General features: G+C 63.1%; 47 protein-coding genes and 1 pseudogene (2 of these 48 cut by a window edge). 17 read left to right on the top strand and 31 right to left on the bottom strand.

Annotated elements, in window-relative coordinates; genetic code table 11:
• A protein-coding gene (locus tag EJ075_RS23105; protein ID WP_126105871.1) for a metalloregulator ArsR/SmtB family transcription factor crosses the window boundary here: on the bottom strand, positions 1-132 show its 5' end (the start). The gene continues 891 nt to the left of window position 1, outside the view; only the first 132 of its 1,023 coding nucleotides appear in the window; the start codon lies at positions 130-132; its stop codon lies off the left edge, out of view.
• A 143-nt stretch (positions 133-275) separates the two neighbouring features.
• Between EJ075_RS23105 and tsaA the strand changes: the two genes are divergently transcribed.
• The 4 genes from tsaA (at position 276) to EJ075_RS23085 (ending at position 3,182) form a co-directional block, all read left to right on the top strand.
• Complete coding sequence (tsaA, locus tag EJ075_RS23100) at positions 276-800, top strand: tRNA (N6-threonylcarbamoyladenosine(37)-N6)-methyltransferase TrmO (RefSeq protein ID WP_164547315.1); 525 nt, start codon at positions 276-278, stop codon at positions 798-800.
• Positions 797-1,108 (top strand): DUF2293 domain-containing protein, encoded by a 312-nt coding sequence (locus EJ075_RS23095; RefSeq protein WP_126105870.1) that lies wholly within the window; start codon positions 797-799, stop codon positions 1,106-1,108. Before tsaA ends, EJ075_RS23095 begins: the two co-directional genes overlap by 4 nt.
• A gap of 123 nt (positions 1,109-1,231) precedes the next feature.
• Entirely contained in the window at positions 1,232-2,191 is a 960-nt protein-coding gene (locus EJ075_RS23090; RefSeq protein ID WP_126105869.1) for a D-amino acid aminotransferase, read from the top strand.
• 148 nt (positions 2,192-2,339) lie between these two features.
• A complete protein-coding gene (locus EJ075_RS23085) occupies positions 2,340-3,182 on the top strand; it encodes an SDR family oxidoreductase (RefSeq protein ID WP_126105868.1) in 843 nt (280 codons plus the stop codon).
• A gap of 56 nt (positions 3,183-3,238) precedes the next feature.
• Here EJ075_RS23085 and EJ075_RS23080 read toward each other — a convergent pair whose 3' ends face one another.
• The 4 genes from EJ075_RS23080 to ettA form a co-directional block, all read right to left on the bottom strand.
• Positions 3,239-3,856: an MOSC domain-containing protein gene (locus tag EJ075_RS23080; RefSeq protein ID WP_126105867.1), complete on the bottom strand. Its 618-nt coding sequence runs from the start codon at positions 3,854-3,856 to the stop codon at positions 3,239-3,241.
• A gap of 143 nt (positions 3,857-3,999) precedes the next feature.
• Positions 4,000-5,121, bottom strand: a complete 1,122-nt coding sequence (locus EJ075_RS23075) for a beta-ketoacyl-ACP synthase III (RefSeq protein WP_126105866.1) — start codon at positions 5,119-5,121, stop codon at positions 4,000-4,002.
• Positions 5,122-5,234: 113 nt separating this feature from the next.
• Entirely contained in the window at positions 5,235-6,005 is a 771-nt protein-coding gene (gene tam / locus EJ075_RS23070; protein ID WP_126105865.1) for a trans-aconitate 2-methyltransferase, read from the bottom strand.
• A 47-nt stretch (positions 6,006-6,052) separates the two neighbouring features.
• Positions 6,053-7,702, bottom strand: a complete 1,650-nt coding sequence (gene ettA / locus EJ075_RS23065; RefSeq protein WP_126105864.1) for an energy-dependent translational throttle protein EttA — start codon at positions 7,700-7,702, stop codon at positions 6,053-6,055.
• Between the two features lie 40 nt (positions 7,703-7,742).
• Here ettA and EJ075_RS23060 point away from each other — a divergent pair, with 40 nt between their 5' ends.
• Together EJ075_RS23060 and EJ075_RS23055 are read left to right on the top strand one after the other, a co-directional pair.
• Complete coding sequence (locus EJ075_RS23060; protein WP_095482881.1) at positions 7,743-7,946, top strand: hypothetical protein; 204 nt, start codon at positions 7,743-7,745, stop codon at positions 7,944-7,946.
• A gap of 18 nt (positions 7,947-7,964) precedes the next feature.
• A complete protein-coding gene (locus tag EJ075_RS23055) occupies positions 7,965-9,260 on the top strand; it encodes a GGDEF domain-containing protein (protein WP_126105863.1) in 1,296 nt (431 codons plus the stop codon).
• Between the two features lie 27 nt (positions 9,261-9,287).
• Here the strand turns inward: EJ075_RS23055 and EJ075_RS23050 are convergent, their stop codons facing one another.
• Positions 9,288-10,307 carry a ribonuclease gene (locus EJ075_RS23050; RefSeq protein ID WP_126107426.1) on the bottom strand — a complete coding sequence of 340 codons (1,020 nt, stop codon included), beginning with the start codon at positions 10,305-10,307 and terminating at the stop codon, positions 9,288-9,290.
• Between the two features lie 201 nt (positions 10,308-10,508).
• On the opposite strand from EJ075_RS23050, the gene EJ075_RS23045 reads away from it, so the two are divergent.
• The 3 genes from EJ075_RS23045 to EJ075_RS23035 all read left to right on the top strand — a co-directional run bounded on the left by EJ075_RS23045 (position 10,509) and on the right by EJ075_RS23035 (position 14,439).
• Positions 10,509-11,444 (top strand): alpha/beta hydrolase, encoded by a 936-nt coding sequence (locus EJ075_RS23045; RefSeq protein WP_126105862.1) that lies wholly within the window; start codon positions 10,509-10,511, stop codon positions 11,442-11,444.
• Between the two features lie 173 nt (positions 11,445-11,617).
• Positions 11,618-12,793, top strand: a complete 1,176-nt coding sequence (locus tag EJ075_RS23040; RefSeq protein ID WP_126105861.1) for a CaiB/BaiF CoA-transferase family protein — start codon at positions 11,618-11,620, stop codon at positions 12,791-12,793.
• Positions 12,790-14,439, top strand: coding sequence for a thiamine pyrophosphate-binding protein (locus EJ075_RS23035; RefSeq protein WP_126105860.1), 1,650 nt, complete (start codon positions 12,790-12,792; stop codon positions 14,437-14,439). Before EJ075_RS23040 ends, EJ075_RS23035 begins: the two co-directional genes overlap by 4 nt.
• A gap of 243 nt (positions 14,440-14,682) precedes the next feature.
• Here EJ075_RS23035 and EJ075_RS23025 read toward each other — a convergent pair whose 3' ends face one another.
• The 5 genes from EJ075_RS23025 to EJ075_RS23000 form a co-directional block, all read right to left on the bottom strand.
• The gene (locus EJ075_RS23025) at positions 14,683-15,132 is read right to left on the bottom strand and encodes a CHRD domain-containing protein (protein ID WP_095482886.1); all 450 of its coding nucleotides are present in this window, start codon (positions 15,130-15,132) and stop codon (positions 14,683-14,685) included.
• 165 nt (positions 15,133-15,297) lie between these two features.
• Complete coding sequence (locus EJ075_RS23020) at positions 15,298-16,269, bottom strand: ABC transporter substrate-binding protein (RefSeq protein ID WP_095482887.1); 972 nt, start codon at positions 16,267-16,269, stop codon at positions 15,298-15,300.
• Positions 16,270-16,350: 81 nt separating this feature from the next.
• A complete protein-coding gene (locus tag EJ075_RS23015; protein ID WP_126105859.1) occupies positions 16,351-17,481 on the bottom strand; it encodes an ABC transporter permease in 1,131 nt (376 codons plus the stop codon).
• Complete coding sequence (locus EJ075_RS23010) at positions 17,478-18,356, bottom strand: ABC transporter permease (RefSeq protein ID WP_126105858.1); 879 nt, start codon at positions 18,354-18,356, stop codon at positions 17,478-17,480. Before EJ075_RS23010 ends, EJ075_RS23015 begins: the two co-directional genes overlap by 4 nt.
• Before the next feature lie 358 nt (positions 18,357-18,714).
• Complete coding sequence (locus EJ075_RS23000; RefSeq protein ID WP_126105857.1) at positions 18,715-19,506, bottom strand: ABC transporter ATP-binding protein; 792 nt, start codon at positions 19,504-19,506, stop codon at positions 18,715-18,717.
• A gap of 128 nt (positions 19,507-19,634) precedes the next feature.
• Between EJ075_RS23000 and EJ075_RS22995 the strand changes: the two genes are divergently transcribed.
• A complete protein-coding gene (locus EJ075_RS22995; protein WP_126105856.1) occupies positions 19,635-20,039 on the top strand; it encodes a cupin domain-containing protein in 405 nt (134 codons plus the stop codon).
• A 23-nt stretch (positions 20,040-20,062) separates the two neighbouring features.
• Here the strand turns inward: EJ075_RS22995 and EJ075_RS22990 are convergent, their stop codons facing one another.
• The 5 genes from EJ075_RS22990 to EJ075_RS22970 form a co-directional block, all read right to left on the bottom strand.
• Positions 20,063-20,440, bottom strand: coding sequence for a hypothetical protein (locus EJ075_RS22990; RefSeq protein WP_126105855.1), 378 nt, complete (start codon positions 20,438-20,440; stop codon positions 20,063-20,065).
• A 2-nt stretch (positions 20,441-20,442) separates the two neighbouring features.
• On the bottom strand, positions 20,443-21,894 hold the full coding sequence (gene hydA, locus EJ075_RS22985; RefSeq protein WP_095482893.1) for a dihydropyrimidinase: 1,452 nt from the start codon (positions 21,892-21,894) through the stop codon (positions 20,443-20,445).
• 63 nt (positions 21,895-21,957) lie between these two features.
• A complete protein-coding gene (locus EJ075_RS22980) occupies positions 21,958-23,208 on the bottom strand; it encodes a Zn-dependent hydrolase (RefSeq protein ID WP_126105854.1) in 1,251 nt (416 codons plus the stop codon).
• A 15-nt stretch (positions 23,209-23,223) separates the two neighbouring features.
• Complete coding sequence (locus EJ075_RS22975) at positions 23,224-23,652, bottom strand: endonuclease domain-containing protein (RefSeq protein ID WP_126105853.1); 429 nt, start codon at positions 23,650-23,652, stop codon at positions 23,224-23,226.
• A 112-nt stretch (positions 23,653-23,764) separates the two neighbouring features.
• The gene (locus EJ075_RS22970; RefSeq protein ID WP_126105852.1) at positions 23,765-25,093 is read right to left on the bottom strand and encodes an aspartate aminotransferase family protein; all 1,329 of its coding nucleotides are present in this window, start codon (positions 25,091-25,093) and stop codon (positions 23,765-23,767) included.
• A gap of 254 nt (positions 25,094-25,347) precedes the next feature.
• Between EJ075_RS22970 and EJ075_RS22965 the strand changes: the two genes are divergently transcribed.
• Positions 25,348-25,977 carry a TetR family transcriptional regulator C-terminal domain-containing protein gene (locus EJ075_RS22965; protein ID WP_126105851.1) on the top strand — a complete coding sequence of 210 codons (630 nt, stop codon included), beginning with the start codon at positions 25,348-25,350 and terminating at the stop codon, positions 25,975-25,977.
• Positions 25,978-26,196: 219 nt separating this feature from the next.
• A complete protein-coding gene (locus EJ075_RS22960) occupies positions 26,197-27,033 on the top strand; it encodes an SDR family oxidoreductase (RefSeq protein ID WP_095482897.1) in 837 nt (278 codons plus the stop codon).
• A gap of 129 nt (positions 27,034-27,162) precedes the next feature.
• Here the strand turns inward: EJ075_RS22960 and EJ075_RS22955 are convergent, their stop codons facing one another.
• The 6 genes from EJ075_RS22955 to EJ075_RS22930 form a co-directional block, all read right to left on the bottom strand.
• Positions 27,163-27,540, bottom strand: a complete 378-nt coding sequence (locus EJ075_RS22955) for a DoxX family protein (protein WP_095482946.1) — start codon at positions 27,538-27,540, stop codon at positions 27,163-27,165.
• A gap of 60 nt (positions 27,541-27,600) precedes the next feature.
• Positions 27,601-28,059: a carboxymuconolactone decarboxylase family protein gene (locus tag EJ075_RS22950; RefSeq protein ID WP_095482898.1), complete on the bottom strand. Its 459-nt coding sequence runs from the start codon at positions 28,057-28,059 to the stop codon at positions 27,601-27,603.
• A gap of 12 nt (positions 28,060-28,071) precedes the next feature.
• Positions 28,072-28,584 carry an Rrf2 family transcriptional regulator gene (locus EJ075_RS22945; protein WP_126105850.1) on the bottom strand — a complete coding sequence of 171 codons (513 nt, stop codon included), beginning with the start codon at positions 28,582-28,584 and terminating at the stop codon, positions 28,072-28,074.
• 111 nt (positions 28,585-28,695) lie between these two features.
• Positions 28,696-30,009, bottom strand: a complete 1,314-nt coding sequence (gene preA, locus EJ075_RS22940; RefSeq protein ID WP_126105849.1) for an NAD-dependent dihydropyrimidine dehydrogenase subunit PreA — start codon at positions 30,007-30,009, stop codon at positions 28,696-28,698.
• A 2-nt stretch (positions 30,010-30,011) separates the two neighbouring features.
• Positions 30,012-31,376 (bottom strand): NAD(P)-dependent oxidoreductase, encoded by a 1,365-nt coding sequence (locus EJ075_RS22935; protein ID WP_095482900.1) that lies wholly within the window; start codon positions 31,374-31,376, stop codon positions 30,012-30,014.
• A gap of 140 nt (positions 31,377-31,516) precedes the next feature.
• Entirely contained in the window at positions 31,517-32,233 is a 717-nt protein-coding gene (locus EJ075_RS22930; RefSeq protein ID WP_126105848.1) for a gamma-glutamylcyclotransferase, read from the bottom strand.
• Between the two features lie 195 nt (positions 32,234-32,428).
• On the opposite strand from EJ075_RS22930, the gene EJ075_RS22925 reads away from it, so the two are divergent.
• A complete protein-coding gene (locus EJ075_RS22925; protein WP_126105847.1) occupies positions 32,429-33,205 on the top strand; it encodes a VOC family protein in 777 nt (258 codons plus the stop codon).
• A 428-nt stretch (positions 33,206-33,633) separates the two neighbouring features.
• Here EJ075_RS22925 and EJ075_RS33810 read toward each other — a convergent pair.
• Positions 33,634-34,028: pseudogene (locus EJ075_RS33810) on the bottom strand (hypothetical protein).
• Here EJ075_RS33810 and EJ075_RS33255 point away from each other — a divergent pair.
• Together EJ075_RS33255 and EJ075_RS22915 are read left to right on the top strand one after the other, a co-directional pair.
• The gene (locus tag EJ075_RS33255; RefSeq protein ID WP_164547169.1) at positions 33,913-34,191 is read left to right on the top strand and encodes a hypothetical protein; all 279 of its coding nucleotides are present in this window, start codon (positions 33,913-33,915) and stop codon (positions 34,189-34,191) included. The pseudogene EJ075_RS33810 and the gene EJ075_RS33255 overlap by 116 nt on opposite strands.
• Before the next feature lie 124 nt (positions 34,192-34,315).
• Positions 34,316-34,708, top strand: coding sequence for a DoxX family protein (locus EJ075_RS22915; RefSeq protein WP_095482903.1), 393 nt, complete (start codon positions 34,316-34,318; stop codon positions 34,706-34,708).
• A 20-nt stretch (positions 34,709-34,728) separates the two neighbouring features.
• On the opposite strand, the gene EJ075_RS22910 is transcribed toward EJ075_RS22915, so the two are convergent.
• Both EJ075_RS22910 and EJ075_RS22900 read right to left on the bottom strand, forming a co-directional pair.
• Positions 34,729-37,170, bottom strand: a complete 2,442-nt coding sequence (locus EJ075_RS22910; RefSeq protein WP_126105846.1) for an FAD-dependent oxidoreductase — start codon at positions 37,168-37,170, stop codon at positions 34,729-34,731.
• Positions 37,171-37,413: 243 nt separating this feature from the next.
• On the bottom strand, positions 37,414-38,952 hold the full coding sequence (locus EJ075_RS22900; protein WP_148128433.1) for a trimethylamine methyltransferase family protein: 1,539 nt from the start codon (positions 38,950-38,952) through the stop codon (positions 37,414-37,416).
• Between the two features lie 218 nt (positions 38,953-39,170).
• Here EJ075_RS22900 and EJ075_RS22895 point away from each other — a divergent pair, with 218 nt between their 5' ends.
• Positions 39,171-39,761 (top strand): transglycosylase SLT domain-containing protein, encoded by a 591-nt coding sequence (locus EJ075_RS22895; RefSeq protein ID WP_126105843.1) that lies wholly within the window; start codon positions 39,171-39,173, stop codon positions 39,759-39,761.
• A gap of 13 nt (positions 39,762-39,774) precedes the next feature.
• Here EJ075_RS22895 and EJ075_RS22890 read toward each other — a convergent pair whose 3' ends face one another.
• From EJ075_RS22890 to EJ075_RS22865, 6 genes are all read right to left on the bottom strand, one after another.
• Positions 39,775-41,991, bottom strand: coding sequence for an ABC transporter ATP-binding protein (locus EJ075_RS22890; RefSeq protein ID WP_126105842.1), 2,217 nt, complete (start codon positions 41,989-41,991; stop codon positions 39,775-39,777).
• 48 nt (positions 41,992-42,039) lie between these two features.
• Positions 42,040-43,197 carry an ABC transporter permease gene (locus tag EJ075_RS22885; protein ID WP_095482909.1) on the bottom strand — a complete coding sequence of 386 codons (1,158 nt, stop codon included), beginning with the start codon at positions 43,195-43,197 and terminating at the stop codon, positions 42,040-42,042.
• A gap of 12 nt (positions 43,198-43,209) precedes the next feature.
• Positions 43,210-44,244: an ABC transporter permease gene (locus EJ075_RS22880; protein ID WP_095482910.1), complete on the bottom strand. Its 1,035-nt coding sequence runs from the start codon at positions 44,242-44,244 to the stop codon at positions 43,210-43,212.
• Positions 44,245-44,469: 225 nt separating this feature from the next.
• Positions 44,470-46,122 carry an ABC transporter substrate-binding protein gene (locus EJ075_RS22875; RefSeq protein WP_126105841.1) on the bottom strand — a complete coding sequence of 551 codons (1,653 nt, stop codon included), beginning with the start codon at positions 46,120-46,122 and terminating at the stop codon, positions 44,470-44,472.
• A 373-nt stretch (positions 46,123-46,495) separates the two neighbouring features.
• Entirely contained in the window at positions 46,496-52,546 is a 6,051-nt protein-coding gene (locus EJ075_RS22870) for a translocation/assembly module TamB domain-containing protein (RefSeq protein ID WP_126105840.1), read from the bottom strand.
• The gene (locus EJ075_RS22865) at positions 52,546-54,474 is read right to left on the bottom strand and encodes an autotransporter assembly complex family protein (RefSeq protein ID WP_126105839.1); all 1,929 of its coding nucleotides are present in this window, start codon (positions 54,472-54,474) and stop codon (positions 52,546-52,548) included. The genes EJ075_RS22870 and EJ075_RS22865 overlap by 1 nt, the downstream gene beginning before the upstream one ends.
• 375 nt (positions 54,475-54,849) lie before the next feature.
• Between EJ075_RS22865 and EJ075_RS22860 the strand changes: the two genes are divergently transcribed.
• Positions 54,850-57,671, top strand: the 5' portion of a protein-coding gene (locus EJ075_RS22860) for an alpha-2-macroglobulin family protein (protein WP_126105838.1). Its footprint extends 2,659 nt past the window's final position; the window shows 2,822 of its 5,481 coding nt (coding positions 1-2,822); its start codon is at positions 54,850-54,852; its stop codon lies off the right edge, out of view.

Genomic DNA, 57,671 nt, shown 5'->3' with positions numbered 1-57,671 from the left:
TGACTGGCCGAGAATTTCGGTGAGATCGGAAACGGTCAGGTCGCCGCGCGACAGCAGCGCCAGGATGCGCAGCCGGCTGGATTCGGCCGCCGCCTTCAAGGTATCTACCATAGTGTCGAGAGCGACATGCATGCGAGCATTCTCTTTGAAAAAGATATAAACATATGTTTATGTCGATTTTGATGGCCTTGCAAGCGCTATGTCGCTTCCGGACAAGAAAATGACGCATGCGTGGTGGATTGCGCAAAGCTGGAAGCATGATCGAGGCGAAAACCATGTTCGAGACGCGCAACGGCGAAAAGCTTCTGGACACCGATCCGGCTGATATGCCGCCGGACGGCCATATCGTCTTCATCGGTCGCATCGCCTCGCCCTGGACCGCGCGGGAAACTTGCCCCAAGAACATGAAAGCTGCGCGGGAGACGGGACAGCCGGCGGTTCTCACGATCGACCAGCCCTATCGTGACGGCCTGCTCGGGCTGGAGCGTGCCAGCCACATCATCATCCTGTCCTGGCTGCACCACGCGCCGCGGGCCCTGATTGTGCAGAAACCCCGCCATGCGGCTGAACCGAAAGGCGTTTTTTCGCTGCGCTCCCCTGCCCGGCCGAACCCGGTCGGGCTGCACATTGCCAAACTCGTCGCCCTCGACATCGACAGCGGCCGCATCGATCTCGACGCCATCGACGTGCTCGACGGCACGCCGGTCATCGACATCAAGCCCTACTTCGCCTCGACCGACGCCTTCCCCGAGGCAACCATGGCCGGACGGGACGAGCCCCCGGGACGGGACGGGCAATGAGCGCGCCAACCGGCCGACGCCGCGCCATCGCCAAGGCGCTGACCGCACTTTTGCCGCTGGCGCCCTATGCCGACATGGAAAAGATCCGCGCCGACGCCGGCGCTGTGCACATGAAGACCTTGCCGCCGACGATCGCCGTGTGGCTGGCGACGACAGCCCATATCCGTCATGTGCACACCGACTACGAAAAGCTCCTGGCCGAAGGCTACGACCGCGACGCGGCGCGTTTCTTCGTCATTGAACAGACCAACATTGTGCTGACCCGCTGGCGCGCCACGCGTCTGCTCGATGACAACGAGGAAGAATAGCTGGTTCTTCGATGGCCCAGCGGCTAATGGCCCAGCGGCGAGCCCAGCCTGTGTCTTGTACTACCCACCGTGCCGCTCTATCCCGCCATCTGGTCGGCGAAAAACGACCTGACGGAGGACGTGATGAGCAAGTCGATCGATCCGCATGCCAAACCACTGCCTGACCTCTCCGCCCATCACATAGACCCGCACTCCTATCCGGATGGCGTTGCCTTCCTGGACGGGCAATATCTGCCGATGTCGCAAGCCAAGATCTCGGTGCTGGATTGGGGCTTCCTGCATTCCGACGCGACTTATGACACGGTGCATGTCTGGGATGGTCGCTTCTTCCGCCTCGACCTGCATCTCGATCGCTTCTTCGGTGGGCTGGAAAAGTTGCGCATGACGATCCCGTTCGACCGCCAAGGCGTGGCCGAAATCCTCCACAATTGCGTGGCGCTGTCGGGTCATCGCGCCGCTTATGTCGAGATGCTGTGCACGCGCGGCGTCTCCCCGACCTTCAGCCGTGACCCGCGCGACGCGGTCAACCGCTTCATGGCTTTCGCCGTTCCCTTCGGCTCGGTCGCCAATGCCGAGCAATTGCAGCGCGGCCTTCATGTGGCGATCAGCGACAAGGTGCGCATCCCACCGGCCTCGATCGACCCGGCGATCAAGAACTATCATTGGCTCGACCTGGTGCGAGGCCTCTACGACGCCTATGACCGCGGCGCGGAGACGGCACTGGTCCTCGATTTCAACGGCAATGTCGCGGAAGGCCCCGGCTTCAACGTCTTTTGCGTGAATGACGGCAAACTGTCGACGCCGGCTGTCGGCGTGCTGCCCGGCATCACCCGTCGCACCGTCTTCGATCTCTGCGCGGAGGCAGGGCTTGCCGTGACAGCGGCCGATGTCAGCGTCGCTGCGCTGCGTCAGTCCGACGAGGTCTTCATCACCTCGACTGCCGGCGGCATCATGCCGGTGACGATGATCGACGGTCTTGCGGTTGCGGACGGCAAGGTCGGCGCGATTACCAGCCGCCTTATGGCGATCTATTGGCAGAAGCACGAGGACCCCGCCTGGTCGAGCCCGGTGCGCTATCCCTGACCAAGCCTGGCCGGCTCTCGTGCGTCGGCTCTCATCAACAAAATGTGCTCTACCTTGGATAGGCCGGGAATGCTTCGTATATGCCGGAAACGGAGAAGCCTCCGTTTACCTGACAACAAGGACCCGCAAGGGCAGGAGCTGGTGGATCATGACACACAAGGTTTGGTTTATTACCGGATCGTCGAAGGGTTTCGGTCGCGTCTGGGCAGAAGCAGCACTCGCCCGCGGCGACCGCGTCGCGGCAACGGCCCGCAATGTCGGCACGCTTACCGACCTCGTCGATAAATATGGCGACCATATCGCCGCAATAGAGCTCGATGTCACCGACAAGAAAGCCGTCGATGCCGCGATTGCCGAAGCGCATGGCCGCTTCGGCCGGCTCGACGTTGTCATCAACAATGCCGGCTATGGCCATTTCGGCGCCATCGAGGAAGTCAGCGAACAGGAAGCCCGCGACCAGATCGAAACCAATGTGTTCGGCGCTCTTTGGGTGACCCAGGCGGCCCTGCCGATCATGCGGGCGCAGCGTTCCGGCCACATCATTCAGATCTCGTCGATCGGCGGCGTCAATGCCTTTGCGTCGCTCGGCCTCTATCATGCGTCGAAATGGGCGCTGGAAGCGTTTAGCCAGTCGCTCAGTATCGAGGTCGCGGAGTTCGGCATCCATGTGACGCTTGTCGAGCCGGGCGGGTTCTCCACCGACTGGGCCGGCCCGTCCGCCAAGGTTTCGAAGCCGATCGCTGCCTATGAGCCGGCCCGTGCCGCGATGGCGGAGCGCCGCAAGCGCTCGGTGGCTGGTGATCCCGCCGCCACCGGACCGGCAATGCTTGAAATCGTCGATGCGGCCGAACCGCCGCTTAGGGTGTTCTTCGGCGATGGCGGCCTGCCGATGGCCAAGCAGGAATATGCCAACCGCATCGCGCTGTGGGAAAAATGGGATCACGTGTCCGTCATGGCGCAGGGCGAGAACAAGAACCGCAAGGCCGCCTAGAGGCGATCCGGAAATCGCTACGCCGCCATGGCGGCGTAGCCCCAGTCTCACCTGCCCTAAGCTCGGTAAATCCACTGCTCCGGCACGCGCACCGAAATCTCCTCGCCGGCCGTGATGCGGCCTGGCTTTTCGACCCAGGCGACGAGGCCGCGCAACCGCTTTGCCGCCTTCGGAAACATCAGCGCGCCGGCCTCATGGTCGGCCATTCCGGCATTTTCGGCGACCGAGCGTCCGGCGATGCGGCAAGGCCCGTTCTGCGCGTCGACCTTGATGGTGACGCCGCCTTTGAAGAACAGCAGCGTGCCGGACGGCAGCATGGAGAGATGCGGCAAGCCTTCGATCAAGAGGTTGGCGCCGATCCACTCCGGCTTGATCTCGGCGATGCCCATCCGCTCGGCGACGATCGCCAGCTCATCCGCCGCCACGACGGACAATTGCCGCTCGTTGCGCATTTCGGTACCGCGTGGATACCAGGGTTCGCGCCCGCCGGAGCGCCGCGTCGCGCCGGCGTGGAAATCGCCGTCGATGCCGTCGAAGCCAAGCCGCAATTCATTCACCGCGCGGGTCTCGAAATGATCCGATGGCGCGACGTAAAGCGCTGCCACCTGCGCGGCAAGCTTCCGCGCCGGGATGATCTCGATCGGATTTTCGGCCTCGGGGAAGAGATCCAGCATAGGCTTCGCTCCTTGCGTGATGCCGCGCAATTAGCCGCAGTCAGCTCATCAGGTCCAGTCTAAAGCGCTGATGCTTCCGATCAAGGAGACTGATGCGATTGTACCGGCTCGTTCCAATGCTGACGCGTACGCGCCAAAATAGATCAGAGCATGCGCAATAGCGCCCCGCCAATCGAATAGCCGGCACCGAAGGCGCAGAGCAGGCCGTAGTCTCCGGCCTTCATGTCGGCGTGGTTCTCCGACAGCGCGACGATCGCGCCGGCGCCGGCGGTGTTGCCGAGGCGCTCCAGCACCATCGGTGCGCGGTCATGATCGACCTCGTGACCGAACGACAATTTTAGGATCATGGCGTTCATCCGGGCATTGGCCTGATGCAGCCAGAAGCGCCGGATTGCTTGCGGCGTCAGCCCGTGCTCGGCCAGGAACTCGACGATGAACTTGTGCCCGGCGACGGTGACTTCCTTGAACACCTTGTTGCCGACCTGCTTGATCAAATTACCTTCCAGATTGATCATGTATGGATCGTCCTGGGCGGTGCGCGTGTGGTAGCCGAGATTGGTGCGGATATTGTTGGACATCTGCGTCCAGGTGCGCGTGTCGAGCACCTCGAAACGTCCCGGCCGCTTCTCGCCCTGGGCAAGCCCCTCGACGATCATCGAAACAGAGGCATCGCCGAAGATGAAATGCGTCTGCCGGTCGCGGAAATTGAGATGGCCGGTGATGATCTCGGGCGTCGTCACCAGCACGCGCCTGTGGGCGCCGGCCCGCACCAGATTGACCGCAATGTGCAATGCCGCCGCAGCCGACGAGCAACCAAGGCCCATATCGAAACCGGCGCCCTTCGTGCCCATCGCCTGCTGCATCTCGATGGCGATCGCCGGATAGGGCCGCTGGTGATGCGAGGCCGAGCAGATCACCAGGTCGATATCCCCAGGCTCCAGGCCGGCATGGTCGAGCGCTTTCCTGGCCGACGCGATGCCGAACTCGGCTTCCAGCGACAGCGCATCGTCCGGCCGCGCCGGAATGCGCGGCGCCATGCGGGTCGGGTCGAGAATGCCTTCCCGCTCGATCACATGGCGGGTCTGCACGCCCGAAGCATGGACGATGAAGGCACTGTCCGATTTCTGCAGCAGCGTCTCACCCGTGGCCCGGCGGCGGACATTCTCCATTTCGACCCAGGCATTGAAGCTGCCGACCAATTCTTCATTGGTGATCGAAGGCTCGGGGATTTCAACGCCGATGCCGCTGATGATGACGCGATGCATTTTCAGTTCGTCCCCATGCGCAGGCGTTGCGGCTTGATGTGGGCGCCGCGAGAGCTCGGCGCAACATCTTTCGCATCAAGCAAGTTTATGCGGGCTTAAATCAAGTGCCTGGGCTAAGCGGCGCGGCGCGCGACGATGAAGAGGCGGGGAAAGCGCAGCAGCACCTTGCCGTTCGCCGTCTTCGGATAGGCTTGCGCGATCGCTGCCGTGTAGCGGTTGAGGAAAAGCCGCCGCTCGTCCTCGTCGAGCGGATCGAGGAACGGCTTCAGCCCGGTCGACTTCAGCCATTCGACGATGGCTTCGGCATCGGCCAGCGGGTGATTGTAGGCGGTGTGCCAGATGTCGAGCCGGTCGGAGAACGGCGACAAAAGATCGTAGTAGAACGATACCGGCGGCAGTTGCCCGCGCGCTGCATTCCTCAGCTTGTCGGCAAACGGCATTTCGGCCGCCGTCTCCCGCATCAGCCGGTGCGAGGGCTCGCTCATATTGTCGGGCATCTGCACGGCAAGCGCGCCGCCGGGCGCCAAAAATCCTATCAGCCGCTGCAAGATCGCCGGATGCTCGGGCAGCCACTGGAACACTGCGTTGGCGAAGATCACGTCGACCGGTTTTTCGGGCTGCCACGCCGCCGCATCGGCCAACTCGAAGGTTACATCAGGCAAACGTGCCCTCGCCTTCTCGATCATGTCGGGCGAGGTGTCGAACCCGCTGACCTGCGCGCTCGGCCAGCGTTCGACCAGCAATTCGGTCGAATTGCCAGGTCCGCAGCCGATATCGACCACCCGCTGCGGTGCCTCCACCGGCACCTGCGCGACGAGATCGCGCGACGGCCGCGTGCGCTCGTCCTCGAATTTCAGATATTGGGCGGCGGACCAATCAGCCATTTCAGCTCCTCAGGTCATTCGAGAATTCGCCGCCCGATATGCGCACTCTACCTCGTCAGCCGCTTATACGTCATCCTGTGCGGATTGACGGCATCGGGGCCCAGCCGGCGGATCTTGTCCTGCTCGTAATCCTCGAAATTGCCCTCGAACCATTCGACATGGCTATCGCCCTCAAAGGCGAGGATGTGCGTCGCCAGCCGGTCGAGGAACATGCGGTCGTGCGAGATGATGACGGCGCAGCCGGCGAAGTTTTCCAGCGCGTCTTCGAGGGCCGCCAGCGTTTCCGTATCGAGATCGTTGGTCGGTTCGTCGAGCAGCAGCACGTTGCCACCGGTCTTCAGCATCTTGGCCAGATGCACGCGGTTGCGCTGGCCGCCGGAAAGGTTGCCGACCTTCTGCTGCTGATCGCCGCCACGAAAATTGAACGACGCGCAATAGGCGCGGGTGTTGGCCTCGAACTTGCCGAGCTTGACCACTTCGGCGCCGCCCGAGATTTCTTCCCACACGGTCTTGGTTGGGTCGAGTGCGTCGCGGCTCTGGTCGACGTAACCGAGCTTGACCGTCTCGCCGACGCGGATCGTGCCGGCATCCGGCTTTTCCTGGCCGGTGATCATGCGGAACAAAGTCGTCTTGCCGGCGCCGTTCGGGCCGATGACGCCGACAATGCCGCCCGGCGGCAGCTTGAATTCGAGATCGTCGATCAGCAGCGTGTCGCCAAAGCCCTTCGACAGATCGTCGACCTCGATCACCACATTGCCAAGCCGTTCGCCATGCGGAATGACGATTTGCGTGTCGCTCGGACGCCGCTTGTCGGCCGCATCCAGCAGGTCCTGGAACGCCTGGATGCGCGCTTTCGACTTGGTCTGCCGGGCCTTCGGGCTGGACTGGATCCACTCGCGCTCGCGGCCGATCGCCCGCTGGCGCGCATCGTCTTCGCGGCCTTCCTGCTTGAGACGCTTGGCTTTGGCTTCGAGATATTTGGTGTAGTTGCCCTCATAGGGAATGCCGCGGCCACGGTCGAGCTCGAGGATCCAGCCGGTGACATTGTCGAGGAAATAGCGATCGTGGGTGATGATCATCACGGCGCCCGGATAGGCACGCAGATGCTTTTCCAGCCACGCCGTGGTCTCGGCATCGAGATGGTTGGTCGGCTCGTCAAGCAGCAGAAGGTCAGGCTGGCGCAGCAGCAGCTGGCAAAGCGCGACGCGGCGGCGCTCGCCGCCCGACAGCTTGGTGACATCGGCTTCCTTGGGCGGACAGCCCAGCGCTTCCATAGCCATCTCGACCTGCTGTTCGAGATCCCACAGGTTCAGCCGGTCCATCTCGTCCTGGAGCTTGGCCGACTCGTCGGCCGTCTCGTCGGAATAGTTCATCATCAATTCGTTGTAGCGCTCGATGATGGCGGTCTTGGCGGCGACACCTTCCATGACGTTCTCGAACACGGTCTTGCTCGCATCGAGCGCCGGCTCTTGCGCCAGGTAGCCGACGGTCGCGCCTTCGGCCAGCCACGCCTCACCGCTCCACTCCTTGTCGATGCCGGCCATGATCTTGAGGATCGTCGACTTGCCGGCGCCGTTCGGGCCGAGGATGCCGATCTTGGCGTCCGGGTAGAAGGAGAGATGGATATTCTCGAGCACCTTCTTGGTGCCATAGGCCTTGTTGAGGCCGGCCATGTGATAGATGAACTGGCGTGCCACGCGCGCTTTCCCTGAAAAGTCGACTGGAATGTCGGATTGAATGGAAGTTGCGCGCTATGTAGGCGATGCCGCGCCGAACGGCAAACTGTTTTGGCATTTGTGGCTCATCTTCGGGCCGAAGACGCTCATCGAACTGTCGCCGCTTTCGGTTCGCTGCATAGCCCGGCGCAAGCTCCGGTTAACCATTCCGCGTCAAAAAGGTGTCGGATGGGGAATCGCCGGCAAGCCGCGATTTCTGCGGTGAAAGATCGGATCGACGGCGTTGTTGAACAGTTGCCTGCTCCTTGCCGAAGCGGTTCTCTATTTCGGTGTCATGGTCACGCTTTTCCGGTTCAGGCACCGCATCGGCCTCGGCGTTTTTGTCTGCGCCCTCGGGGTCATGCATTTCCTGGAAACCTACCTCGCCAGCGTCTTTTATGTCGCGCTGCCATTCGGCATGGTTTCGCCCGGTTCCGCCGTGCTGTTTTCCGGCAAGCTGGTGATGCTGCTGCTGCTCTACATCAAAGAGGACGCCGCAACTGTTCGGCAGCCGATCTACGGCCTGTTGCTCGGCAATGCCCTGATGATCGGGCTTGTGCTGGTCCTGCGCCTGCATGAGATCGCACCGCTTCCCAGTGGCAAGCTTCCCGACATCGGCTTCATCGACCAGATGGGCTGGCTGATGGTGTGGGGCACGACGCTGCTCTTCGTTGACGCCATCCTGATCATCCTGCTCTACGAAAAGCTTGGGCGTTATCTTCGCAAGGCGCTTTTTACCCGCATCCTGGTCTCCGTCGCCTGCGTGCTGACATTCGACCAGGCTGGGTTTTTCACCGCGCTGCATTTCGTCACCGGCGCACCGATCGCGGTTTTCTTCGGCGGCTGGTTCGCCAAGATGGGCGCGGCGCTTGCCTACAGCATCATGCTTGTCGCTTACATCAGATGGTTCGAGGCGCGACAGATCCCGGCCCCGCGCGGGCTGTCCGACATCTTCGACACGCTGACTTATCGCGAGCGCTATGAGGCGCTGGTCGAGCATGTCGGCCGCGACGGGCTTACCGGCCTGCTGCACAGGGGCCGCTTCGACAGCGACGGTGAGACCGCAGTCGCCGCCAGCCTGCGGACGGCCAAGCCGCTCAGCCTCTTGATCATCGATGTCGACCATTTCAAATCGATCAACGACCGCTTCGGTCACGCCGAGGGCGACAAGGTGCTGAAATCCGTCGCCGCCCTGCTCGGAGAGATTGTCGGTCCCGAGGATCAGGTGTTCAGGATCGGCGGCGAGGAATTCGCCATCCTCTGCTTACGTCCGCATTCGGTCGCCAGGCTGCTTGGCGAAAGCATCAGGCACGCGGTCAAGACTTCCGCAAGCACCAGCCGGTTCGGCATCACCGTCAGCGCCGGCATCTCCACCGTCAGCGAGACGACCCGCTGCCTTGCCGATGTTTTCGCGCTGGCCGACCAGCGCCTGTACAAAGCCAAGTCGACCGGACGCGACCGCGTCGTCGGCGAACCGGGCGGCCGCGAGGCCGACAGCCTCAACGCGTGGACCAGGCCAGGGCACGGCGTCGGCGCATAGCATCCAGCCTGCCTGCTGGCTTGTCTGTTATTGGAATCCTGTGGAATCGACAAAGCCTTTCGGGCAGCCGGCTTTGCTTGTCGGCGCGGCAGCCTGCATCAGGTCGCCGAGTCGACTGCTCGGACCGATTGGGCCGGTGAGGCCAAGCGTCAGCTCACCGATCAGCCGCCTACCACTCGCCGAATCGACCAGGCAGGATACCCGGACCCGCTCACCTGCCCCCGCGCCAAACGCGCTATCGAAGGCACTGCGGATCTGATCCGACGTCAGTTGCTTGCCGATGTTCTTTGCGAACAGATCGCGCACCGGCGAAGCATTCACCGCGCGCATCAGGTTCAGCGCATCGGAGAAATACACTTGCTGGCTCTTGCCGTAACAGGTGCCATGCTTGATCCACTCATGTCTTTCCAAGTCGGATGCGGTGCCCGGCATCACCCGATCGAGTTCCGACCGCGTGTTCGGGTCGAGCTCGACCGGCGGCAGGTCCTGCCAGTGCGCCGGATTGTCGTTCGCCTTGTCGGCCGCTGCCACCTGGCAATAGAAATTTCCGTTCGGCTGCGGCCACAGCCCGTGCAAGGTGAAATGCGTCGCGTCGAAACCGGCCGCGGTCTGCGCCTTGCATTCGGTTTTGCCGGGCCTGGTTTCGCAAAAGGCCGGCTGCCAGCTCAGCGCGAGGACATATTCAGGTTTCCCCGAAGCCGGCGCCGCGGACTTCTCCTGATCGGCTGGCGCGGGTGCTGCCGGTTCCGTGGATGCACTGCCGCCCGAAACATGGCCGCAGTCGATCTTCACCCATCGGCGCTCCGGATCGGCCCCCGGCACGCGGATCAGATAGTGCGTGGGGGCATCCTTGTTGCCGGCCAGAAGCTCGTAGCTCTGTCCCGCATCGGTCGAGATGTCGCCAGGGTTCTTGCCGCTCTTGATGGCCTGGGTCGCTGGACAGGCGGCGTCGGCCACGAAAGAGCCGCTCATCTTGACCTCGGCCCGCGCAGCACCCGTTAGCGACGCGGCGACAAACGCCAATCCGAGAACAAGACCTGTCCGCATACGCATAAAAGTACCCCCGGCTAAAAATGCTGTGGCAACAGACTGCCGCCCTCTCTCGGTATCAAATTCTCCATGTCAGAATTGCGATACCCCGCGTAGCGACGCAAGAACAGCGCTGCGGAAAACACGGATTGACGCAAAGCCGGCATCAGCGCACACAAATGCCCGCAGGCGCGAAAACACGTTGGAGACGAAGCGACGATGTCATTCAGCCAGCAGCGCGTGCTCCGATCGCCGACCGGTGCGGCGCTCAACCTTTATGTGAAGCGCGCCGAGGGCCGCCCGCGCGCCGCTATCCAGATCAATCACGGGCTGGCCGAGCACGCCGCGCGCTATGTCCGCTTCGCTACCTTTCTGGGTGAGCGCGGCTTCCATGTCTACGTCCATGACCATCGCGGCCACGGCGCCACCAAGGCGCCAGACGCGCCGCTCGGCCAGTTCGCTCAATCAGATGGCGGCGCCAAGGTCATCGCTGATGTCGCAGCCGTGCACGATTTGATCGCCGGCGAACATCCCGGTCTGCCCGTCATCGTCTTCGGCCATTCCATGGGCGGCCTCGTCGCCCTGAATTTCATGCTTGCCCATTCGGGCCGGCTGCGCGCCGCCGCCATCTGGAACGCTAATTTTTCCGCCGGGCTCGCTGGCCGTGCCGCTCTGGCCATCCTGGCCTGGGAAAAATTCCGGCTCGGCTCCGACGTGCCGTCGCGCATGCTGCCGAGGCTGACCTTCCAGGCCTGGGGCAAAACTGTGCCCTATCACCGGACGCCGTTCGACTGGCTGTCGCGCGACGCAGCCGAGGTCGACAAATACATCGCCGATCCGCTGTGCGGCTGGGATGCCTCCGTGTCGATGTGGCGCGATGTGTTCGGCTTTGTCTTCGACGGTGCCGACGACGCTAATTTTTCCGGCGTCCGCAAGACCCTGCCGATCTGCCTAGTCGGCGGCGAAAAGGACCCCGCCACCGACGGCGGCAAGGCAGTCAGCCATCTCGCTGGACGCCTGCACAGGATGGGCTTTTCGAATCTTGTTTCAAAGGTTTACACCGAGACCCGCCACGAGAGCCTGAACGAGGTAAACCGAGATATCATCATGGATGATTTTGCCGCCTGGGCCGACAGCGTGTTGAAACAAGCCTGATCGAGATAGGCATGGTCGACATTGGCACATTCGGATTGGCCCATTGCAAGAGCCGTGACAGCAGCACGCGGGATTGATAGTGCATGTTGCCCAAAAGTGCGCAGCGGTTTTGGGACAACGACATGCACAAAAAAGAAATCCAAGGCTGCGCTTCCGACCAATCACGGTGATCCATGACCGAGCCTCCGCTGAAAGGCATCCGCGTAATCGAACTCGCCCGCATCCTGGCCGGGCCGTGGGCCGGGCAGCTGCTTGCCGATCTCGGTGCAGACGTCATCAAGGTCGAGAGCCCGGACGGCGGCGACGACACCCGCAAATGGGGTCCGCCCTTCGTCATGAGCCATGACGGCGAGAACCTTTCCGCCGCCTATTACCATTCCTGCAATCGCGGCAAGCGCTCCATCGCTGTCGATTTCTCGACGCCCGAAGGCGCCGAGACGATCCGCCGGCTGGTCGCGACCTCAGACGTGCTGATCGAGAACTTCAAGCTCGGCGGCCTCAGGAAATACGGGCTCGACTATGACAGCTTGCGCAAGAGCAACCCGCGGCTGATCTATTGCTCGATCACCGGCTTCGGCCAGGATGGACCCTATGCGCCACGCGCCGGCTATGACTTCATCATCCAGGGCATGGCCGGCATGATGTCGATCACCGGCGAGGCTGGCCGCGAGCCGCAAAAGGCCGGCGTCGCCATCTCTGACATTTTCACCGGCCTCTATTCGGTGATCGCCATCCAGGCCGCGCTTCGCCACGCCGAGAAAACCGGCGAAGGCCAGCACATCGACATGGCGCTCTATGACACCCAGATCTCGGCGCTCGGCAACCAAAACCTCAATTATCTGGTCTCCGGCAAATCGCCTGTGCAGATGGGCAATGCGCATATGAACATCGCGCCCTACGAAGTGGTGCCGGTGAAGGACGGCCACATCATCCTGGCCATCGGCAATGACGGCCAGTTCGCCAAATTCTGCGCGGCCGTCGGATTGGTCGACCTGCCATCGAACCCCGATTTCGCCACCAATCCCGCCCGGGTCGCCAACCGGGCGAAATTGCGCGAGCATATAATCGAGGCGCTAAAAACCTTCGATCGCGATCCGCTGCTGGCCAAGCTGGAGGCGGCAAGCGTGCCTGCCAGCCCGATCAACACGATCGGCGAGATGTTCGCCGACCCGCAGACCATCGCGCGCGGCATGCGGCTCGACCTCGACGACGGCCACGGCAATCTCTTGCCTTCGGTGCGCGCGCCGATGGTCATGTCGGGCACGCCGCTGGTCTACGAGCGGCCCTCGCCGCGTCTGGGCGAGCACACCGCAGAAATCCTTGCCGAACTGGAGAGATCAGGAAAATGAAGACCGGCGGACAACTGATCGTCGATGCGCTCGAAGCCAACGGCACCGACCGCATCTATTGCGTGCCCGGAGAATCCTATCTTGCGGTGCTCGACGCGCTGCACGATTCGCCGATCCGCACCATCGTCTGCCGCCAGGAAGGCGGAGCTGCGATGATGGCCGACTGCCATGGCCGCCTGACCGGCAAGCCCGGCATCTGCTTCGTCACCCGCGGCCCCGGCGCCACCAACGCCTCGGCCGGCATCCACATCGCCATGCAGGATTCGGTTCCTGTCATCCTGTTTATCGGCCAGGTCGCCAGCCACGCCAAGGAGCGCGAAGCCTTCCAAGAGGTCGACTACGTCAGGTTCTTCGGTGACATCGCCAAATGGGTGGTCGAGATCGACGATGCCGCGCGTATTCCCGAATTCGTCACGCGGGCCTTCGCGGTGGCGACGTCCGGCCGCCCCGGCCCGGTCGTCATCTCGCTGCCGGAAGACATGCTGACCAGCCTTGCCGACGCGCCAGAAGCCCTGCCCCACACGCCGGTCGAAACGCGGCCGGGCGAGGCCGAGCTCGATGCTCTCGAAAAGCTCCTCAACAGGGCGAAGCGCCCCTTCGTTATCCTCGGCGGCACGCGCTGGGATGCGGAGGCCGTCGCGCGGATGCGGACGGTCGCCGAAACCTGGTCGCTGCCGGTCGGCTGCTCCTTCCGCCGCCAGATGCTGTTCGATCATCTACACCCGAACTATGCCGGCGATGTCGGCATCGGCATCAACCCGAAGCTGGCGACCGCCATCAAGCAGGCCGACCTCGTGCTGCTCGTCGGCGGCCGCATGGGCGAGATGCCATCCTCCGACTACACGCTGCTCAAGAGCCCCTACCCCGACCAGACGCTGGTCCATGTCCACGCCGATGCCAGCGAGCTCGGCCGCGTCTACCGACCAACGCTGGCGATCAACGCCTCGCCTTCCGCTTTCGTCGAAGCCTTCGCCGGGCGCAAGCCGGCCGTCACGCCGGTCTGGGCGGATGAAACACCGAAGCTGCACGCCGCCTATCTCGACTGGTCGACACCGCCCGAAAGTGGTCCCGGCGCCGTCCAGATGGGACCGATCATGAACTATCTCGAAACGATGCTGCCCGACGATGCGATCCTCACCAACGGCGCCGGCAACTACGCAACCTGGGTGCACCGCTTCCACCGTTCCCGGCGCTTCGCCACGCAGGCAGCACCGACCTCCGGCTCGATGGGCTACGGCACGCCGGCGGCGGTCGCCGCCAAGGAATTGTTTCCCGAGCGCGACGTGATCGCCTTTGCCGGCGACGGCTGCTTCCTGATGAACGGGCAGGAGTTCGCCACCGCCGTGCAATACGATCTGCCGATCATCGTCGTCGTCGTCAACAACGGCATCTACGGCACCATCCGCATGCATCAGGAGCGCGAGTATCCGGGCCGTGTCGTCGCCACCGATCTCAGAAATCCCGACTTCGCGGCTTTGGCCCGCGCCTATGGCGGCCACGGAGAAACGGTCGAGAAGACGGCCGACTTCGCGCCGGCCTTCGAACGCGCCCGCGCCAGCGGCAAGCCGTCGATCGTCGAGATCAGGCTCGACCCCGAGGCCATCACGCCGACCCGGACGATGACCCAGATCCGCGACAGGTCCTGAGCGTCAGACGCATAGGCCGAGTTCCTTCGCGCCCCCTCTGTCCTACCGGACATCTCCCCCACTGGTGGGGAGATTGGATGTCGCGACTGCTTTCTCCAATTTTCGAAGTTGAACAGGCGCCAACGCCAAAGCTGCCGATCTCCCCCCTTGTGGGGGAGATGTCCGGCAGGACAGAGGGGGGCGCTGTCCCGCAAACTTCGACGGGCTAATGCAGCGCTATAGTCACCCTCGGGCGACATTGCGCTACATCGTCGCCGCCTTCTCGATCTGCCCGCGGATCTCGCCATCCTCGTGGGCCGCCGTATGGATGTTGATGTAATATTTGCCGGCCATCAGGTCGGCAGCCTGCGCGTCGGTCAGCACCGCCGCCCCCTTGAACGGGCTTTTCGGAGCGCCCTTGAACGGGACGGCGACGCCGGCATTTTCACCCTTTGCTGCCGGACCGTGAATATGTCCGGCCGTCGCAGGCCCACTGAGACCTGAATACGTCACGTTCCAGGTGAGCTGTTTCGTGGCGGTGTCGAAGACGAGAGCGGCGGTACCCTTGCCCTCGGTGGTGATGGGCGGATTCTGCTGAGCGCCATCCAGCGTCGCCTTCATCTTCATCATGTCGGCCAAAGCCGGTGAAGCGCACAGGAACGAAGCCGAAACGGCCAGCGCCGAAAGCATCGGCGAGAAGGATTGCATGCGCATGGAAATCTCCGTTGTGGCGATGACATCCGCTGAAGCTGGATGCACCGCAACAACGGTTGTGCGAGCAGATGTTTCCACCGGTAACGGCCTATTTTACGTCCCAACAAAAAGGGGCGGTCGCCCGCCCCTTTTCGAATGCAGGCTTCAGAAGCCCAGTTGATCGCCCTACTTGATCGCCTTGTCGGTGATGGCGGTCGTGTAGGCGCCGGTCGGCTCCTTGGTGATGATCTTCTGGTCAAGCAGCGCCTTGGCGGTGCGTGCGTAGGTCGCCGGGTCGAGCTTGCCGTCGGCGTTGTCGATCAGCTTGGCGACTTCGCCCATCATGCGCTTCTGATGGTTCTCGTCCTGGCCGCCATTGTCCATGACGATGCCGGCCGCCTCGTCGGAATTGTCGACGGCGTATTTCCAGCCCTTCATCGAGGCGCGCACGAAACGCACCATCTTGTCCTCGAAGGCCGGATCCTTGAGCTTGTCCTCGGACGCATAGAGCCCGTCCTCAAGCAGGTCGTTGCCCATCGCCGAGTAGTTGAACACGATCAGTTCTTCCGGCTTGTAGCCGGCGTCGATGAGCTGCCAGTATTCGTTGTAGGTCATGACCGAAATGCAATCCGCCTGCTTCTGGATCAGCGGTTGCACGTCGAAACTCTGCTTCAACACGGTGACGCCGTCCGGACCGCCGTCGGTCTTCAGGCCGAGCTTGTTCATCCAGGCGTAGAACGGATATTCGTTGCCGAAGAACCAGACGCCGAGCGTATGGCCCTTGAAGTCGGCTTCGGTCTTGATCGGGCCATCCTTCGGGCAGACCAGCTGCATGCCGGCCTTCTTGAACGGCTGGGCGATATTGACCAGCGGCACGCCCTTTTCGCGTGCGGCCAGCGCGCCGCCCATCCAGTCGACGATGACATCGGCGCCGCCGCCGGCGATCACCTGCTCGGGCGCGATATCGGGGCCGCCCGGCTTGATCTCGACGTCGAGGCCTTCGGCCTCATAGAACCCCTTGTCCTTGGCGACGTAGTAGCCGGCGAACTGGGCCTGCGTGACCCATTTCAGCTGCAGCGTCACCTTGTCTGCGGCCATCGCCTGGAACGCGGCAAGCGACATCGCGCCGGCCAGCATCGAAATAACAAGTCTTTTCATGTTTTTACCCTCTGAAGTTAAGTGTTCACCCTTTAGGATCAGGACCTTCAATGCGCTCCTGATTCCAAACCCGCCACCGCCCTATCCACCACGGACGGAGGGATGCCAAAACGTGACTGCTCTCTCGAAAAGAGCGACCACGCCATAAAAGACCGAACCCGCAAGTGCTGCAACTGCGATTTCGGCCCAGACCATGTCGATGTTCATCCGTCCGACCTCGGTCGAAATCCGGAATCCCATGCCGACCACCGGTGTGCCGAAGAACTCCGCGACGATGGCGCCGATCAACGCCAGCGTCGAATTGATCTTCAGTGCGTTGAAGATGAAGGGGGCTGCCGCCGGCAACCGCAGCTTGAACAGCGTCTGCCAATAGCTCGACGCATAGGTGCGCATCAGGTCGCGCTCCATATGGCCGGAGGCGGCAAGGCCGGCGACCGTATTCACCAGCATCGGGAAGAAGGTCATGATGATGACGACGGCGGCCTTCGACTGCCAGTCGAAGCCGAACCACATGACCATGATCGGCGCCACGCCGATGATCGGCAACGCCGACACCATGTTCCCGATCGGCAGCAAACCGCGGCGCAGGAACGGCACGCGGTCGGCCGCGATGGCGGCGAGGAAGCCGGCACCGCTGCCGACGACATAGCCGAAGATCACCGCCTTGAAGATGGTCTGCCGCACGTCGGCGGCCAGAACCGGCAGCGAATTGGCGATGCGCACGCCGATGGCGCTTGGCGGCGGCAGCAGGATGAAGGGGACGCCCGCGCCGCGCGTCACCGCCTCCCAGATGATCAGGATCCAGGCGCCGAAGATCGCCGGGATGATCAGCCTCAAAGCGGTCGCCGCCCAGCGCGAGGTCGGGCGAAGCGCGGACAGGACCGTGACGCAGCGCCAAGCCAACAGCCATGCGGCGGCAAGCAGCAGATAGAAGGATGCGCCGGCGGTGCCTTCATTGCCGGCTATGCCCGCGAGCAGCAGCCACGCCGCGCCATGCGCGCCAAGGAAAAGCAATACCACCCCAATCACCGGTGGAAAGTTGTCGGCAGCAATTGCAAGGAGCAGCAAGAAGAAAATCAAAGCCACGGTCGCCGTACCGTAACCGGGCGTGGCATCGACAAGTGGCCAAAGAAGCAGCGCGCCGGCAAGAAGTACGAGCGCGGCAACCCCTTGCCAGGAACGAGGCGTGATCGACGAAAGGAGGGAGTTCATGCCGGTCTCCCGCCCATGGCGCGATCGACGATGCGCCCGGCAATGCCGACGACCATCACCAGCAGGGCTGCCACCACCGAGCCGGCAACCAGCGCCGACCAGATGTCGATGGTCTGGCTGTAATAAGCACCGGCGAGCAGCTTGGCACCGATGCCGGCGACGGCGCCGGTCGGCAGTTCGCCGACGATGGCGCCGACCAGACTGGCGGCGACCGCCACCTTCATCGAGGTGAACAGGAACGGCACCGACGCCGGCACACGCAATTTCCAGAAGGTCTGCGAAGGGCTGGCATTGTAGGTATGCATCAGATCGAGATGGGTGAGCTCGGGCGAGCGCAGGCCCTTCACCATGCCGACGGCCACCGGGAAGAACGACAGATAGGTCGAGATCAGCGCCTTCGGGATCAGGCCGGTGACGCCGATCGCCGCCAGCACGACGATGATCATCGGCGCCACCGCCAGGATCGGAATCGTCTGCGAAGCGATGATCCACGGCATCAGGCTGCGGTCGAGCGTCGCCACATGCACGATGCCGACGGCGATGACGATGCCGAGCGCGGTGCCGAACGCGAAGCCGAGCAACGTCGAGGACAGCGTCACCCAGGCATTGTAGACAAGGCTGCGGTTGCTGGTGATCTTGCGCAGAAACGTGTTCTCGAAGAAATTCACCGCCACCTGATGCGGCGCCGGCAGTGTCGGCTTCGGCTGCGACATCGTCTTGCCGATAAATTCCACAACATCAGGCGTCTCGCCGGCGCGGCGGTCGAGATCGCGCTGGAACGGCGCGTTGAGGATGACGGCGAACACATACCAGACGACCACCACGCCCGCGAGGATCGAGGTCACCGGGATGAGCTTGTCGCGAAAGGAGTCCATCTAGCGACGCTCGCACGATGAATGCGCTCCTCTCCCCGACGGGAGAGAGTGGTCATGCCCGTTCTTCGTCATCCTAGGGCGAAGCAAGGAGCGAAGCGACGCGGCGCAGACCCTAGGATCCATGCCGTTACCTCCCCGCCCCGCAACGGTGCGGAATAGTGGTCCCGACCCAAAGAAAGGGCCCGCTGCCGTGCCTTGCCTGGCGGACATTCTCGACCGCTTAGGCCCTTCGGCCAACGTCACGGCATGGATCCTAGGGTCTGCGCACGCCGCTTCGCGGCTGCTCCGCCCTAGGATGACGAACGCGTGGTTAGCCGCTCCCTCGTGAGGCGAATGCGAAAGCCCGTTCCCCACCGCCTCAATCATCATAGCTGTGCCCTGCTCTGAGCCCATCACGCACGCGCGCGGCGATCGCCAGGAATTCCGGCGTCTCGCGGATGTCGAGCGGCCGCTTCTTCGGCAGCGTCGATTCGATGACGTCGCTGACGCGGCCCGGACGCGGCGACATGACGATGATGCGCGTCGAGAGGTAGACCGCCTCGGGAATGGAATGGGTGACGAAGCAGATGGTCTTGTTGGTCCGTTCCCACAGTTCCAGCAGTTGTTCGTTGAGATGGTCGCGCACGATCTCGTCCAGCGCGCCGAACGGCTCGTCCATCAACAAAAGATCGGCATCGAAGGCCAGCGCCCGCGCGATCGAGGCGCGCTGCTGCATGCCGCCGGAAAGCTGCCAGGGGTATTTCTGCTCGAAGCCGGACAGGTTGACGAGATCGAGCGTGCGCTTGATCCGCGCCGCCTGCTCTGCCTTTGACAGGCCCATGATCTCCAGCGGCAGCGCCACATTGCGCGAGATCGTGCGCCACGGATAAAGTGCGGCCGCCTGGAAGACATAGCCATAGGCGCGGCTCTCACGCGCCTGCTCGGGCGTCATGCCGTTGACGGAGATGGCTCCCGAGGTCGGCTTCTCCAGATCGGCGATGACCCGCAGCAAGGTCGTCTTGCCGCAGCCGGATGGCCCGATGAAGGACACGAATTCACCCTTGCCGATGGTCAGGTCGACATTCGACAATGCCTGCACCGGACCGTCACTGGTTTGGAAGGTCAGGCCGAGCTTGCTTGCCGAAACGACGGCTGGCGATGCTCCCGTCATAGGCCGCAGCCTGCCTTTTCGCACCGCTGCCGCGCCGGTCGGAATCCGGTTGATCTTTCCTCGATGTTGCTTTCCACTCGCCCCGTCCTGTCCGGCTGAGAGTTCCCACTCGATCGAGAGTCGCCCCGATGTCGCCCAAACCCACTTGTCATCTTATCCGCCCTGAAAGCTCTTATGAAGGCAAGCAGGGACTGAGTTATTTCACCGGCATCGCCGCCGAGACCGTCGGTTCCTCCGGTATCTGCATGCACCTGCTCACCATGCCCCCCGGTGCCCGCGCCAAGGCGCACATGCATGAAAGCCATGAGACGGCGATCTATGTGCTCTCCGGCGAGGTCCATACCTGGTATGGCGACCGGCTCGAACAGCAGATCGTGGTCAAGTCCGGTGACCTCTTCTACATTCCTGCCGGAGTGCCGCATCTGCCGGCCAATCTGAGCGCCAGCCCGGCCTCGGCGGTCATCGCCCGCACCGATCCCAACGAACAGGAAAGCGTCGTCCTGCTGCCGCAACTGGATAGGCAGGTCGCCTGAGGCCGACGCTGAGGCAGCGGCCATCATCGGCAACGGGAGACTTCCCCCATGACCAGGCCGTCCTCGTCGGCAATCACCAGCCTCTTGGCGTTCTTCAGGCTGCGCCTGATGGTGAACTGGATTGGCGACTGACCTTCCTCGCCTTCCGCGTCGCACAGTGATTTCACCACCAGCGAACCGTCGGCCTGTGCCTGCTTTTCGGTGAAAGTGCAGGCGCTGGCCACGGTGATGAATTCCTTGTCGGTCAGGAGCAGCATGTCCTCGGCATAGACCTGCTGACCGTTCTTGTTGATACAGCCTGACTTGTTGCCATAGGGCTTGGAAAGGTCGATCGCGGCGGCCGAAGCCTGGCCGGCGGCCAGCAGGGCCGCGGCTGCTATGGCGACATGAACAGCGTGCATGTTCAGACCCCGGTCGCCGGAATACCTGTGCGTTCCACTTTGCGCGGCGCAGAAATCTCCTTCCAGGTCGACAGCGCCCGGTTGACCGCTGCATTCGGCTCGCGGCCGACGAACTCGCCATGGCCGGGCTTCGCCTTGACCTCAGCCTCCTGGATCGACAGTTCGCCGCGCGAGAAGACAAAGCGCGGCAGGCCGGTGACCTCAAAACCTTCGAAGACGTTGTAGTCGATCACCGATTGCTGTTTCTTGGAGGTGATCGTCTTCTTTCGCTTCGGGTCCCAGACCACGATGTCGGCGTCCGCGCCTTCGACGATGGCGCCCTTCTTCGGATACATGTTGAGGATCTTGGCGATGTTGGTCGAGGTCACCGCGACGAATTCGTTCATCGTCAGCCGGCCGGTGTTGACGCCCGCCGTCCACAGCACTGGCAAACGGTCCTCGAGCCCGCCGGTGCCGTTCGGGATTTTGGTGAAATCGCCGACGCCGTTGCGCTTTTGGCTGGTGGTGAAGGCGCAATGGTCGGTCGCCACCACTTGCAGCGATCCGGCCTGCAGGCCGGCCCACAGCGAATCCTGATGCAATTTGTTGCGGAAGGGCGGGCTCATCACCCGGCGCGCCGCATGGTCCCAGTCCTTGTCGAAATATTCGCTCTCATCGAGCGTCAGATGCTGGATCAATGGCTCGCCAAACACGCGCATGCCTTTCTGTCGCGCTCTGCGAATGGCTTCATGGGCCTGCTCGCAGGAGACGTGGACGACATAGAGCGGCACGCCGGCCATGTCGGCGATCATGATGGCGCGGTTGGTCGCCTCGCCTTCCACTTCCGGCGGGCGCGAATAGGCGTGCCCTTCGGGGCCGTTATTGCCCGCGGCCAGCAGCTTCTGCGACAGGGCGGCAACCACGTCGCCATTCTCGGCATGGACCAGCGGCAGCGCGCCAAGATCGGCGCAACGCTGGAACGACGAATACATCTCGTCGTCGTCGACCATCAGCGCCCCCTTGTAGGCCATGAAGTGCTTGAACGAGGTTATGCCCTTGTCGACGACGGTGGCCATCTCGTCGAACACCTGCTTGCCCCACCAGGTGATCGCCATGTGGAAGGAATAGTCGCAGGATGCTTTCGAGGTCTTGTTGTCCCACATCTGCAAGGCCTCGAGCAGAGACTGCTGCGGCGCCGGCAGGCAGAAATCGACAACCATGGTGGTGCCGCCGGCAAGCGCGGCGCGCGTGCCGCTCTCGAAATCATCGGCCGAGTATGTGCCCATGAACGGCATTTCGAGATGGGTATGCGGGTCGATGCCGCCCGGCATCACATAGCAGCCGGTGGCGTCGAACTCGTGGTCGCCATGCAGATCCGGGCCGATGGCGATGATCTTGCCGTGCTTGAACAGCACGTCGGCCTTCCAGCTGCGGTCGGCGGTCACGATGGTGCCGTTCTTGATGACTTTGGACATTTTCTTGTTCCCTTGTTCTCTTCGCGCTTCTGGCGAGCGGCGTTCGGAATCTTGGTTTCTAGCTCACTCCACGATGACAGCCGTCTCCACCACCGCATGGAACAAAACATCGGCGCCGGCCGCCGCCCATTCCTTGGAGATCTCTTCGGCCTCGTTGTGCGACAGGCCATCGACGCACGGGCACATCACCATTGCCGTCGGCGCGACGCGGTTGATCCAGCAGGCGTCGTGGCCGGCCCCGGAGACGATGTTGCGATGCGTATAACCCAAGCGCTCTGCCGCTTCCCGCACAGCCTTGACGCAGCCCGCATCGAAGGTGACCGGATCGAAATGGCCGACCTGATCGATCACGTATTTGATGTCGAGCGCTTCGCAGATCGTGTCGATCCCCTCACGGATGCGCCCGTCCATCGCGTCCAGCACTTCCTTTTCCGGCGAGCGGATGTCGATGGTGAATACGGTGCGTCCGGCGATGATGTTGCGCGAGTTCGGATAGACCTCCATATGGCCGACCGCGCCGACGGCGTCGGGCTGGTAGTCCATGGCGATCTCGTGAACCAGCTCGATCACCCGCGCCATGCCGAGCCCGGCGTTGCGGCGCTTGGGCATCGGCGTCGAGCCGGTATGCGCCTCCTTGCCGGTCAGCGTCACCTGCAGCCATTTCAGCCCCTGGCCATGGGTGACGACGCCGATATCGATGCCCTCGTCCTCGAGGATCGGCCCTTGCTCGATATGCAGCTCGAAGAAGGCGTGTATCTTGCGGTCACCGACTTTCTCGGCGCCCTTCCAGCCGATGCGTTCGAGCTCCTCGCCAAACTTCTTGCCGTCCTTGTCGACATGCGAATAGACATCGGCCTGGTCGAGGACGCCGGCAAAAACGCCGGATGCCATCATGGCCGGCGCAAAGCGCGCACCTTCCTCGTTCGTCCAGTTGGTGACGACGATCGGATGTTTGGTCTTGATGCCGAGCTCGTTGAGCGAGCGCACGATCTCCAGCCCGCCAAGCACGCCGAGCACGCCGTCATACTTGCCGCCGGTCGGCTGAGTATCGAGATGGCTACCGACATAGACAGGCGGCAGATCAGGGTCGGTGCCTTCGCGGCGGGCAAACATCGTGCCCATCTCGTCGAGGCCCATTTCGAGCCCCGCCGCTTCGCACCAGCGCTTGAACAGATGCCGCCCTTCGCCGTCCTCATCGGTCAATGTCTGGCGATTGTTGCCGCCGGCAATGCCGGGGCCGATCTTCGCCATCTCCATTATCGAATCCCACAAACGGTCTGAATTGATTCGCAGATTCTCGCCGGGTGCGGCCATTCAAATTCCTCTCATCTATTGCGCGGCGTCCCCCTCCCCCTCGAGGGGAGGGTGGCCGCGAAGCGGTCGGGTGGGGTCGCCGAACATGCGCGCGACTTTCTCCTTGACCGCCTGCGCCACATGCCAAGCGCTGTTTATGACATCGGGCTCATCGACGCGAAAGATATCGAACCCGAGCGATCGCAGATAGGCGTCACGGACAGCATCGTGCCGTTTGCCCAGTTCCTGCTCGTGCAGATCACCATCCACTTCCACGACCAGCTTTACCGCGAGGCAGGCAAAGTCAACGATATAGGGCCCAATCGGACACTGGCGGCGGAACTTGATGCCGGCCGATTTCAGCTCGCGCAGTTCATACCACAGCAGGGATTCGCCCTTGGTCGCATGAACTCGAAGCGCGCGCGCCTTTTGACGCATTTCGAAGCTCACGCGGGTACGGGGCATCAGAAACAATCTCGCAGCAAGAGATCAGGTCGGCGCGCGTCGCCACCGACCCCACCCGACCGCTTCGCGGCCACCCTCCCCTCAAGGGGGAGGGAAAGCTGCGCCCAGTTTCTCAATCCACTGCCCTCAGCACTTCACGCACATGGTCGATCAATTCATTGATCTGGCCCTTGGTGATGATCAGCGGCGGTGACAGCGCGATGATGTCGCCGGTGGTGCGGATCAGGGCGCCGCGCTCAAACGCCTTGACGAAAGCCGAGAAGGCACGCTTGGTCGGACTGCCGGGGATGGGCGCCAGCTCGATCGCGCCGATCAGGCCGATGTTTCTGATGTCGATGACGTTCGGCTCGCCCTTCAGCGAATGCAGCGCGTCTTCCCAATACGGCGCCAGTTCCTCGCCGCGGGTCAGCAGCCCCTCTTCCTTGTAGGTGTCGAGCGTGCCGAGCGCAGCCGCACAGGCGATCGGGTTGCCCGAATAGGTATAGCCGTGGAAGAACTCGATCATATGCTCGGGACCGGTCATGAAGGCGTCGTGGATTTCCTTCTTCACGAACACCGCGCCCATCGGGATGACGCCGTTGGAGACGCCCTTGGCGGTGGTCATGATATCGGGCGTGACGCCGAAATAGTCAGCGGCGAATGGCGTGCCAAGGCGGCCGAAGCCGGTGATGACCTCGTCGAAGATCAAAAGGATGCCGTGCTTGGTGCAGATCTCGCGCAGCTTCTGCAAATAGCCCTTCGGCGGCAGGATGACGCCAGTGGAACCGGCCACCGGCTCGACGATGACGGCCGCGATGGTCGAGGCATCATGCAACGCGACGATGCGCTCCAACTCGTTGGCCAATTCCGCGCCATGCTCGGGCACGCCCTTGGTGAACGAATTCTTCTCCGGCAGATGCGTGTGCGGCATGTGGTCGACGCCGCCGAGCAGCGTGCCGAACATCTTGCGATTGGTGACGATGCCGCCGACCGAGATGCCGCCGAAATTGACGCCATGATAGCCGCGCTCGCGGCCGATCAGGCGGGTGCGCGAGCCCTCGCCTTTGGCGCGGTGATAGGAGATCGCCATCTTCAGCGCGGTCTCGACCGATTCGGATCCGGAATTGGTGAAGAACACATGGTCCATGCCCTTCGGCGCGATGTCGACCAAGCGGTTCGCCAGCTCGAAGACGATCGGATGGCCCATCTGGAAGGCCGGCGCATAGTCGAGTTCGGCGGCCTGTTGCTGGATCGCCTCGGTGATCTTCGGCCGGCAGTGGCCGGCGTTGACACACCACAGGCCGGCGGTGCCGTCGAGAACCTTGCGCCCGTCGCTCGTCGTGTAATGCATGTCCTTGGCGGACACCATCATGCGAGGCGCCTGTTTGAACTGCCGGTTTGCCGTGAACGGCATCCAGAATGCGCTGAGATCGTTCGGCGTGACTTTCAGCCGGTTGGACATGACCAAGACTTCCCCTTGTAACCTGTTTCGGTGCGGCTAACGCTTGGTCTTTCCGACACTTGGTCTCTGCTGCGTTTTCGTGCTACGCAAATTTTGACCGATTGGACAAACGTTAGCACCGCCCTGTCGGCGGTCAAGGGATTACTAGCGGAAATGCGGCAGTTGAAGCGCGCTCCACAGGCCGGGGAAAAACTGGTCCAGAGAATTGGTCCAGATCGCCCTCCAACCCAAGGTCTGCCGGGGTGACGGCCGATATGGAAGTCCCCGCCCCTCGCCGCACCCGCATCCAGCAGGAAAAGCGCGAGCTCATCCTGGAGGCGGCGCTCGAGGTCTTCTCAACCCACGGCTTTCGCGGCTCGACCATCGACCAGATCGCGGAAGCCGCCGGCATGTCGAAGCCTAACCTGCTCTATTATTTCCGCCGCAAGGAGGACATCCACGAGACGCTGATGCAGCGGCTTCTGGATACCTGGCTCGCGCCGCTGCGCGAGCTCGACGATATCGGCGACCCGCTGACCGAATTGCGCAGCTATATCAGGCGCAAGCTCGAAATGGCGCGCGATTTCCCTAGGGAAAGCCGGCTGTTCGCCAACGAGATCTTGCAGGGCGCGCCGCGCATCATGCCGATGCTGGAGGGCGAGCTGAAGACGCTGGTCGACGAGAAGGCCGCCGTCATCAAAGGCTGGATGCGCGCCGGCAAGATCGCCCGCACCGACCCCTGGCACCTGATCTTCTCGATCTGGGCGACAACGCAGCATTATGCCGATTTCGACGTTCAGGTCCGTGCCGTGCTCGGCCCCAACCGCGGCGGCGACGGCCGCTTCGAGGATGCGGCAAGGTTTCTGGAACAGCTGTTCATCGACGGGCTGAAGCCGAAAACCTAACTCTCGTTTCGTCATCCTGGGATCTGCGCTGCATCGCTTCGCGGCTGCTACGCCCTGCGATGACGAAGCTTACGGGGCTGCGGCCAACCATCGGCTGATTGCGTCGGGGAATCCATCGACGCCATTATAGCAGTATGGATGCCAGGATAATGTTTGAACTGTTTGAGGCGTGTCGGATGCCCCATCTTCCATCCAGAGCAACAATGTGGAGGCTCAAGCATGGAACTGAACGACAAGACAATCCTCATCACCGGATCGACCGACGGCGTCGGCCGCGTGGTTGCGCAAAGGCTCGGCGCCGGCGGCGCGCGTGTCCTGGTGCATGGCCGCGATGCGACACGAGGCAAGGCGACGGTCGCCGAGATCGAAACCGCCGGCGGCAAGGCCGAGCTTCTCGTCGCCGACCTTTCGTCGCTCGCCGAAATCCGCCGTCTCGCCGAGGCTGTCCGCGCCCGCACGGATCGGCTCGATATCCTCATCAACAACGCCGGCATCGGCACCGCCGGCACCAAACGACAGGTCAGCGCCGACGGCTACGAACTGCGCTTTGCCGTCAACTACCTCGCCGGCTTCCTGCTCACATCGCAGCTTCTGCCGCTGCTCAAGGCGAGCGCGCCGGCGCGCATCGTCAACGTCGCCTCGGCCGGCCAGCAGGCGATCGATTTCGACGATGTCATGCTGACCCGCAGCTACGATGGCGTCCGTGCCTACTGCCAGAGCAAGCTGGCGCAGATCATGTTCACCATCGATCTGGCGCAGGAGCTGAAGGGCAGCAATGTGACCGTCAACAGCCTCCATCCGGCAAGCTACATGAATACGACCATGGTCCGGCAAGCCGGCGTCACGCCGTGGAACTCGGTCGAGACCGGCGCTGACGCCATCCTTAACCTTGCGATATCGCCTGACCTGGAAGGGCGGAGCGGCCTGTATTTCGACGGTCTGAGGGAAGCCCGCGCCAACGCGCAGGCCTATGATGCAAAGGCAAGACAGCATTTGCGGACATTGAGCCTCGACCTGGTCGAGCGTCAGCCGGCCACCTTAACATCGAAGGGATAACGTTCACGAGCGAGAAACCCTCACATGCCGTGATCGTCGGCGGCTCTTCCGCTTCGGCCTCGCGGCGCGGAAACTGGCATGTCGCCACAGACCGTGGCGGCTGCCGCCGCGAGGCGGCCGTCCGAACCGTCAAAGCGGCTGCGCCACCAGCGCCAGGAACCCTCCAGTCAACGCCACATTGCCGACAAAGCCGTTGATGCGGGACGCCCGCTCGGGCCCCTGATGATCCCAGAAATTGTGGAACATCGGCGTGGCGACAATCAGGAACAGCACCAGGCACAAGGCGGCGGCAGCGGTCCAGACACCTGATATCACCAGCGCTCCGGAGACGACCTGCAGGACGATGCCCAGCCACAGCATCAGCCGCGCCTGCGGCACGCCGCGTGTCGTCATCAGCTGGGTCAGGAAGGTAGCGTTCTGGATGTTGCGCAGACCGGCAAAGACAAAGGCGCCGCCAAGCAGCAGGCGGGCGGCAAACAGAATTTCATTCTCAAAATTTGCCATCATGTTCTTGATCCTCAAACAAAAATGGCACGCGGCGCCCAGGCCGCGCGCCGGTTCGACCGCTCAGGCAGCTTTCGCCGCCGGCATCGGATGAATGGCCTGGAACGGGATGCAAAGCCGGTTCCAGGCGTTGATCATGCCAAGCGCGACAGACAGCTTGACCAATTCCTCTTCCGAGAAATGCTCGAGCGTGCGCGCATAGAGTTCGTCCGAGACACCGTTATCGGCGATCTTCGTCACCGCTTCGGTCCAGGCGAAGGCAGCGCGTTCTCGTTCGGAAAACAGCGGCGATTCCTTCCAGGCGGAGACGAGATAAAGCCGCTGCTCGGTCTCGCCGTCATGGCGCGCCTCGCGGCTGTGCATCTCGACGCAATACGAACAGCCATTGATCTGCGATGCCCGCAGCTTGATCAGATGCAACAGGCTTTCCTCGAGCCCGCATTCGTCGACCGCCTTGTTGAGCGCCGATACCGCTTTCATGATTTCCGGCGCAGCGCCGAAGAATTGCAGCCTCTGTTTCATCGTCTTTGCCTTTCACGCTTGCTTGGTTGAACTCTGCGGTCGCTGATGGCGCTCGACAAAGGCGCAGTTCGCGGCGACTGAACGGGGATCGGCATCGCTCACATATTCCGCCACGATTTCGGACAGCCGGGCCTCGGCAAGAGCGGCGCGATAGGCGCGCTCGGCCTTCATCATCGCGACGCTGATGCCGCACGGCTTCACATAGGCGGAAGCGTCGAGCCTGGCCGGGCCGCGCTGCCGGATTTCGCCGCAACGAAAGGCCGGTTCGCGTCCTTCCACGGCGAGCACGATGTCGAGCAGCGTTATGCGCTCCGCCGGCCGCGCCAGCCGGTAACCGCCCGATGGCCCGGGCACCGATTCCAGAATGCGCGACGCCGTCAGCGCATTGAGATGCTTGAGGAGATAGCTCGGCGACAGGCCGAACGCTTCGGCCATGGCAGCACCCGGCATGGTCGCCGCGCCTTCCACGCCGGCAAGCATCGCGGCGCAATGGATGGCCGCTTCGACACCCTCACCCAGCTTCATTGTACCGATCTCCTATTCATGGATACAGTTTATCGTGGATAAATTTTATCTGCAATAGCCGTTTGAAAAAAGCGGCGCATGCAGGCGCCGCTTTTCAAAACGGGCTGCGCCCTATTCCGCCGCCACCTTGGCCATCGGGTTGTTCGGATGCGTCGTCCAGTTGGCGTAGACCGGCGATACCGGTCTGCCGGTGCGCTGGTCCATCACGCCGGCCGCCAGCGGCTCCATGGTGATGCAGTTCTCGACCGGGCAGACATTGACGCAGAGATTGCAGCCGACGCATTCGGCCTCGATCACCTCGAAATGCCTGACGCCGTCGACCATGCTGGTGATCGCCTGGTGCGAAGTGTCCTCGCAGGCGATGTGGCAGCGGCCGCATTTGATGCAGGCCTCCTGGTCGATATGCGCCTTGGCGACGTAGTTGAGGTTGAGATATTGCCAGTCGGTGACGTTGGGCGTGGCGCGGCCGATTATATCGTCGAGCGAGGCATGGCCCTTCTCGTCCATCCAGTTTTCCAGGCCGGCGATCATCTCCTGCACGATCTTGAAGCCATAGGTCATCGCCGCCGTGCACACCTGCACATTGCCGGCGCCGAGCGCCATGAATTCGGCAGCGTCGCGCCATGTGGTGATGCCGCCGATACCGGAGATCGGCAGCCCATGCGTTTCCGGATCACGGGCGATTTCGGCCACCATGTTCATGGCGATCGGCTTCACCGCCGGCCCGCAATAGCCGCCATGCGAACCCTTGCCGTCGATCGTCGGCTCCGGCGCAAAACTATCGAGATTGACGCCGGTGATCGAATTGATGGTGTTGATCAGCGACACCGCATCCGTGCCGCCGGCAAGAGCGGCGCGCGCCGGCTTGCGCACATCGGTGATGTTGGGCGTCAGCTTGGTGATAACAGGCATTCGCGTGTTGGCCTTGCACCAGCGCACCACCATTTCGATGTATTCCGGCACCTGGCCGACGGCGGCACCCATGCCGCGTTCCGACATGCCGTGCGGGCAGCCGAAATTAAGCTCGATGCCGTCGGCCTCCGTCTCCTCGACCACCGGCAGGATCGCCTTCCACGCGTGTTCCTCGCAAGGCACCATCAGCGAGACGACGATGGCGCGGTCGGGCCAGTCCTTCTTGACCTGCTTGATCTCGCGCAGATTGACCTGCAGATCGCGGTCGGTGATCAGCTCGATGTTGTTGAGGCCGAGCAGGCGGCGGTCGGCGCCCCAGATCGCGCCATAGCGCGGACCGTTGACGTTGACCACCGGCGGGCCCTCTTCGCCGAGCGTCTTCCACACCACGCCGCCCCAGCCCGCCTTAAAAGCGCGGATGACGTTGTAGGCTTTGTCGGTCGGCGGCGCCGACGCCAGCCAGAACGGATTTGGCGATTTGATGCCGACGAAATTGTTGCGGATGTCTGCCATGCTCATGCCCTCCCGTTCGAGGTCAGTGCCCGGTGGATCGATTCAGCCGCGTCGCGGCCTTGCGCGACGGCGGAGACGGTGAGGTCGTCGCCGCCAAAGATGCAGTCGCCGCCGGCCCAGACGTTTGGCAGCGAGGTGCGGCCTTCGGCATCGGCCTTTATGCGGCCGGCCTCCAAGGCAAGCAAGGCCCCGCTGCCGTTGAGCGCCGAGGGAATAAAGCTCTGGCCGATCGCCTTGAACACCTGATCGGCGGTAAGCGTCAGCCGCTCGCCGGTGCCGACGAGCTTGTCGCCATCCATCGCCGTATATTCGAGCTCGATGCCCGAGACTTTGCCGCCTTCGGCAATGACCCGCTTCGGCTGCAGCCAGTGACGGATGGTGACACCGTTGGCGGCGGCGAGATCCTGTTCAAATTCGGAGGCGTTCATGTGCTCTTGGCCACGCCGGTAGCAGATCGTCACCTCTTCGGCGCCGAGCAGCTTGGACTGCACCGCCGCGTCGATCGCCGTCATGCCGCCGCCAATGACGACGACGCGCCGGCCAACCGGCAGGCTGGCAAGGTCGCTGGCCTGGCGAAGCTCGGCGATGAACTCCACCGCATTGGTGACGCCTTGCGCCTCCTCGCCATCGGCGCGCAGCGCGTTGACGCCGCCAAGCCCCATGCCGAGAAACACCGCGTCGTAATTCCTGGTCAGGTCCGACAGCTGGTAGTCACGACCGAGCGCCTTGCCGTTCTGAACCTCGATGCCGCCGATCGACAGGACGTAATCCACCTCGGCCTGGGCGAAATTGTCGATGCTCTTGTAGGCGGCGATGCCGTATTCATTGAGACCGCCGGCCTTCGGGCGGGCCTCAAGGATGGTCACCTCATGACCATGGCGGGCGAGCCGATGCGCGGCGGCAAGCCCCGCCGGTCCGGCGCCAACCACGGCGACCGTCTTGCCGGTCGGCTCAGCGCGCCGGTAAAACTGCTTGTCCTGCGCCATCGCGACATCGGTGGCGTAACGCTGCAGGCGGCCGATCTGCACCGGCTTGCCTTCCGCCACTTCGCGCACGCAGACCTCTTCGCACAGCGTCTCGGTCGGGCAGACGCGGGCGCACATGCCGCCCAGAATGTTCTGGTCGAAAATCGTCTTGGCCGAGCCGATCGGATTGCCGGTCGAGATCTGGCGGATGAACAGCGGGATGTCGATCGAGGTCGGGCATGCGTTCATGCACGGCGCATCGTAGCAGAAATAGCAGCGATCGGACTCGACCAGCGCCTCGTGATGATCGAGCGGCGGATGCAGGTCGGAAAAATTATCCGCATATTGTTCAGGCGAAAGCCGTCCGCCGGCAATGCCCTGCTTGAAATGACCAGTCGCCATTCCGCTTCCCCATTTCTTGTGGTTTTGAGCAAGGCTAACACGTTTTGTTTTTTTATCAATTGGTCAATTTTCGATGCAAGCCGCTGAAAAGGCTTGATTAAAACATGATATATATACTCATGTTTTTATTTCACGCGCGATCACTGTGCAGACAGGAGGTCCACCTCAGGGGCACGGCCATGAATCGACCTGATCTCGTTCGCGACCAGTTCCTGCAGCCGCCACAGATTGCGGTCACGAATGCCGAACGCTTCCAGGTGACTGACGGTATTGTAGAGATATTCGGCACCGGACCCGACATGCCCGCACGCCCGCGCCAGCACTTGCGCAACCCTCTCCAGAGGCTGGTTGAGCGAGGTGCCCCTGCCGGTCACACCGACCCAGAAGCCCAGCGCCCTGAGCCTGCCTTGAGCCGTATGCACGGGAAGCCACCTGACTGAGCCAATACTCTCGTGATCACTGATTTCGCGCCGCAACAATCTCTCGATCTGCAGCGGTTTTTCGCCTTCCGGCAAACGGTAGATCACCCCGATGCATCGCCCGCCCCGTTCGAGCGCCATCATCAAGCCCGGCTGCTCGGCACTGCCGCGCCAACGGACCATGTCGAGGCAAAAAGATCGATGCCAGCCGAAAGCGGTGGCGCGCTGCTGTTCGACGGACTCGAAGGCCGGCTTCCAGATCAGCGAGCCATAGGCGAACACCCATAGCGGTCCCTCGTCCGCCTCGCCTGACAGCCGGGAGGCAAGCGTCTGGAAATCCTCATCGGTCAGTTGCGTCCAGCTTCCATCGGGACCGGGATCGGCCTCCTCCCGATGGCATAGCGCGACAAGCTCTGAAGTGAGCGACATCCGGCGCATGGATCAACACCCCTCGTTGACGGCAAGCAAAGTCGAAAACTGCAACTTGCGCAAGGTTACGAATGAGGGGCGCCTTGCCGCCATCGATTTCTGGCCCAGATGTCGGATTTCCGTCGCCAAGATCGTCCTAGGATGAATCGAACCACAATCCACAACTGGAAACCGCCCACGACTGGAAACATAAGGAGCACGATAATGCCAAAGTCCCCGATGCCCTTCTTCTGGTACGAACTGATAACCACCGATCTCGACGCCGCCGAAGCGTTCTACACCGCTGTCGTTGGCTGGACGGCGCAGCCCTTCGACGGCGCGCCCGGCATGCCGCGCTATATCGTCATGAATGTCGGCGAGCGCGGCGTCGGCGGGCTGATGGCGCAGCCGGACGAAGTGCGCAAAATGGGTATGCCGCCGGCCTGGATCGGCTACATCCACACCAGGGATGTCGATGCCTCGACAAAATCGTTGAAGGAGGCCGGCGGTACGGTTCATCGCGAGCCCGACGACATTCCGGGCGTCGGCCGCTTTGCCGTCGTTGCCGATCCGCAAGGCGCGGCCTTCAACTTCCTGCAGCCGGATGGCCCCGACCAGCCGCCGCTGCCATTGGCGACGCCCGGCAATATCGGCTGGCATGAGCTCTATACGACCGACTGGCAGGCCGCGTTCGATTTCTATGCCGGGCAATTCGGCTGGACCAAGGGCGAGGCCATGGATATGGGGCCGATGGGCACCTACCAGCTCTTCGCCGCCGGCGGCGAGCCTATTGGCGGCATGATGAACAAGCCCGAGCAGATTCCGGTGCCGGCCTGGCAGTTCTATTTCAATGTTCCGGCCATCGACGCGGCGGCCAAGCGCGTGACCGACAATGGCGGCAAGATCCTGATGGGCCCGATGGAGGTTCCCGGCGGCGGTTGGATCGTGCAGTGCACGGATCCGCAAGGCGCTCATTTCGCGCTGATGGCGCCGGTGCGGTAGGTGTCCTGACCAACCGAGTGCTGCCGCTGGATCATCCAGCGTCAGCACCGCAACTTTTTGGTGCTGCTGAGTTGGACGGCTATGTGTCGTTCGGCGACGGCAAGAATTGGGAGCGCGAGTTAGCGAAAGAGCTTCGCGGAGCCGGAGGTACCATTCGATCCGGGCGGCGTTCTTAGAGCAATTCCAGGAAAAGTGCGTAGCGGTTTTCCGTCCGGAATTGCGTAAGAACAAATACTTAGAGCGGTTCGGCGATTCTATCAAAAGCTGAACCGCTCGAGGCGAAATCTATCGTGCCCATGGCGGAGGCTCGCCCGTATTTCGCGCTGATCGCGCCGGGACACTGAACCAGCCCGATACCTATCAAAATTGAACAGCCGCACCGCACCGTTGGTGCGATGCGAGCAGATGAATTGCCTCAGGGCGCAAAGTCATTCCGGCGCCAGTACAGCAATCTTGAGGGTCTCTTTCTTGGCGCCGCTGAGTTGGATGGTCGCCGGGCCGGCGGCCGGCTTGAAGCGCACGCTCTTGCGGATCCGGGACAGGTCTTCATACCACTGAAACCCGCCAACTTCACGGCTTTGCCGTCCTGAACGACATCGATCCAGGCCTCATCGGACAGGCTGATCTGGAGTTCTCCCTCCGGGGGCACGGCCACGCTTGCCATCGCGCCGAATGTACCGGCTGCCGGCGCGCGTTCCGGCGGAACGGTGAAGCTGATCGTGTCGACCGGCACCAACGCCACATCTGCAGCCTCGCCGACCGAAAGGTCAGCGCCAGACTGCGCGGCGGGCGCCACCGCAAACAAGGCCTCCTCGCGCGTCACCGGCCATTTAAAAGCAGCACAACCGGTGTCGTCGGCGATGGCGACGCTGGTGCCTGCAACGATGGCGAATAGGCTGACGACGACTTTTCTCATGGCAAACGGAACCCACATGGTTGGAGTGTCTGGCTATCAATACAACTATAGCGATTTTATGCAACCATAGCGAGAAAAATATTGAGGGACGAGGAACATTTCCAATCACCGATTGTTGATGGCAGGCCGTGCGAAGTGAATGGTCCCTTGCCGGGCGATAATCTATGGCCAGTTCGGGGTAAAATGGAGCCTAGATGAAGCTTTTCGACGGTCTCGCCAGATATCAGCGGCAGGCTCTGGCTGTGCTTCGCATCATGACCGCGCTGCAGTTTATGGAGCACGGCACCCAGAAACTGTTCAATTTTCCCGTCAGCGATCATGCCGGCGCCCTGAGCGGCCTATCGCTGACCGCGGGCATCCTCGAATTCGCCGGCGGCATCCTGCTGGTATTGGGGCTGTTCACCAGGCCGGTCGCGTTCCTTCTCAGCGGCGAGATGGCGATCGCCTATTTCATGGCGCACATGCCAAGCGGCTTTTTCCCGGTCAACAATGGCGGCGATGCGGCAATCTCCTTCTGTTTCATCTTCCTCTATCTGGTGTTCGCCGGTCCCGGCGCTTTTGCGCTGGACAACCGCCGCAGCGCTTGAGGCGCCGACAAGCGGCGCCTTCACCCCCGCATCCGCTTGAGATTGGCGTCGAACAGCGGCGACGGCTGCACGCGCGCGCGATAACGCTTACCCAGCAGCTCAATCTCGAAGCCGTCGGCTTCGTCGGCGATCTCTTTCGGCACATAGCCCATGGCCACGGACGTCTTCGAATGGTGCGCGTAGCCGCCTGACGTGACCCAGCCGCGCACGACGCCGTCGAACCAGATCGGCTCGTCGCCGATGACGTCGGCGTCGGCCGCATCGACGACAAAGGCGCGCAGCCGCAGCTTGCCGCCTTGCTGGCGCTCGGCGAGTGCCGCTTGCTTGCCGACAAAATCGGTTTCTTTCCCGTAGGCGACGAAGCGATCGAGACCGGCCTCCAGCGGCCCGTAGATCGGCCGGTATTCGCGCGCCCACGAGCCGTAGTTCTTTTCCAGCCGAAGCGCGTTGAGCGCGCGCGAGCCGAACAGACCGATGCCGAATTCTTCGCCCGCCGCCATCAAGGTCTGGAATGCGGCGCGCTGATATTCCGGCGCCACCCAGACCTCGTAGCCAAGATCGCCCGTGTAGCTGACGCGGCCGACCAGACACGGTGCCATGCCGATGTCCATCTTGGCCGCGGCCATGAACGGAAACGCCGCATTCGACACATCCGCCCGCGTAACCTTTGCCAGCACGTCCCGCGCCCTCGGTCCGGCGATCGACAGGCCCGTTAGCTTCGCCCCCAGCGCCTCGATGCGAACCGAGCCATCTTGCGGCAGATGGGCCTCAAACCAGCGCATGTGATACTGCTCGGCAATGCCGGAGCCGGCGAGAAACCAGCCCTCCCCGTTGGAATTGGGGTTGCCGAGATTGGCCAGCGAGAAATCGCCGATCAGCCTGCCGTCTTCCTTCAGCATCGGCGCCAGCGTCATGCGGCCGGGTCTTGGCAGCTTGCAGGCAAGCAGGCGGTCGAGCCAGACCGCAGCGCCCTCGCCGGTCACCCTATATTTGGCGAAGTTCGAAATCTCCGACAGGCCGACACTTGTCCGCACCGTTCTCACCTCGTTTGCGACATGCTCGAAATCGCTTGAGCGCCGCCACGAGAACTCATCTTTGACGCCCTCGGGCGCATACCAAAGCGGCACTTCCAGTCCAAAGGCCACGCCCCATTGCGCGCCCTTGGCCGACAAGAGGTCGTAGACCGGCGTGGTCTTGAGCGGCCGCCCGGCAGGCAGCTCCTCATTGGGGAAGCGGATGGAAAAACGCCGCGAATAATTCTCGCGCACCTTGGCGTTGGTGTAGGCCATCGTTGCCCAGTCGCCGTAGCGCGAGACGTCCATCGCCCAGATATCGGCGCCGGGGTCACCCTCGATCATCCAGTTCGACAGTGCGAGCCCAACACCGCCGCCTTGCGAAAAGCCGGCCATGACACCGCACGCGACCCAGAAGCCCGGCAGGCCGCGCACCGGTCCGACCAGCGGGTTGCCGTCCGGCGCGAAGGTGAAGGGACCGTTGATGATCTGCTTGATGCCAGTGTTCTGGAAAGCCGGGAAATGCCTGAAGCCAACCTCCAGCGATGGCGCGATGCGGTCGATGTCGGGCTCCAGCAGTTCGTGGCCAAAATTCCACGGCGTCGAAAATTCGGACCATGGCTTGTTGGCCTTCTCATAGGTGCCCATCAGCATGCCGCCGCGCTCCTGGCGCAGATAGAGCTCGCCGTCGAAATCGACCGCATGGATGATCTCCGTGCCGGTCTTCTGGTTCCAGGCGGCGACTTCCGGCATGTCCTCGGTGATCAGATACATGTGCTCCATGGCCAGCACCGGCAGTTCCAGCCCGACCATGCGGCCGACCTCGCGCGCCCACAGGCCGCCGGCATTGACGACATGCTCGGCCACCACCTCGCCCTTGTTGGTGATGACGCGCCACAGCCCGTCGGCGCGGCGCACGATGTCCTCGACCTTGGTGAAGCGCTCAACCTCGGCGCCAAGCTTCCTCGCGGCCTTGGCATAGGCATGGGTGACCCCTGAAGGATCGAGGTGGCCATCCTCCTTGTTGCGGACAGCGCCAACGAACTGCTTCGGGTCGAGCAGCGGCATCAGCTCGGCCGCTTCGTTAGGCGAAATCTCCTCGAGATCGATGCCGAGATAGCGGCCCTTGGCGACGACGCCGCGCAGCCAGTCGAGCCGCGCCTCGGTCGCCGCCAGAAGCACGCCGCCGGTCAGATGCACGCCGGTCGCCTGGCCGGACAGTTCCTCGATCTCCTTGTAGAGCGAGATCGTGTATTTCTGCAGCTTGGCGACGTTGGGATCGCCATTGATCGTGTGCATGCCGCCGGCCGCATGCCAGGTCGAACCGGAGGTCAGCTCATCGCGCTCCAAAAGCACGACGTCGGTCCAGCCGTGACGCGCCAGATGGAACAGCACGGAACAGCCGACGACACCGCCGCCTATGACCACGACCTTTGCATGCGATTTCATGGGTTTTCTCGTTATTTCAATGAGTTGGAGGGGAACGATGAATCGGGACGGGAGGAGCCAAGCCACCCCCCTCTGGCCTGCCGGCCATCTCCCCCTCAAGGGGGGAGATCAGCAGCGACGGCGCCGCCATGCTTCTTTCAACGTTGGTGATTAGCGAAGGAAAACGTGACAGCCAATCTCCCCCCTTGAGGGGGAGATGTCCGGCAGGACAGAGAGGGGTATACGAGCGCAAACCTGTGGCCATCACGGCTCACCCGCCCCAATCGCTTCCTTGCGCTTCGCCACATACGCCTCCAGCGCCTCGCGCACAGAAATGTCCATCGTCGGCTCGACATAATCCTCCAGCGCTTTCTTCCACAGCCGCGTTGCGCGCGCCGTGGCGTCGAGCCCGCCGGCCTCTTGCCACGCCTCGTAGTTCTGCCAGTTGGAGAGCATTGGCTGGTAGAAGGCGGTGGCGTAGCGCTCCAGCGTGTGCGGCTCGCCGAAGAAATGGCCGCCGGTCGGCACAGCACCCAGCGCCTCGACGGCGAGTTCGGCCTCGTTGACTTCGATCGGGCGCAAAAACTCCATCATGTGCTGGATCATCTCGACGTCGATGATGAACTTCTCGAACGATGCGGTCAGCCCGCCTTCCTGCCAGCCGGCGGCGTGGTAGACGAGATTGCCGTGGCCAAGTACCCCGCCCCACAACGCCATCAGCGTCTCATAGGCGCCTTGCGCGTCAGCGGCGTTGGAGGCGGAGCCCGGCGTCGTCCGGTAGGGCAGTCCATAGCGCCGTGCCAGCTGCCCGGAGGCGATGTTGGCCTTGGTGTTCTCCGGCGTGCCGAAGGCCGGCGCACCGGACTTCATGTCGACATTGGAGGTGAAGGCGCCATACATGACCGGAGCGCCAGGGCGAACAAGCTGGGTCAAGACCACGCCGAACAGCGCCTCGGCATTCTGCTGCGCCAGCGCGCCGGCAAGCGTCACCGGGCTCATCGCCCCCATCAGCGTGAACGGCGTCACCGCGACCGACTGGCCGAATTCGGCCATGGTCATCAGCCCTTCGGCCATCATCTCGTCGAAGCGGCGCGGCGAGTTGACCGAGATGATGGTGGTGACGCCGGGATCGTCGCGCATCTGGTCGAGACTCAAGCCCCGCGAAATCGCCATCATTTCGATGCCGTCGAGCGCCCTGCCCCGGCCGATCGCCGAGACGTGAAAACCTTTGTCGGTCAGCGTCAGATTGGCGAAATAGGTGTCGAGGTGGCGTGAATTGGCCGGCAGTTCCACCGGTGCGCAGACCTGGTTGCCCAGCATGTGGATGCAGTTGAAATGCTGCGCCAGCCGGGTGAGATCGCTGTAGTCGCGCAAATTACCGGCACGGCGGCCGCGTTCCATATCGTGCACGTTGGGCGGTCCGGCGACGAGCGTAAAATTGATAGTGTTACCGCCGAGATGGACGGTATGGGCCGGGTTGCGCGGCGTAAGCCGGTAACTCGACCGCGTCGTCTTCAGTGCCTCATCGACCATGCCCCGGTCGATGCGGATGGTCATCGACGCATGATCGACCTTGGCCCCGGCCTTCTCAAACAGCGAAAGCGCTCGCGGGCTCATCACCTCGATGCCAAAATTCTCCAGGATATGCATCGACGCCTGGTGAATAGCCTCGATCTGCTCGGCCGAGAGCATCGCCATTGGCGGATAGGGATTGGTGACGCGGCGCAGCGGCAGTTGCGGGATGGCAGCCGGTCCCCTGTTGCTGGTTCGCTCAGCGCCGCGCTTGCGTCTCGGTTCAGTCATGCGGCGCATCAAAGCGCCGACACGATGATCGGGCTGTCAGAAATCCGCCACTCGCGGGCGTGATTTTAGCCAAGGCGGCATTTTGGGAATTTTATTCCAACAAAAGCGACAGAAAACGTCGGAATATCCATCCTCGCTGTGCCCCGGCCAAAGCAGCCGATGAGCCGTTAAGAAACGCCGCAAGATTCCCTTTATGTTTTCGGCCTAATCCTCCTCCGATGCGTAGGTCAAGTTTTAGTAAAATTGTAGCTGTTACCGTGCTGCTCGTGCTGTCGGCCTGCGCGACGCCGCCGAGCCATATCAACGATGTCTGCGCCGTCTTCGACCAGAATGACGGTTGGTTTGACAACTGGCAGGCAGCGGCCGAACGCGCCGAGCAGAAATACGGTGTGCCAGTTCCTGTGCTGATGGCGACGGTGCGCAAGGAATCCGGCTTCAAGAGCAATGCCAGGCCGCCGCGCACCAAGCTTCTCGGCTTCATTCCCTGGAAACGTGTCTCCAGCGCCGCCGGCTTCTCGCAGGCGCTGGACGGCACCTGGGCGCAATATCAAAGCGAGACGGGCAGCTGGGCGGCGCGCCGCACCAGGTTTGCCGATGCCGTCGATTTCGTCGGCTGGTATCATTCCAAGACATCAGACACGCTCGGCGTCGCCCGCAACGACACCTACAATCTCTATCTGGCCTATTATCTCGGCTGGACAGCCTACGGCCGCGGCAATCGCGGCGACGCCGGCGTGCAGCGCTACGCGCGGGCCACCGAGCAGATGGCGCAGGACTACGCCGCGCAGCTACGCCAATGCGCGCGTTGACGGCGCCACGGATCTAACCCTCCGTCAGCTTCGGCCGCTTTCCATGTGGACGCTTGGGCGGGGTGCCGGCAAAGCCCGGACCCACACCTTGCGGCGCGTCGTCCGGCACGCCTTCATTGGCGGCATGCTCCTTGTCGAACTTGATCACCGGCTCCATTTTCGCCAGCACATCGTCGGCAAGCCAGCACAGGCTCATATGGCCGTCGCCGAGATGCTTGACCGGCGGCACCTGCGTCTCGCAAAGATTGTCCGGCACCAGCCTCTTGTAGCCGCAGCGCGTCTGGAACGGACATCCGGTTGGCGGGTTCATCGCTGACGGAATGTCGCCCTCCAGCACGATGTGCTTCTTGATCACACTGGTGTCGGCGATCGGGATCGCCGACAGCAGCGCCTCGGTATAGGGATGATAGGGCGGCGAAAAGATCTGGTCTGTCGTGCCCTGCTCGACGATATAGCCGAGATACATGACGACGACGCGGTCGGCGATGTAGCGCACCACCGACAGGTCATGGCTGATGAACAGCATCGTCGTCTTGTTCTTGCGCTGGATGTCCATCAGGAGCTCGGTCACCGCCGCCTGCACCGACACGTCGAGCGCCGAGACCGGCTCGTCGGCCACCACCACCTTGGCGTCACCGGCAAAGGCCCGCGCCACGCCGATGCGCTGCTTCTGGCCGCCTGAGAGCTGGCGTGGCTTGCGGGTCTCGAACGCCCGCGGCAGCTTCACCAGGTCGAGAAGCTCCAGCATGCGCTTGCGGCGATCGGCGACGGTGTTGCCGACATTGAACTTTTCCAGCGTGCGGATGATCTGCGAGCCGACCGAGTGGCTGGGATTGAGCGTGTCGAACGGATTCTGGAACACCATCTGGATCGACGACACCGTCTCGACGCTGCGCTTCTCGACGCCGGTCGACTCGATCCGCTGGTTGCCGAGGGTCACAGTGCCGGAGCTTGCCGTCTCCAGCCCGAGCAGCACCTTGGCCAGCGTCGACTTTCCGCAACCTGACTCGCCGACGATGGCGACGGTCTCGGATTCGCGCGCCATGAAGGAGATCGTCTCGTTGGCCTTGACGACGCGGCCTTCGCTTGAGCCGAACACTTCGCTGCCGCCGACCTTATAGTATTTCCTGAGGTCCTCGATCTTGAGCACCGGCGCGCCGGGCTCGACGCGCTCGTTGACCTTCTTGGCGCCGGGCGGCAGCGCCTCCCAGTCGATCTCGTTGAAGCGCACACAGCGCGAAAAATGGCCTTCATGGCCGTCGACCGCGATCATCGGGATTTCGGCGGCGTTGCAGACGCCCTCGACGAAATGGTGGCAGCGAGGGCCGAAATTGCAGCCCTTCGGCCGCTCGTGCGGCAGCGGCAATTGCCCCGGGATGGAGATCAGAGGCCGCGAATTCTTGTCGGCGCCGGGCAGCGGGATCGAGCGGAACAAGCCTTGCGTGTAAGGATGGCGCATCCGGTCGAAGACGTCCTTGATCTTGCCGGTTTCCACCGCCTCGCCCGAATACATCACCGTGATGCGGTCGCAGGTCTCCAGGATCAGGCCGAGATTGTGCGACACGAAGATCATCGAGGTGCCGAACTTCTCGCCGAGCCCCTTGACCAGGTCGACGATGCCGGCTTCCACCGTTACGTCGAGCGCAGTCGTCGGCTCATCGAGCAGGAGCAGCGCCGGCTTCGACAGCAGCGCCATGGCGATGACGATGCGCTGTTGCTGGCCACCGGAAAGCTGGTGCGGAAAGGAGCGCATCATGCGCTCGGGATCGGGCAGCCTGACCGAGCGCACCATTTCAAGCGCGCGCCTATAAGCCTCCTCCTTCGATACCTTGTCGTGGATCAGCGGCACTTCCATCAGCTGCTGACCGACCTTCATCGCCGGGTTCAGGCTGGCCATCGGCTCCTGGTAGATCATCGCGATCTTGTTGCCGCGGATGGCGCGCAGTTCCTCATCGGACAGCTCGCCCATGTCCTTGCCCTGGAACTTTATCCGGCCGCCGACGATCTTTCCGATGTTGGAGAGGTCGCGCATGATGCCGAGCGACACGGTCGACTTGCCGCAGCCGGATTCGCCGACGATGCCCATCGCTTCGCCGGGCATGACCGTGCAGGAGAAGTCCATAACGGCCGGTATCTCACCCTTGCGGGTGAAGAAGGAGATCGACAGGTTCTCGATCTCGATGATCGGCCCATTGGTCGGCTTGGCGGGATTTCGAACTGCCTCATTCATGGGTCGCTCCAATCCTGGTTCTTCTAAGTAGGGTCGAAGACCCGTCCATCAATCTTTCATCGATTGTTCACGCAGCGAGTCGGCCAGGAGATTAAGGCCCAGCACGAACGACATCAGCGCGATCGTCGGCGGCAGCGCCGGATGGATGAAGGAGCGCAGCAGCCGGCTGGCATCCTTGATCGCGGTGCCCCAGTCCGGGCTCTCTGGCGCCAGCCCTAGGCCGAAATAGCCGAGCGTGCCGAGCAGGATCGTGGTGTAGCCGATACGCAGGCAGGCATCGACGATCAGCGGCCCGCGGGCATTGGGCAGTATCTCCCACAGCATGATGTACCAGGGCGATTCACCGCGCGTTTGCGCCGCCGCCACATAGTCGCGCGTTTTGATGTCCATGACCAGGCCGCGCACGATGCGGAACACGCCGGGGCTGGACGCGAACACCACCGCCACGAAGATATTGAGCTGGTTGGGATCGATGTGGATGATCCTGAACGGGTCGGCATCGAAGACCAGGCCGGCATAGACCCAGCCGCCAATGATCAGCGTCAGTCCCAGGAGGATGTAGAGGCGGTCGGGCCGTTTCTTGTAGCGCGTCCAGAACAGCACGCTGAAGAAGATGATCGGGAACAGGAAGAACAGGCCGGCCATCATGTAGGGAATCGGTGTCTCCATGATGCCCGGCGTCACCAAGAGGTAGAACAGGAGGATCACCGGGAAGGCGAGCACCAGATTGGCGAGGAAGGACAGCACGGTGTCGATCCTGCCGCCGTAATAGCCGGCCGGCAGGCCGAGCGTGATGCCGACCATCAGCGCGAAACCGGTCGCCGCCGGCGCGATGATCAGCACGATCTGGCTGCCATAGACCATGCGGCTGAACACATCGCGGGCAAGCTTGTCGCCGCCGAACAGGTAGACAAGTCCGGATTGCGGCTCGACCGCGCCCGGCAGCGCGTCCTTCATGATCGGGATCTGGACAAGCGGATTGAAGGGCGAGATGGTCGACGCGAAGATCGCCGTGAACAGCCAGAATAGGCAGATGCCGACGCCGACGATGCCGACGCTGCTGTCGAACAGCTGACCGTAGAGGCCAAGCCTCTTCTTGTAGGCGAAGCTCGCCCCCATCACCAGGACGAGAGCGATCCAGACCGGCCAGAAACGCGCAAGCACGCCAAGCACCACGTTGAAGGCGCCGATATATTCAAGCTGCATCCGCCCGATCCCCTATTGAACTCTGATACGCGGATTGAGAAACGCATAGCCGACATCGGAAATGAGCTGCGTGATCAGGACGATGAACACCGAGACCAGGGAGCAGCCGAGCAAAAGATCGATGTCGTTGTTGCCGGCCGCCTCGACCAGCGTGTAGCCGAAGCCTTGATAGCGGAACATCACCTCGACGATGACGACGCCGGTGAGCAGCCAGGGAAATTGCAGCATGATGACAGTGAACGGCGCGATCAGCGCGTTGCGCAGCGCGTGCTTGACCACGACGCTGCCGAAGGAGAGGCCCTTCAACCGGGCGGTGCGGATATATTGCTGCGTCATCACCTCGACCATCGAGGCGCGGGTCATGCGGGCGATGTAGCCGATACCGTAGATCGCCAGCGTCATGACAGGCAGCGTGAAGTTGTAGAAGGTGATGCCCCGGCTGGCCGAAGCCGCCGAACCGTTCAGCAGGCCGAGCCATGAGGCGAAGATGACGGTAAAAATGACGCCCGACACATATTCGGGCGTCGCCGTCGAGGCGATCGAGGCGACGGACAATGTCCGATCGGTTCGCGACCCCTCGCGCATGCCGGCGAGGATGCCGATCAGAAGCGAAATCGGCACCATCACCACAAGCACCCAGAACATCAGGATGCCGGTGGCGCCGAGCGCCGGGAAAAGCTTCGACGCGACCGTCGTCTTGAACTTGGTCGAGCAGCCGAAATCACCCTGCAACACGCCGGAGAAGGTCGGCTCGACAGGATCGTTGCAGAAGGAAAAACGTCGCCCGGGTTTGCCCGTTGCCGGGTCTGTGACCGGCTGCTTGGGCACGACACCCAGCCATTGGCCGTAGCGGGAGAAGAAATTCTGGCGGTAGCCATGATTGACCAGCCAGCTTTCGAGCTGCTCGGCCGAGGTGTGCATTTCGGTCTGGCTAATCGCCAGCTTTTTCAGATTGGGGTCGAGATTGATCAGGAAGAACACGACCAACGTCAGGCACAGCATCGTCAATGCCATGGTGCCGAGGCGTCGAAGGATGAAAGAAAGCATGGCGGTCCCCTGCCGGTCTGGTTGGGGTTGAGGCCGGCTTGGAACCAGCTCAGCCGCTATCGGCGGAGCTGGCTGTCAAACGGACCCTCAGAATGCGATCAACCCTGTCTTATTGCACGCCCTCATCCGAAGAGTTTGCGCTTTTTTGCTGCGCCGACTTTCGGTTGTGGGATCATGCATGGCGTGGGTGGAAGGGGCGAACCGCCCCTTCCACGATCGATCCGATCAGGCCTCGTCGAGCCAGACCTTGCCGTAATCGCGCTCGAAGGTCGGGTGCATGGCGTAGTTCTTAACCGCCGCGACCGAATGGCTGTACAGCTTGCGCCAGTAGGGCTGGATGATGATGCCGGAATCCTGCAGGATCTGCTCGATGTCCTTCATCATCTCCTTGCGCTTGGCGGCGTCGGCGACCGAAAGCGCGGCGTTGAGCTTGGCATCCCACTCGGGATTCGACCAGGCAGTTTCGTTCCAGGCTTCTCCGGTGCGGTAGCCGATCGCCAGAACCTGGACGCCGAGCGGCCGCATGTTCCAGTTGGTCATCGACAGCGGATACTTCGTCCAGTCGTTCCAGAACGTCGAACCCGGCAGCACCGTGCGCTTCACCTTGATGCCGGCGTCGCGCATCTGCGCGGCGATCGCATCGCCGGTGTTCTTGTGCCAGTCTTCGTCGACCGTGATCAGCTCGTGCTCGAAATCGGCCTGCCCGGCTTCCTCCATCAGCGCCTTTGCCTTAGCCGGATCGCGGGCAATCTTCGGCAGCTCGTAATATTCCGGATGGATCGGGGCGACATGGTGGTTTTCGGCGACAGTACCGGCATCGCCACCGCCCAGCTGGAGCACGACAGCGTTGTCGACTGCGAGCTGCAGCGCGTTGCGGACCTTCTGATCATCATAAGGCTTGTTGGCCACGTTGGTGCGGCAGACGATGGTCGCTGCGGTGACCACCTCGTACTTGACCAGGTCGACACCGTCGAGGATCGACACATAGTCGGCTGACGTCTCGAAATTGGTATGGACCTCTCCCGATTCGAAGGCGCTGACCGTGGCCGCCGGATCGGTGCCGTAGTCGATGAACTCGATGCCGTCGAGAAAGACCTCGCCGTCCCACCACTTGTTGTCTTCGCGGCGCTTGTAGACGACTTTCTGGCCGACATCGTAGGAGACGAGCTCGAAGGGGCCGGTGCCGATCGGGCAGGCTTTGAAATCGCCACCCTTTTCGTCGAAGGTCTTGTGGACGACGAGACCGGGATAGTCGCACACGTTGGGGATGAGGGCGATATCCGGCGTGCTGAGCTTCAGCTTCACCGTCAAATCGTCGACCTTGGTGACTGCGCTCTCATCCAGCTTGTCGTCCTTGACCAGCGAGCCGAGACGGCCGGGCATGGAATTGCCTTCGGCCTTCTTGTCGGCCCAACGCTTGAAGTTGAAGATGACATCGTCCGCGGTGAACGGATCGCCGTTGTTCCAGGTGACGCCCTTGCGCACATGCAGCGTGTATTCGGTGGCGTCGTCATTGACGTCCCAGCTCTCGAGCAGATAGGGGCGGAACGTGTATTCGTTTGTGTACTTGACCAACGGCTCGAGCGCCTGGCGCTCGGCATTGGCGATTTCCGACCAATCGGCCTTGCGCGGATCCTTCGGATCCTTGATCCACATAGCGACCTTCAATATGCCGCCCTTCTTGCCCTCCACGTCCTGCGCTCTCGCCGGCGTCGGGTCGGCGAGGCCGATCATGCCATAGGCCATCGCCGTGGACGCGCCGAAGACGCTGGCCAAAGCGAGAAACTCGCGGCGATCGACACGTCCGGCCCTGGCTTCTTCGGCCATTGCGTGGATGTGATCCGGAACGCGATCGCCATTACTCTTGTAGATTGTCATCACGAACTCCCATTGTTGGCTTTCTGCCTTTTACCATTCCGCATCCGGGCCGTGATGTCAAAAACGGCACGGATTGGGAACATGCCAAGGAATGTGCAACTTTGGAAGGGAAGCAGTTCGCGTGATAACGACAGTCTTGGCGCAAAATTGCTATTGCCCGGCAGATTTCGCTCGAATATCCGGCATCGATTAAACTGAGACATTCACTACAGCGCCGCGCGTCCTCGTGGACGCGCAAAGGACGCTGTAGCGCTTTGATTTTGCGCATAATCCTTTGCCGAAAATCGATTTCGATTTTCGGGGTCATGCGCGAAGGTCTGCACGGCGCCAGTTGATCGCGGATGTCGTGCAAAAACGGCGGCGGCGGCAGGCTTCAGTACTCGCGCTCGTAGAAAACGCCGCCCTTGGCTTCGCCGGCGTCGGTGGCCTCGCCGCGCAATTTGACGCCGCGCCCGACGTCGAGATCGATCGCCGCCTTGCCCGAACCCGGCTTGTCGCCTTTCTGGATCGTCACATAGGTGCGGTCGTTGAGATATTTGCCGGCCGAGACCGCGGTGCCGCCCTCCTCGTCCGTGATGACGTCGAGATCGTCGACGCCGATCGCGCTGCGCAGGTTCTGGAGCAGCGACGTCGAGCCGCCGACACCGGCCAGTTGCGCGGCGGCTTCGGCAAGCTGGGCGATCTGCAGCGGCGACAGGTTCGACATCGAGCGGCCGAAAATCAGTTGCGCCAGAACCTCGTCTTCCGGCAGCGCCGGCACCGACGAGAAATTGAATTTCGGATTGGTCGCCTCGCCCGATACCACGATGGTGACGGTGGCGCTGCTCGTCGTCGATGTCGCTGTGAGGTTGAGATAAGGCACCAGAGACCCTGAAAAGCCGACCGTGCCTTCGGTGAAGGTCAGCCGCTTGGCAAGGATCGTCAGCCGCCCGCGCTGCAAGGTGAAGGTGCCGACCGCTTGCGGCGACGACGCCGGGCCGGTCAGCCGCAGCGAGCCGCCAAGCTCGGCATCGACGCCCCTGCCCTGGATGAATATCTGGCTCGGCGCGTTGACCGTGACATCAAGATTGAGGCCGCTGCCACCGCTGCTGCCGCTCGCCGTCGCCGGGCGCAACGCCTTGTCCTGCGCGCGCACGGCGGCCGGTGCATTCTTGTGCTTGACGTCGAGCGCCGCCAGCGAGCCCGGCAGTTTTTCGGGAACGGTGATGACGGTCTTGGCCAGGTTGACCGTGCCCGAAATCACCGGCGCCGATGCGAGCGGACCCCTGATAGTCAGGTCGCCGCCGAGATTGGCGGTGACCACCCTGCCGTCGGTGTAGCGGCCGTCGACGAGCTTGACCGTCAGGTCGGCCGGAAAACCTTGCGCCGGAACGATGCCGACGGTGCCGCTGGCAGACAGGCTGCCGCGCGTCGACAGCGTGCCGGTCAGGCGGTTGATTCTGGCGACGCCGCCGCCGATTGCGACATCGGCGGCGATATCGTTGATCGCAAGGCCCGAGCGTGCATCGATCAAACGGGCACCTGACGTGCGGACCGTGCCTGAGATCACCGGCGATGTCGCCGGGCCGCGCACCTGCAAATTGACGTCGGCCGTGCCGCTCAAGGACAGGCCTTGCGCAGCGAGTGTCCGAGTGAGGAAGGCGAACGGCACCTTGCCGGAAAAGTCGAGATCAAGGGTGGGCGTGCCTGATGTCGTCATCGTGCCGCCGCCCCTGAGACCGAGGCCGGCGCCGTCGCTCATGTCGGCGTCGAAGGCCAGTCTGTTGCCCGAATATGTGCCGGAGGACGAAACACCCATGCCGCCGAAACCGGCACCGCGGGTCTGCGACGTCTGGACGCCTGCGGCGTCGATCTTGAAGGCAACGGCCGGATTGGCCGGCGCGCCCGTCACCTTAACCGTGCCCGAGATCGAGCCGGCGGCATCGAGGCCCGGCGAGAAACTGTTGGCGAGCGAGATCGGCACCCGGGCCAGCGTCGCGTTGAGATCGAGCGCCTGCCCAGCCTTGCCCGTGACCGTCGCCGTGCCGCCGCCGAGGTCGAGCACGAGCCTGTCCAGGTTGGTGGTGCCGTTGGCGATGGTGATGGTCGAGGCCTGGGCGATCGCCGCCTTGATGCCACGCATGGTCGCCTCGCCGGAGGTGAGCTCGACCGTCGTCGTGCCACTGGCGATCCTGACGCGGCCGGCGGCCCTGGCCGGAATATCCTTGACGGTGGCGCCGCCGGAAAAGCCGGTCCAGTCGGCCTCGCGCTTGAGGTCGACATCGATGCCGCGAATGACGGTGCCGCCGGAGGTGACGCTGTCGGCACGGATTTTTCCGGAGATCACTGGCGCGGCGAGATAATTGGCGATCTGCGCATCGATTGTGACCGTCTTTGCCGAAAGATCGCCGCGCGAAATCGAAGCCGTCGAAGCCTTGATGGTGACCTCAGGCGCATTGCCGGTCTTCGAGAAGACGATCGTGCCGCGCACGTCGCCTTCCGCCTTTTCCAGCGCAAGCGCTGCGAGCGGTCCGATATCAGGCAGGTCGAGCGCCACGGTGCCATCAGGCACGAAGGCATTATCAAGTGCCAGGTCGCCCGATATCCGGTTCTTGCCGAGCGACAGCAGAAGCCCGTTGATGGCGCGCTTGCCGTCGGACGTCGCCAGCACGGCACTGCCTTGCAGGGCCTGGCCCGCGACATTTCCGGTCAGTTGCACATTCGCCGCCGGGTTGGCGGCATCGGCCTTGCCGGTGGCGGTGAGCCTCAGCCCGGTGATCTCGCGTTCAGCCACCGAAAGCCGGTCGCTGTTCACCGTCAGCGACAGGTCGGGCGCCGTGCCGGCGCCTTGCGCGTTGAGCGCGAAAGCGATGGCGCCCTTGGCATCCCCGGACAGAAGAGAGATGTCGGCCAGCGCGCCCTTGATGTCGGCGGCGAGTTTGTTGTCGGCAAGGCTGGCCTGCCCGTCGGCGGTCAGCGCGCCGGACACCAGCCGGATCGCGTTGGCGGTGACATTGCCATTGGCGTCACGCTTCAGCGCGGCACTGAGTTCCGTCCGCTCCGCGAGCACACCGCGCGCTGCCGCCGGCAGCGCTGCGGAAGCCGCATCCGCGCTAAGGTTGAGATCGATGGCGCCGTCGGCCAGTGAGACCCTTCCGTTGAAGCTGGTGTTCAGCGCGTCGCCCGTCACCGACCCGCTGTCGATGACGAAGGTGTCAGCGGCGAGACTGCCGGCCACCTTGGCGGTGATCTTGCCGGCGATCAGCGGCGCGATGGTCGGATTGTCCAAGCCGATCTTGTCCGCCGTCACCGTGCCGGAGATCGGTCCTGTCCGGCTTTTCACGTCGAAGGCGTCCGAGTGCAATGCCAAGGTGAGCCTCTCGACCTTGGTAAAGTTCGTCGCGACCGAAGGCAGGAAAGCGGAGATATCGAGCTTCGGCTGTGTGCCCTGCCCCGCAGCCTTTACCGAAAGCGCCTGCAGCTCGAGCTTGATCGGGCTTTCGGTGCTGCCAAACGCCAGCGGCAGGCTCGGGCCGGTCGAGGCCAGGTCGAGCGCAAAATCGCTGATGCCGTTCGGATTGATGGTGCCGGCGGCCTTGCCGGAAACCTTATCTCCGGTAAGCGTCGCTTGATCGATGGCGATGCCACTGGCGGATGAGAAGCTGCCTGCCGCATCGACATTGAGCGGACCGAGTCCCGCCTGGCGCGTCTGGCTGGTTTCGGCGCCGTTGAGTTGCGCATTGAAACGAATGTCGGGGGCAGCCGACGGTCCCGTCACTTGCGCCGTTCCGCCGAGCGTGCCCGCGGCGTCGAGGCCGGGTGAAAAATCATTGGCAAGGGCGGCCGGCAGCGCTGAAAACTCTGCCGCGAGGTCGAGTGTCTGGCCGGCAGTGCCGGACACGGACACCGATCCGCCGCCAACATCGAGCATCAGCTTCTCGATGCTGGCTGCGCCATTGGCGATGCTCAAGCTCGACGGCTGTGCGATCGCTGCCTTGATGCCACGGATGGTCGCTTCGCCCGAGGCGATCTCGACGCTTGTCGTGCCGTCCGCGATCTTCACCCGGCCTTTGGCCGTGGCCGGAATGCCGGCCACGGTGGCGCCACCGGAAAACCCGGTCCAGTCGCCGTCGCGCTTCAAATCGACTCCGATCCCGCTGACCACGGTGGCCCCCGATGTGACCGTATCGGCCTTGATGGTGCCTGAGATCGCCGGGGCCTTGAGGTAGTTGGCGACCAGCGCGTTGACGGCAATGGTCTTCGCCGCCAGATCGCCGCGCGAAATCGAGGCGCTGGTCATATCGATCGCAACTGCCGGCGCGCCGCCATCATTCGAGAGGCGGATGCTGCCCTGCACGTCGCCCGTCGCCGTCTGCCCTGCAAGTGCGGCCAACGGGCCGATATCGAGCGCTTCGAGTGTCAACGTGCCGAGCGGCAGCAAGCTGTCGTCGAGAGCGAGATCACCCGAGACCTTGTTGTCCGCCAGCGACAGGCTAAGCCCGTTGAGGGAACGCTTTCCGTCACGCGTGACCAGTGATGCCCTGAGATCGAGTGGCTGGTCGTCGACAGATCCGGTCAGTGAGACATCGGCGGCGGGGTTGGCGATGTCGGCCTTCCCGGTCGCCGCCAGCTTGATCGTCTTGACCGTATGACCGGACGCCGTCAGGCTGTCGCTGTCGGCCGAGACCGAGAAATCCGGCGCCGTGCGCGCGCCGCTCGCCGTCAGCGCGAAATCGACGGCCCCGCCGACGGGTACGCCAACCATGGGCGACAGCACCGAAACGTCACCGAGCGTGCCCTTGATGTCGGCCTGAATATCGGTGCCCGTCGCGCTGGCAGTGCCGCTGGCGCTGAGCGAGCCCGAAGTGAATTGCAGCGCATTGGCGGCAAATGAGCCTTGCGGATCGCGGGTCGCCGTCGCCGAGAATGTCACACGCTCGCCGAGAACCGAGCGGATCTGCGGCGGCAGCGCGGTCGAGACGGCATCGGCATTCATCTTGAGCGTCATCGCCAGATCGGCCAGCGTCACCCTTGACGTCACCGAGGCGTTGAGCGCGTCGCTGCGCAGCGTGCCTTGATCGACGACGATCTCGGCCTTGCTGACCGATCCGGCGAGGTCCGCTGTCACCCTGCCGGTCACCAGCGGCGCCAGCGTCGCCACGTCCGTGTTCAGGCCACCGGCCGCAAGCTTGATGGTGACCGGTCCGCTGCGGTCCTGGATGTCGAAGCCGTCGGAATGGATTTCAGCCGTCAGATCGTCCACCCGCGTGCCGCCCGCCACCACCGAGACCAGAGACGCGCCGATGTCGACGATCGGCGCCTTGCCGCCGCCGAACGCGCGGGCCGTGGCGCCGGTGATCGCGACGGTCACCGGCTGCGCCGCAGTGCCGAGGCTGAGCACAATCGGCGGACCCTTGGCGGCGAGCTCCACCGAAAGATCGCTGGCGCCATTGGGGTCGATGATGCCCGCGGCGGTGCCAAGCACGGCATCGCTGTCGATATTGGCGCGCTCGACTTCGACGCCGCCCGTCACGATCGCGGTTCCGGCGAGGTCGAAGCTGGTTTTGCCGGTAAACAAGGGTTTCAGATTGTCGGGTATGAAGCGCTGGAAGTCGCCATCGCCCTTGGCCTCGACATAGTTGCCCTTGTCGGTGAGCTGGTGGCGGCCGGTGAGTTGGGTGACGATCTGGCCGTCGACGACGAAGGTGCCGATGCCGCTCCAGTTGGCGACCGGCCCCGTGCCCGTGACGACGATGTCGACCGGAGGCGTATCCGGCAAATTGAGCAGATTGGCGATGATGCCTCCCGCCGGCTCGGACGCCTTCAGATCGAGGTCGAGCTTGTTGTCGGCGGGCGCAAAATGGATGTTGGCGTCGACCTTGCCTTGCTTGCCGTCGTGGCGGGTGATGTTGAGGTTGGTTTCGAGCGCCAGTGGCGCCGCGTCGGCCTTGAACGCACCCTTGGCCGCCAGCTCTGCGATGCCGCTGCCGGCCAGGGCCTGCCCGAGCGCAATTTCTGGCAGGTCGATCTGCTTGATGTCGAGCGACACCGGCAGTGTGGTGGCACCACCTTGGCTCGGCTGCGTGCCGGCCACCGGCAATCGCGCCAGCTCGATGCGATCGGCGGCGATGCGGCCGGCGCTGAAGCTTTTTGACAGAAGTTCCAGCGGTGACCAGTCGACGGCCACCTTGCGCGCCACCAGCCAGGCGCCCTGGCGATCTTCCAGCACCACGTGGTCGACGGTCAGCGCGCCGGACCAGATGCCGTCGATGCCGCTTACCGTGACCTTCCGGTCATCGGTCGACGCCACGGTCGAGATGAGGCCGGCGAGATTGTCGCGGCCGCGCTCGGTCTTGGTCAGCACGACGAGCGCACCGATCACCGCCGCCACTAGGATGAGCAGCGTGTAAAGGACAATGCGGAGGATGCGCTTGAACATTGTCATCAGAACGCCTGGCCGATGCCGGCATAGATGCCGAAACGCGGGTCGTCGGGACCCCGGTTGAGCGGCACCGCCGCATCCACGCGCAGCGGTCCGAACGGCGTAATATAGCGCAGGCCGACGCCGGCGCCGACCTTCATGTCGGAAAAATCCGGGAACTGCTCGGTCGAGACCGTGCCGGCATCGACGAACGGCACGACGCCGATCGTGTCGGTGACGGCGATGCGCATCTCGAGCGAGGTCTCGAAGTACGAAAGCCCACCGATCGGCTCTCCGTCGATGTCCTTCGGACCGATGCCCTGATAGGCATAACCGCGCACCGAGCCGCCGCCGCCGGCATAAAAACGCCGGTCGGCCGGAACGTCCTGAAGGCCGGCACCGATGATCGAGCCGATGGCGACGCGTTCGGCCAAGACGAACTTCGAGGCCGCGTCGATCGACTGATAGGCCGATCCTTCGCCCCTCAGCTTGACGAAGGCCGCACCGTTCAAAATGTCGTAGCTCGGCTCGACATAGGCCAGCGCCCTGAATCCCGTCGTCGGGTTCAGCCGGCTGTCGCGATTGTCGTAGACATATTGCAGCGGAACGCTCGCGATCAGATAGGTGTGCTTGCCGAAGGAATCGGTGATCTTCGAATAGTCGAGCGCGACTTCCGCAGAAACCGTCTGCTGCTTGTCGAGTTCATAGGACAGACCGGTGTTGCCCTTAACCGCGAAATGGTCGTAGGCGTCGGGATGCTCCAATACGGTGTTGACGCCGGCGAAGAATTTCGACGCCGGCCCCACCACGCCCGGCTTTTCGAACATGATGCCGGCATTGTAGTTGAGCTCGGTCAGGTCGTTGCTGCCGATGCCGCTGATTGCACCCTCGATGCGCAGCTTTTCGGCACGGCCGAACAGATTGCGGTGGCCCCAATAACCTTCGAGGCCGAGCCCTTCGGTGTTGGAGAAGGTGCCGCCAATGCCGAAGTAGCGCGGCTTGCGCTCGCTCACTTCGACTCCAATCGGGATGTTGCCGTCGGCGTCGAGGCTGTCGGCCTCCTTCAGCGTCACGCTGTTGAAGACTTCCAGCCCGAGCAGCCGGTCGCGCGCCTCGTCGACCTCTTCCGGCGAATATTGGCGGCCGCGCTCCAGGCCGGTCATGTATTCGGTGAAGTCGCGGTCGACTTTTTCCGTGCCCTCGACCGTGGTGTCGCCGTAGCCGGCAACCGGCCCGGCCGCCACGGTTAGCGTCACGTCGAGCGTCGAGGTGGCGTGGTCGGCAACGATCTCGCGGTCCGTCACCTCGGCCAGCGGCCTGCCTTCCTCTTTGAGCGCCCGCACGATCGACGCCTCGGCTTTGAGCACGGCACCGGAACCGGCATCGCCGCCGGCGATCAGGCCGAAATTGGCGCCCAGCAGTCCCGCCGCATCGCCCTCCAGCCTGATGTCGCCAAGCGTGAATTTCGGCCCGGTCGCAATGTTGATCACCACCGGAATCGGCTGCGGCCCCGAAAATTCGGCGTCGGGCGGCAAATCGTCGAGCGGCTTGCCTTCGATGGTGATGGTGACGACGCCCTCGTAGCGGGCGTCCGCGTAAAGTGCGGCGATAAGCTGATCGCGGTCGCCGCGCGCCTTGGCCAGCAGGCCGAGCGAACCGGAAACCGGGCGTTCTTCGTCGGCCTTCAGTGCCGACGCGTTTTCGAGCTTCTTGACGAGATCCTCGTCGGCGTCGGGCGCCTCGATGGTCACCGCATAGCGCAGCGGATCGACGAAATCGGCATCTTCGTCGTCCGACGACCCCCACAGCTTGATGCCGAATATCTCGAAAGCGGCCGCATTTCCGCTCGTGGCAACCAGTGCAGTCGAGCACAGCAAAGCGAAAAGCAGGGCGTGCGAAAGCACGCGCCTTGGCACGGTTCCTCCCGACATCTGCCTTTCACACGCCGACATTACAACTCTACACTAGCTCCCAAAGCTAAAATTGGAATGAACTTCTGAATTGCTCGTAAAGGAGCCACAATCCAATTGTCTGAAATAGACAGGGCTTGGAATTCACACCTTCTGCGTCGCCGCAAGAAAGCGTGATCCCTGTCCATGGAGGTACTACCGGCCATCGGCCGGAAAGGAAACCGTTGGCAGGCGGAACCTGCCGCGTCCTCGCGTTGACAAGCTGGACTGAAGCTTGAACATGTCTGGACGTTAGAGCGACGTGCGTCCATTCGGAGGCCCAAAGTACGCTCTAAGACTTTGAAGTGGCGCATCGTGCTTTCCGAAAGTCGATTCCGATTTTCGGGCCGATGCGTAAGCAGTGTCCGGAGGGGTATTATGGCAATGCGCGCGGCTCGTGGTCTGTCGATCCTTTTCCTTCTCTTTTTCGCCTGGGGCGGTATCGCGCAAGCGGCCGAAGCACGCCGGGTGATGACATCGGACAATTCCGATTATTTCGGTTTCGATCTCAGATCCGACCAGAATGTCAGCCTCGACCAGTGCAAGACGACATGTCTCGGCGATCCCGCCTGCCGCGCCTTCACCTACAATCCCAAGGCCAAATGGTGTTTTCTCAAATCCGACTATAACACGCTCAAACCCTTCAACGGCGCCGTCGCCGGCAAGGTCGTCAACATCGATGGCGACCCCGATATCGGCGCGCCGCCGGACCTCGCCTTCTTCCCCGCCTGGATGGCCGACCAGGCCCAGCAATATCGCAACAGGCTCACCGGCCCGGCCTATACCAAGCCTACCGATGGGCTGGCGGCGCTGAAGCAGGCGGCGCAACAAGCGGCGCAGACCGGCGATCGCCGCTCGGCCATGCAAAAATACGAGGCTTTGGTTTCGGTATTGCCCGACGACGGCCAGCTTTGGCTTGAACTGGCGCGGGAAACGCTCGCCGTGCCGCCGACCGCCAACAGTGCGGAGGCCTCCACACTGCCCGCGAATGCCACCTCCGCCGCCTTCAACGCCTACAAATTGCTGCGCACCACAAAAACGCGCGCCGAAGCACTGGCACTGCTCGGCGACGGGCTCGATCGCCGCGACCTCTCCCGGCCGGCCCTGCAGGCCTACGAAGCGAGCCTCGCGCTGGTCAATTCGTCTTGGGTCTCGGCCGCCTATCAGGATCTCAAGGCACGCAAGGGCTTCCGCATCGTCGATCACACGGTAGACGCCGACACCAGCGCGCCGCGCATCTGCGCGCAGTTTTCCGAGGATCTGGTCAAGACCGGCGTCGACTATTCGCAATTCGTCACCGTCGACAACGCCGCCCCCAAGGGCGTCGAGGCCAAGGACAAGCAGATCTGCGTCGAAGGGCTCGAGCATGGCCAGCATTACGACGTGACCTTCCGCCCCGGCCTGCCGGCCGCCATCGGCGAGGTGATCACCGCACCGGTGGTACTGTCGATCTATGTGCAGGACCGCGCCCCGTCCGCCCGTTTCACCGGCGACAGCTTTGTGCTGCCCGCCGGCGCGCGCCGCGGCATCCCGATCGTCACCGTCAACATGAACGCCGCCGAAATGAAGCTCTATCGCATCGGCGACCGCTCGCTGACCCAACTTCTTTCGGGCTACCAGTTCCTGCGCCAGCTTGACGGCTACGACATCTCCAACATTTCCGATCAGATGGGCGAGCCGGTCTGGCAAGGCCAGCTCGACATCGCCAGCGACCTGAACAAGGAAGTCACCACCTCCTTCCCGGTCGACGAGGCGCTGCCGCAGCGCAAGCCTGGTGTCTATGTGCTGACCGCACAACCGATCGACGAGAATGACGACGACTATGATTCCCGCGCCACGCAATGGTTCGTTGTCTCCGATATCGGCCTGTCGACCTATACCGGACAGGATGGATTGAACGTCTTTGCCCGTTCGCTCGGAACCGCCAAGCCGATCGCGGGTGCTGAACTGACGCTGCTCGCCAGGAACAATGACATCCTCGGCACCGCGACCACGGACGCGGAAGGCCGCGCCGTCTTCAACCCCGGCCTGACGCGCGGCGACGGCGGCATGGTGCCGGCCGTGCTGACGGCGAAACAGGGCAACAACGACTTCGTCTTCCTCGACATGGGCCGCGCCGGCTTTGACCTGTCCGATCGTGGCGTCACCGGGCGTCCGGCGCCGGGCGCGCTCGACGTCTATGCCTGGACCGAACGCGGCATCTACCGCGCCGGCGAGGACGCCCATGTCGCAGCGCTTGCCCGCGACGGCGCTGCCAAGGCGGTCGAGAACCTGCCGCTGACCTTCATCTTCACGCGTCCCGACGGCGTCGAGAACCGCCGCATCGTCAGCGACGGCGCGTCGGCCGGCGGCCACGCCGTCGACCTGCCGCTCGAACCCAATGCCATGCGCGGCACCTGGACGGTGGCGATCCACACCGATCCCAAGCAAGCGGCGGTCGCCAGCCACATGTTCCTGGTCGAGGATTTCGTGCCGGATCGCATCGAGTTCGACCTGTCGTCCGACAAGCAGGAGATCGCGCAGGGCGAAACAGCCAATGTCACCGTCGACGGCCGCTTCCTTTATGGCGCGCCGGCCGCCGGGCTGGCGCTCGAAGGCGAGCTGACGCTGTCGACCACTCGCGACTGGGACCGTTTCAAGGGCTATTCCTTCGGCCTCGCCGACGAGCAGTCGGCGGAACCGTCGGTCACTCCGTTCACGGGCCTGCCGGTGGTCGGCGAGGACGGCAAGGCGACCTTCCCGGTTTCCGTCGACCAGTTGCCCTCGACCACCAAGCTCGTCGATGCCAAGGTTACGGTCAGGATGCGTGAGACCGGCGGCCGCGCCGTCGAACGCTCGCTCAACATCGGCATCAGGCCGCAAGGCCATATGATCGGCATCCGCCCGGATTTCGACGGCGACGAGGTGCCGCAAGGCGGCACGGCCAAGTTCAGCATGGTCGCCGTCGACCCTGACGGCAAGCGTGAGGCGCTGCAGGGCGCGCAATGGTCGCTGGTCAAAGTCGAACGCGGTTACCAATGGTACCGCTCGAGCAATTCCTGGAACTATGAGCCGGTAACGTTCACCAAGTCGGTGGCCAACGGCCAGGTCGACCTGACCGCCGATGGCGAGGCCACCGTCTCGCTGCCGGTCGACTGGGGCCGCTACCGGCTCGAGATCGAGACATCGGATCCGGAAGGCCCGGCGACCAGCTACGAGTT

The sequence above is a fragment of the Mesorhizobium sp. M6A.T.Cr.TU.016.01.1.1 genome (assembly GCF_003952585.1).
Classification (GTDB): Bacteria; Pseudomonadota; Alphaproteobacteria; order Rhizobiales; family Rhizobiaceae; genus Mesorhizobium; species Mesorhizobium mediterraneum.
This window is presented reverse-complemented; position numbering and strand designations above follow the sequence as displayed.

Coding starts and splice junctions, on each gene's coding strand:
- tsaA (WP_164547315.1), top strand. CDS start 276: ATGTTCGAGACGCGCAACGGCGAAAAGCTTCTGGACACCGATCCGGCT.
- EJ075_RS23095 (WP_126105870.1), top strand. CDS start 797: ATGAGCGCGCCAACCGGCCGACGCCGCGCCATCGCCAAGGCGCTGACC.
- EJ075_RS23090 (WP_126105869.1), top strand. CDS start 1,232: ATGAGCAAGTCGATCGATCCGCATGCCAAACCACTGCCTGACCTCTCC.
- EJ075_RS23085 (WP_126105868.1), top strand. CDS start 2,340: ATGACACACAAGGTTTGGTTTATTACCGGATCGTCGAAGGGTTTCGGT.
- EJ075_RS23080 (WP_126105867.1), bottom strand. CDS start 3,856: ATGCTGGATCTCTTCCCCGAGGCCGAAAATCCGATCGAGATCATCCCG.
- EJ075_RS23075 (WP_126105866.1), bottom strand. CDS start 5,121: ATGCATCGCGTCATCATCAGCGGCATCGGCGTTGAAATCCCCGAGCCT.
- tam (WP_126105865.1), bottom strand. CDS start 6,005: ATGGCTGATTGGTCCGCCGCCCAATATCTGAAATTCGAGGACGAGCGC.
- EJ075_RS23060 (WP_095482881.1), top strand. CDS start 7,743: ATGGAAGTTGCGCGCTATGTAGGCGATGCCGCGCCGAACGGCAAACTG.
- EJ075_RS23050 (WP_126107426.1), bottom strand. CDS start 10,307: ATGCGGACAGGTCTTGTTCTCGGATTGGCGTTTGTCGCCGCGTCGCTA.
- EJ075_RS23045 (WP_126105862.1), top strand. CDS start 10,509: ATGTCATTCAGCCAGCAGCGCGTGCTCCGATCGCCGACCGGTGCGGCG.
- EJ075_RS23040 (WP_126105861.1), top strand. CDS start 11,618: ATGACCGAGCCTCCGCTGAAAGGCATCCGCGTAATCGAACTCGCCCGC.
- EJ075_RS23035 (WP_126105860.1), top strand. CDS start 12,790: ATGAAGACCGGCGGACAACTGATCGTCGATGCGCTCGAAGCCAACGGC.
- EJ075_RS23025 (WP_095482886.1), bottom strand. CDS start 15,132: ATGCGCATGCAATCCTTCTCGCCGATGCTTTCGGCGCTGGCCGTTTCG.
- EJ075_RS23020 (WP_095482887.1), bottom strand. CDS start 16,269: ATGAAAAGACTTGTTATTTCGATGCTGGCCGGCGCGATGTCGCTTGCC.
- EJ075_RS23015 (WP_126105859.1), bottom strand. CDS start 17,481: ATGAACTCCCTCCTTTCGTCGATCACGCCTCGTTCCTGGCAAGGGGTT.
- EJ075_RS23010 (WP_126105858.1), bottom strand. CDS start 18,356: ATGGACTCCTTTCGCGACAAGCTCATCCCGGTGACCTCGATCCTCGCG.
- EJ075_RS23000 (WP_126105857.1), bottom strand. CDS start 19,506: ATGACGGGAGCATCGCCAGCCGTCGTTTCGGCAAGCAAGCTCGGCCTG.
- EJ075_RS22995 (WP_126105856.1), top strand. CDS start 19,635: ATGTCGCCCAAACCCACTTGTCATCTTATCCGCCCTGAAAGCTCTTAT.
- EJ075_RS22990 (WP_126105855.1), bottom strand. CDS start 20,440: ATGCACGCTGTTCATGTCGCCATAGCAGCCGCGGCCCTGCTGGCCGCC.
- hydA (WP_095482893.1), bottom strand. CDS start 21,894: ATGTCCAAAGTCATCAAGAACGGCACCATCGTGACCGCCGACCGCAGC.
- EJ075_RS22980 (WP_126105854.1), bottom strand. CDS start 23,208: ATGGCCGCACCCGGCGAGAATCTGCGAATCAATTCAGACCGTTTGTGG.
- EJ075_RS22975 (WP_126105853.1), bottom strand. CDS start 23,652: ATGCCCCGTACCCGCGTGAGCTTCGAAATGCGTCAAAAGGCGCGCGCG.
- EJ075_RS22970 (WP_126105852.1), bottom strand. CDS start 25,093: ATGTCCAACCGGCTGAAAGTCACGCCGAACGATCTCAGCGCATTCTGG.
- EJ075_RS22965 (WP_126105851.1), top strand. CDS start 25,348: ATGGAAGTCCCCGCCCCTCGCCGCACCCGCATCCAGCAGGAAAAGCGC.
- EJ075_RS22960 (WP_095482897.1), top strand. CDS start 26,197: ATGGAACTGAACGACAAGACAATCCTCATCACCGGATCGACCGACGGC.
- EJ075_RS22955 (WP_095482946.1), bottom strand. CDS start 27,540: ATGATGGCAAATTTTGAGAATGAAATTCTGTTTGCCGCCCGCCTGCTG.
- EJ075_RS22950 (WP_095482898.1), bottom strand. CDS start 28,059: ATGAAACAGAGGCTGCAATTCTTCGGCGCTGCGCCGGAAATCATGAAA.
- EJ075_RS22945 (WP_126105850.1), bottom strand. CDS start 28,584: ATGAAGCTGGGTGAGGGTGTCGAAGCGGCCATCCATTGCGCCGCGATG.
- preA (WP_126105849.1), bottom strand. CDS start 30,009: ATGGCAGACATCCGCAACAATTTCGTCGGCATCAAATCGCCAAATCCG.
- EJ075_RS22935 (WP_095482900.1), bottom strand. CDS start 31,376: ATGGCGACTGGTCATTTCAAGCAGGGCATTGCCGGCGGACGGCTTTCG.
- EJ075_RS22930 (WP_126105848.1), bottom strand. CDS start 32,233: ATGCGCCGGATGTCGCTCACTTCAGAGCTTGTCGCGCTATGCCATCGG.
- EJ075_RS22925 (WP_126105847.1), top strand. CDS start 32,429: ATGCCAAAGTCCCCGATGCCCTTCTTCTGGTACGAACTGATAACCACC.
- EJ075_RS22915 (WP_095482903.1), top strand. CDS start 34,316: ATGAAGCTTTTCGACGGTCTCGCCAGATATCAGCGGCAGGCTCTGGCT.
- EJ075_RS22910 (WP_126105846.1), bottom strand. CDS start 37,170: ATGAAATCGCATGCAAAGGTCGTGGTCATAGGCGGCGGTGTCGTCGGC.
- EJ075_RS22900 (WP_148128433.1), bottom strand. CDS start 38,952: ATGACTGAACCGAGACGCAAGCGCGGCGCTGAGCGAACCAGCAACAGG.
- EJ075_RS22895 (WP_126105843.1), top strand. CDS start 39,171: ATGCGTAGGTCAAGTTTTAGTAAAATTGTAGCTGTTACCGTGCTGCTC.
- EJ075_RS22890 (WP_126105842.1), bottom strand. CDS start 41,991: ATGAATGAGGCAGTTCGAAATCCCGCCAAGCCGACCAATGGGCCGATC.
- EJ075_RS22885 (WP_095482909.1), bottom strand. CDS start 43,197: ATGCAGCTTGAATATATCGGCGCCTTCAACGTGGTGCTTGGCGTGCTT.
- EJ075_RS22880 (WP_095482910.1), bottom strand. CDS start 44,244: ATGCTTTCTTTCATCCTTCGACGCCTCGGCACCATGGCATTGACGATG.
- EJ075_RS22875 (WP_126105841.1), bottom strand. CDS start 46,122: ATGACAATCTACAAGAGTAATGGCGATCGCGTTCCGGATCACATCCAC.
- EJ075_RS22870 (WP_126105840.1), bottom strand. CDS start 52,546: ATGACAATGTTCAAGCGCATCCTCCGCATTGTCCTTTACACGCTGCTC.
- EJ075_RS22865 (WP_126105839.1), bottom strand. CDS start 54,474: ATGTCGGCGTGTGAAAGGCAGATGTCGGGAGGAACCGTGCCAAGGCGC.